Here is a 57,671-nt window from a genome sequence, read left to right on the forward strand (position 1 = left end):
AAGATAAATAAATGTAACAAACATATTAATTTTGCGATACACCCTCTTTCGTAAGAAAGAGACAGGGCTTTGAGCGAGAGCGAAAAGACCAGCACTGTGCAATTTTCAGAGAATATTTATATTCTCATCTGGTGATTATGGCATGAAGGTAACACCCGTTCCCATACCGAACACGAAGGTTAAGCTTCAATGCGCCGATGGTACTGCAGGGGTGACCTTGTGGAAGAGTAGGTTGTCGCCAGGTAATGTGGCTAAATAGCTCAGTCGGTAGAGCAGAGGACTGAAAATCCTCGTGTCCCTGGTTCGATTCCGGGTTTAGCCACCATGGTATGGCGCTATAGCCAAGCGGTAAGGTCAAGGTCTGCAAAACCTTTATTCCCCGGTTCAAATCCGGGTGGCGCCTCCAAAACATTAAAAGTAGTCCAAATGCTGAAATATCAGTATTTGGACTACTTTTTGTTTGTTATTCTAGTATATGTAATTGTGTCTTATAATGAATTTGCAATATGTAATCTTATTAAGCAAAAAAAATATACATAACATTTATTAAAAGTTAGTAATATAGAGATAAAGCTAGAAATACATATATTGATGCATGTACATCAATATGATTACTTTACACGGTCTTATATAATGATATATAGAGGTTAGTGGACTTAGCACAAGTAGATTAATATATGAAATGCTAGTATAATCACATATGTTGGACGCAAAACTATTTAGGTCAAACTGTTTAAGGTAATTTAGGGGGTCTGGTTTTTATGTATAAAGAGATGGTACAAAGAAAAAAATTTCCAGCTGTAGTATTGTTGTTTATTATATTAATTGCATTTATAAGCATATCAGGCTTATTGCCTAAGGCAAGAATAGGTAGCATAGATATTAAAAATTATGTAACTATGTTCTTTAATACACTAATGATCGCTCTTTGTTATATGGAATTTTCAAAATGTAAAGTTAAGTATAAATATTTAATTGTAGCAGACCAATTTATTATTCATAAAATAAAAGGTGAAGAGGTTACAATATTAGAAGATATTAAATTAAAAAATATAGAGTATATTGGGAAAAACAGTAACTATAATTCAAATACACATATTAGTAGCTCTAAAAAGTATATTTGTTCTACGTTTACAGGATGTAAATGTTGTTGTGTCTACAAAGTTGGAGATAAATTAAAAAAGTTTTATTTTGAACCTAGTGATGGACTTATGAACAAGATTAAGGTATTAAAAGGAAAATCAATATTTTCACAATAAAAGTATATGTAAGAAGTATAATTGCATTAAAATTATACTTCTTTTTTTATGTCTAAAATACCAATAAATCTATGGTTACATATTATTTTAGTTCAACTCTAATTTCTTTCAATAAATCTTGTTTTTCAATTATGTCGAGACTTGTTATGGCAAGAGCCTCTGCAGCTTTTATCATATTTTCTTTGCAAAAGTCTGTTTGAGTTTCTAAAGCAAATAGTGGTGAAGGGCAACTTATTAAAGGATTTTCTGTAATACATATAGATGGATATATACATGGTGTAGTATGGCTTATAGCGCCTATGCCTAAACCATATGAGGAATTCTTACAACAAGTAATGTCTATAATGCCGCATTCTTTTAAGTTGTGTGTAAATATTCTTGATAAAGATTTATTAGTCAAAAGTTCTTGAGAGGGCAATTCGAATAAGCTTATTTCCCGGGATGTATTTATTATTTTAGACATTGAATGAATAATATCCACAATAGTTTTTTCTAGTAATTTAACTTCAGTTAGCGTGGGCGCTCTTAGATAAAATTTAGTTTCTGATTCAGAGACTGAGTTAAGGTTTGTTGAGGCATTTTTTATAGAAATATTATCAATAGAGCAACCATTGTTTAATCCTTTTAACAATTGACTTAATGAATTAAGTATCAATAAGCAAGAGTCTAAAGATGAAAAGTTACTTAGATTAGTAGCGTTCTGCTTATGTTTAATCCTAATTGGTATTGTGGCCATTGATGTGCCACTTTCCGCATTAGTTATATCACAATGAGGGGCAATTATAACATCTATATCTTCAAAGCATTTATCTTTTGTAAAAGTTAATTCTGCACCATTGGTATACTCTCCTGGGCAACCTATTACAACTATGCACCCACCACTTTTAGATATTACCTTTGATAAACTTAATGCGGCAGCAATTGCTATGCTAGCATTAACATTATTTCCGAAAACATGACCTATGTTTTCAGTAGCTGAATATTTACATATATAACATATTTTTGGATGACCAGTTCCATATTGAGCGTAAAATGCAGTTGGAATGTCACGATAATTTTCTTCTATCTTAAAATCGTGACTTTTTAGCATGTTTAGTATATAAGTACATCCTTTGTATTCTTTATAACTTATTTCTGGATTAGTATAAAGGAAATTTGATAAATTATATATATCTTCTTTTATGCGTGTTATATAACTTATAATCTCTTGTTTCATAGACTATTCTCCTTTCAAAACTTTTATATTTATTAATATATTTAGTATATCCAAAGGCACATAAATATATTATAATATCAAATAAAATTTTATAAAGTCGGATAATAACTTTAAATGGCAAGTTATAACGTAAAATGTAGATAAATATATTTGAAAAAATTATGTGGACAAAATAAGAAATCGTACTTAGTTGAATAATATATATTATAAGAGGCGATACTTTAGTTGATTTAAGTTTGTAAATTTAAGGGGGATAATATGAAAAAAGAAAAGTGTATTATATGTAGAAAGCCTCTAAATGATGGTATAATAATAAATGGCAGAGGAATTTGTGATAATTGCGAAGCAAGAATCATAGAGTCAAGTAACAATACAGATTTTTATGAATATTATAAGAACTGTATAAAAAAGACGTTAGTACATTGTGTGCCAAGAGGAGTGACTAAGGAGTGTCAAGATTACCACTTGTAGATGGAGTGTTAACATATATAAAAGAAAAAAATGTCTCCTTTTGTATGCCAGGTCATAAAGGTGGACTTGGGTTTTTAAAAACAATAAAAGGCAGAGAACTTTATGAGAATTTTATAAAAGGAGATATTACTGAGGTTGATGGAGTAGATAATCTTCATCATGCAGAGGGCATAATAAAAGAATCTCAAAAATTATTGAGTGACTATTATGGAAGTATTAAATCTTATTTTCTAGTGAATGGTAGCACTAGTGGAAATTTAGCCATGATTTTTTCATCGTTTAATGAGGGTGATAAAATTATTGTAGAAAGAAATTGTCATCGGTCTATATTTAATGCCATTATTATGAGAAAGCTCAGGCCTGTGTATATTAAAAACAATATTTATTCAAAATATGATGCTCCGATGCCTTTAGACAAGGAGCATTTTCTATCTTTAATTAATAAAAATAAAGATGCTAAAGGAATTATTGTTACATATCCGAATTATTATGGTATATGTTTTGATTTCCCATATGTTGTCGAAGTTGCTAGTAAGTACAATATTAAGGTATTAGTAGATTCTGCTCATGGTGCTCATTTTGGTGTTCATAAGTTATTACCTAAGAATCCTTTAAAAATGGGAGCTAATATGGTTGTTATGAGTGCTCATAAAACTTTACCTAGCTTAACACAAACAGCATTCTTACATGTAGGTAAAGGCATAGATATTAGTAAGGTAGATTTTTATATAAGTGCCTTTTTAAGCACGAGTCCATCATATATGCTTTTATGTTCTATGGATTATGCAAGGTATTATCTTGAGGAATATGGCAAGCAGGGATATGAAGATTTAATTAAATTATGTAAGTCTTGTAGAGATAAAATTAATAGTATAGGAAAGTTCCACATTTTAACTCAGGAGGATCTACAGAATATTTTAGAATTCGATGAAAAGGATATTAATTGGTATACTATTGATTTAACCAGGTATATATTAAATGTACCTAAAGGTTATAGTGGACATAAGTTATTAGAATATTTAAGAGCAAGCAAAATTCAAGCTGAAATGAGTGATAGCAGAAATGTAGTTTTAATATTTTCTCCTTTTAACACTCAGGAAGATTTTGATGCATTATATATAGCTCTTAAAAACTGTAATATGGACAACCTAAAAGATGAATATATAGATTTAATAGATTATGATATGCCTATGGCCGTAATGGATCCATATGAAGTAATGGATAGAGAAAAAATAATAGTAGAACTTAAAAACTCAGAAGACAGAATATGTGCAGTAGCAATAGTTCCATATCCACCAGGAATACCTATTGTAATGCCAGGTGAAAGACTAAGCAAGGAAAGTATAGCTGTAATAGAATATTACGTGTCATGCAACGTAACGGTGCTTGGAATTGATGATGGGAAAGTACCAACAGTAGAAAGATAGATTATATTAAGATAAATACATATAGGTGGAGGAAATCGAATGGAAAGAGGACGACTAATAGCACTAGAAGGACCAGATGGTTCAGGAAAGACTACTCAAATACAATTATTAGAAAAACATCTAACGAAATTGGGATATGAAGTGGTAACAACTAGAGAACCTGGAGGAACGAGGGTTGGTGAAAAAATTAGAGACATAATACTAGATAATGATAATTCTAATATGAACTATATGTGTGAGGCTTTACTCTACGCATCGTCTCGCGCGCAACTAGTTAGTGAGATTATAAAACCAGCTTTAGCTCTTGGGAAGATAGTCATATGTGATCGTTTTGTTTATTCATCAATGGTATATCAAGGCGTTGGTCGAGGTATTGGAATGGACGCAGTAAAGAGTATTAATGAATTCGCTTTAGACGGGCTTGAAGTGGATTTAATATTTATGATTACTATTCCATATGAAGAAGGGCTAAAACGAAAAAAAATGCAAAAGACTTTGGATCGGTTAGAAAACGGTGGGAATGAATTTCATAAAAAAGTTTTTGAAGGTTACTTAGACATTTGCAGAAAATATGATAAAATAGAAGTAGTTGATGGGAATAGGAGTACTTATGAAATCCATAAAGATATCATAAGCACAATTAAAAAAATAAATTTGTAAAGGATGAGATTAAATGAAATTAGTTATTGCAATTGTACAAGATGATGATGCAAATGATTTAATTGAGGTTATAACTGATAAGGGTTTTAGAGTTACAAAGCTTGCAACTACAGGCGGGTTCTTAAAATCAGGGAATACAACATTACTAATAGGTGTAGATAAAGAAAAGGTAGATGACGTTCTAGCAATTATCGAAGAGGTATGTAAGGAAAGAAAGCAAATAATATCATCACCATCACCTGTAGCTGGGTCTACTGGAGTTTATATGCCTTTCCCTATTGAAGTAGATGTAGGTGGAGCAAATGTATTTGTAGTTGATGTAGATAAGTATATAAAGGTATAACTAATCAAAAGCAAGTATATATAAATCTATACTTGCTTTTATTCATGGAGGATAAAAATGAATGGTGAGAGGATAATAGGGCACAGTAATATTTTGAACCAAATAAGTCAATCTATAAAATTAGGTAAGTTATCTCATGCTCATCTTATAGTTGGAGAGGATGGAATAGGTAAAAGTATACTTGCTAAAAATATAGGGTTTATAATCCTAGAAAAAGACCAAGATAAACAATATGTGGATTTAATTGAATGGAAAGTAGAGAAAAATAAAAGTACAATAGGGGTTAATTCTATAAGAAGTTTAGTTGAAGAAATTAATAAAAAACCATTTGAAGGTGATAAGAAAGTTATTATTATTTATCATGCGGATAAAATGACTGTTCAGGCTCAAAATGCCTTTTTAAAAACAATTGAGGAGCCACCTAAAAATGTAACTATATTTTTATTATGTGAAAATCTAGAAGTTATATTGGATACAATAAAATCAAGATGTCAAATACATAAATTGAAAAGTTTAAATGCAAACGAAATGGAACAATTTTTAAAAGTCAATTATTTTGATTTATCTAAGGAGCAGGTAAAGGTTATAATTGCTTTTAGTGATGGGTTGCCAGGAAAGGCTCAAAAATTTATTGGAGATGATAATTTTAAGGAAATTCGTGATATTACCTTGGAAATATTACTTAAGCTTAGTAGTGCTAAAACTGAAGAATTAATTAAATATGAGAAAAGGTTATCTAATCAAAAAGAAAGTTTTGAAGAAATATTAACTGCATTTCTTTCGTATATTAGGGATACTATAATATATAAAGAAATTGAAGACGAAAATTTAATCATTAACATAGATAAGTTATTAAGTATAAAAGAATTAGCTAACATATTTTCATTTAACAAATTAAATGGTATTATAAATATAATAAACGATACTAGAAATAATTTAGTTAGGAACGTTAACCCAGGGTTAGCGTTTGAAGTAATGCTAATTAAAATGCAGGAGGGTTAACGACATTTCAGAAGGAAAGTTTTCTACTTATATAAGTAGGAGTTACCTACTATAAGTAGGAGTTACCTACCTTATTAAAAATAAAACTTTAGTGGTAGTTAAATCTACTTCGAAAGTCGTTAATATGCATCTGCGAAGGAGATGATTTAACATGGTTACAGTAATAGGAGTACGATTCAAAAAAGCTGGAAAAATATATTATTTTAGTCCAAATGATATAGATATTCAAAAGGGAAATAAAGTTATTGTTGAAACAGTAAGGGGAATTGAATTTGGGGAATGTGTTATTGGCATAAAGGAGATAAAGGAAGATGATATAGTATCTCAGCTTAAATCTGTTATTAGAAAAGCTACAGATGATGATGCAGAAAAAGATTTTGACAACAAAAACAAAGAAAAAGAAGCATATGAAGTATGCTTAGATAAGATACATAAACATGAACTAGATATGAAACTAATAGATGTAGAGTATACTTTTGATAATAATAAAGTTATATTTTATTTTACAGCAGATGGAAGAGTAGATTTTAGGGAACTTGTAAAGGATTTGGCAGCAGTATTTAGAACTAGAATAGAACTTAGGCAAATAGGTGTTAGAGATGAAGCAAAAATGATAGGTGGCCTTGGACCTTGTGGTAGACCTATGTGTTGTTCAACATTTTTGGGTGAATTTGCTCCAGTTTCTATAAAGATGGCTAAGGAGCAAAATCTATCATTAAATCCTACAAAAATTTCAGGTATTTGTGGAAGGCTTATGTGTTGCCTTAATTATGAACAGGATACTTATGAAAAAATAAGAAAAACGCTACCTATTGTAGGGTCTGTAGTAGATACACCATTTGGTAGAGCAAACGTTATTGGTAATAGTGTTGTAAAAGAATGTGTTAAAATTAAAATGAAAATTAATGGTACTGATGAAGAAATAGTAGAAGTTAAAATTAAAGACTTAACATTAGTTTCAGGAAGATATGAAGATGCTGTAAATGAGGAAGATATCAAAGCTGAATTAGCTAAAACCGGTGAAGATTCTTATATCACAAAGGAATTATTTAAGGATAACTAGGGGGAAGAAGATGAGGTCAGTTATAAAGGTAATTAATATGAATACTTCAGAAGATATTAGCAATATTAATTTAGCGGTATCAAACAACCAAGGCGTAATTGCTTGTCAAATAAATAGTCAAACTAAAGAAATAGAAATAATATATGATGATTATTTTATTACAGTAGATAATCTGATTGAGTCAGTAGAAGAAGCCGGTTATGCAGTTATATAAAAACCAGAGGGAAATTAATCTCTCTAGGTTTTTTTTTGATTTTATAACACTAAAATAAGCAACTTGATTTGAATACTCTTTTGTTTAGTAATATATGATTTTAGATAACATTCCAAAGTAAATAGCCACATTATTTAAAACAACATAAATTTAATATAATAAAAGTTTTTATTATATGTATGAGATTTTAATTTTAAGTCAATAATTTAAATGTAAATCATTGTATATAAAATATGAAAGGGGTTTTAAATATGAGTTATAAAAAGGGACTAATTAGTATATCTACTATTGTTGTATTAGTTTTAGGAGTTGTTTTCGCAGCAAAGTTTATTGGAGGGCGGGAAGATGTTGCTAATGTAAAACCGCAAGCCGAGAGTTCAATTCAAAGTGATAATTCAGCAACTAAAATTAATAATGATGTAGCGGTAAATACAAATACAAATACTGACGAAAAAATTACTAATAAAATGGATGTTGCCTATATAAATGATAAAACTAATGTTGGAATATATACTGTTAAAGAAAACGATACAGTTTTTAGTATAGTAAAAACACATATGCCTAGTTTCAACAAAAGTGAAATAGTTGAATTTATTAAAGATAGAAATAATATGAGTGAAGCATACAAGATTTCAGAGGGTGACAAAATAGTAATACCATATGAGACAGCAATTCAAACCTCATCGTCAACTACAACTACAACCAAAACTGTAGTTGATGCAAAAGTATTAACTAGTAATGGAAAATACACAGTTAAAAAACAAGACACTTTAACTTCAATTGCTAAAAGTAATATGCCTTCTTATAATGTAAAAGAGGCAATAACAATGTTAAAAGAAACTAATAAAATTATAGATGAGAATGCTATTAAAGATGGCATGATCATCAATATTCCTAAATAGTTTTTATGAAAAATAAGTGTAATTTTGAGATAATCAAGATTACACTTATTTCTTATTATATAGGAGACATTTTGCTCAAAATAATGTGGATAACTTTTTTGTTAGATCTTAAGTATTTTCATCTCACTACTTTCAGCATAAACAAAGTCACCGTCTAAAGTTAGTAAAAAATCTATTTTATTATGCTCTGCGGTAGCTATGTGGAAAGCATCATTTACAGATAGGAGATTTTGACACATTAAATTTTTGACTAGAGATACACATTCTTCAGAAATATCGAGATATTTTATATTAATTATTTTCTCTAGTTCTGAGATTATTTCTACGGATTTACAATAATAGATATTAAGTAAATTTCTTTTCATAGAATTTTTAGAAATATTATCAAAATACCTTTTATATGGAATATGAATAAGTCTATCTTTTTTCTTTTCCTTTAGTATTTTTGTATCATGGCGACTAAAACTGTTGGTTATAGATCTAATGTTATCATTTGAGTTGTATGGACTATTGTTTGTTACTTTACATTGTATGTCGCTAATAAATAATTGGTAAAGTATTTTATTCAAAACTTCTGCAGATATGATACTGGTAGTGTAAAAAATGCAACTTCCCTCAGAAAGCTGTTTTAAGCATGTTAGACAATCACTATGCTTAATATCGTCATCATATATTAAACTGATAAGAAAAGATGCATCTAATAACACTGAATTTTTATTGAAAACTATATTTTTAAAAGGATATAATAGTAACTCCATGTTTAACCTCATTAAAATCGATTATTATATAATATAATATATATTCAACATTGGTTACTAATAGTAGCTTTATAATTAATTAGGTTGAATTAAAGAAGAAAATTATGATTTTTATTATAAATTGAGGTATACTTCTTTTATTGAATGTATATAGCGCGTATAAATTTTACAGAAAGGAGATACAGAATGGAGTTTTTAAGAGATGATGAAACTTTAGATGATCTTAACTTAAAGGGCATTCATGTTATTCAGAAAAAAAATGCTTTTAGATTTGGTGTGGATGCTGTACTACTTGCTAATTTTGCTAAGGTGAAAAGAGATGCTAAGGTTGTGGATTTATGCACTGGTACAGGTATAATTCCTTTCATATTGGCAGGTAAAACCAGTGCAAGCAATATAATTGGTGTGGAAATTCAAGAAGAATTTGTTGAGATGGCAAGTAGGTCAACGGTATATAATGGCTTGAAAGAAAGAATTAAATTTATAAATGGAGATTTAAAAGACTTAAATCTTATTAAAGCGATTCCAAAAGTAGATATCGTTACTGTTAATCCACCTTATAAGCTACATAATTCAGGATTAATTAGTTTAGATGATAAAAATGCTATAGCAAGGCACGAGATATGTTGTACACTCGAGGATGTAATAATAGCAAGTAGAATTCTATTAGGTAATGGTGGACGATTGTATATGGTCCATAGACCTGACAGATTAGCTGATATTTTATGCACTATGAGGAAACATAGAATTGAGCCTAAACGAATAAGAATGGTGCACCCTAGTGTAAATAAAGCACCTAATATTGTGCTAATAGAGGGCTTGCGAGATGGAGGAAGCTTTTTAAAATGGGAGCCACCTCTTTATGTTCATACGCAGGATGGAAAGTATACACAAGAAATTAATGATATGTATAATTCCCAGACGATAGGATAGAAAACTATAATATATTATGTAAATAAATAGAGTAAAGGGTGATAAGAATGGCAGGGAAATTATATTTAGTTCCAACTCCTATAGGTAATTTAAAAGACATTACGCTTAGGGCACTTGAAGTACTTGAAAGCGTGGATCTTATAGCGGCAGAAGATACAAGACAAAGCTTAAAACTTTTAAGCCATTTTAATATTAGAAAAACGCTTATAAGTTACCATCAACATAATGAACAAGGAAGAAGTCAAAATATAATTGACCAGATAAAAGAAGGTAAAAATATAGCAATTATAAGTGATGCAGGAACGCCAGGAATATCAGACCCTGGTAGCGTAATAGTTTTAAAGTGTATAGAACAGGGTATTGAATTTGTTGTGTTGCCAGGAGCTACTGCAATCACTACAGCCCTTGTATATTCTGGTCTTGATACTACAAAGTTTATATTTAGAGGATTCCTGCCTAGAGAAACTAAAGATAGGCAACCTATTATTGATGATTTAATAAATAGAAGTGAAACCTTAATTTTCTATGAAGCCCCTCATAGACTTTTAAACACATTAATATTTCTTAATGAAAATTTTGGGAATAGAAAAATATCGATGTGTAGAGAACTTACAAAATTGTATGAAGAAATAATTAGGCTTACTTTAGAAGAGGCGGTGCAATATTACACGCAGAACTCTCCTAGAGGGGAATATGTACTAGTAGTTGAAGGTAAGAGCAAAGAAGCTATAGACAAAGATGCGCGAGCTAAATGGGATTCACTAACTATAGGGGAGCACATAATAAGTTATATGGACGAAGGAATAAGTAAAAAAGATGCAATGAAAAAAGTTGCAAAGGATAGAGACATGCCTAAATCAGAAATATATAAGCACTCATTGGATATATAATTTTTAGATATATGTTAAACAAAAGTAAAAAAATTATGGTGAAAATTAGAAAATAAGGGTATAAAATAAAAGTTGTTGAATTTTATGTAATTTCTTATTGAGATTTCATATAAAGTAGTGTTATAATAAAAATGTTGGTTTAAGAACCAATCAAATACATAAGGAAATAAATACGTTTACATAAATACATATGCACAAATATATATTCATTTTGAAATGGGGGGATTGGGTTGCGTAAAAGAATAATATCATTAATAGTAACAATTGGATTAATGGCTACGGTAAGTATGCAGGTAATGGCAGATCCATTATCAGATAAGCTTGATAGTCAAAAAAACCAACTTCAAGAGCAAAAGGACGCATATAAGAAATCACAAAGTAATGTTCAGAGTATAGAAACTTCAATTGAAAAATTGGATATGGACATAGAGGCAAAGTATGCAGAAGTTGATAAAGTAAAAGTTAAAATAACTGAAGCTGAGAAGCAAATAGTAAAAACAACAAGTGATATAAAGGTGGCACAAGATAATATTAAAGAAGAAGAAGATTTATATAATAAGAGAATGAGACTTATGTATATGAATGGTGTGGATAGCTATTTAGAAGTTATCTTGAATTCAAAGGGAATAGGAGATCTTATTTCAAGAGTCGATAACGTTAAAAAGATTGTAGAATATGATAATAAAATGATTGCTGAATTAACAGCTAAAAAGAGTGAAATAGAAAAGAAAAAACAAGTGCTTGAAGCAGAAAAAACTAAATTAGTGACATTAAAAACTAGTAATGAAACTAAATTAAATAAACTTAAAGAAAAGAAGCAAGAACAAAATGTATTAATTGCAGAAGCTAAAAAACTAGAACAATCATATTCTAGTAAGATGAGTAGTGGTCAAGCTACTGTAGATGCTACAATGAAGAAAATAAAACAAATGCAAGAAGAAGCTGCTGCTACTGCTGCATACTCTCCATCTAGAGGGGCTGCATCACTAAGTTCTAATGCTATAGTTGCTTATGCAAGTAATTTTTTAGGAACACCATACGTTTGGGGTGCTGCTGGTCCTAAATACTTTGATTGTTCCGGTTATATGCAATATGTATATAGGCATTTTGGAGTTTCACTTTCTAGAACAACATATACACAAATTAATGAAGGATCATATGTTGATAGAGCAAACTTACAACCAGGAGATTTAATATTCTTTGGCTCATCATCAGATCCACATCATGTTGGAATGTATGTAGGTAATAACTCATATATTCATGCGCCACGTACTGGTGATGTGATTAAGGTATCAGCACTTACGAGAAGGGATTACCTTACTGCAAGAAGAATTAAGTAATACTAAAATAACAGGCCATTTATAATGGCCTGTTATTTTTAATTTAATTAATATTAGTGTGTTAAGTGGTAGAAAGTGTTATAGTGAAGATATAAACATTTATCATAAGAATGTAAACGCAAACATAAAGGTAAATATATCTAAATTTATTAATAAACTATCTTAACTTATTCAAATAATTAGAAAACAAATGGCAGAAAAAAATAAAAATTGAAGGCTAAATAACAATTTGATATTGTTTATTTCATATAAATATTAATATAGTATTAGTATATTTTAATAGATAATGTGGATAAAAACTTGTCAGAATTACTTTTAATATGTAAAAGCCTTGTTTGTAGCGTTTGTGTATAAATTAAATTGTCCACAACTTCTGTTGATTAAATTCTTAAAACTGTGGATAACTTAATTATAATGTAAAAAAAAATGCCAATTGCAATATCATAAGAAAATTAATTCATATTTAATCTAAAAAACTTGTAATAAAACAAATTATATTGTAATTGTAATTTAACCACAGTTTAGCTTTGAAGGAGATGATTTAATACTTATTATTATTGGTGTATTTAAAAAGGTTTTAGGTGATTATTAACAGATTCACTTTTATGTATATAAGTAAAAGTGTTTATTTTTTTATACTAAGATAAAGTAAACAATAAAATAGTATAGAAAATGCTTGTAATACATTATAAATACTTTATAATATAAATATGTAAATTTTAAGGGGAAGGCAGAAGAATATGTTTAATAAAGACATTAATTTTGGAAGGTGAGAAATATGAATAAGTCTAAATTTGATATAGAAAATATAAATTCAATATCAAGAGCAATATCTGAAAATAATATAATTCCTTATGAAGAATTACCTCATTATGACTTATTTTTATCTCAAGTTATTGATTTTCTGAATGATAAGTTTGACACTGATAATTACACTAATAATATTGTACAGAATTATATAAAAAGCGAAGTAATGTCAAAGCCAGAAGACAGCAAAAAAAGAGGCTATACAAAACTACATCTTGTTCAATTAGTATTAATTAGTTACATGAGACCTATTCTTACAGCAGATGAAATTGAAAAGGTTTTTAGGTTAGCGTTTAATGAAATCAATGATAGAGAGGATGATATTATTTCATGGGAAAGTTCGTATAAAATTTTTGCGGATATGCAAAAAGAAAGTTTTAATAACTTTTCAGGAAAGCAATTTTGCGATAAAGGTAAATTACAAAAAATAATTGATACTTTAGAATTAAAGAAAAGTGATGAAAAAAGAATTTCAGTGTTTCTTGTAGTTATGACATTGGTTTCACAAGCTAGTGCTATAAAAAGATTGGCACAAAGGATTATTGAGGAATATGAAGATTGTGAAGAAATAGAAGAAAATTAGGGTGAAAATAAGAAAATTTGTAAAAAAAAGATCTTTATAATAAGGTCTTTTGTTTTTTGAAAAAAAATGAATTATGTAAGAACTTTATAGGCCAATCACATAAAATATTAGTGTTTCTATTATTATAAATAAAATATATTCACATAATGTATATATTTATGCAATTAATATAGGGCATATATATATATATATTGAGATAATGAATAATTTTAATAAAATAATGTTAAATGGGAAGAATATTTATGCAAACAATGTGAAATTGTAATGGTTGACAAGGAGTATATAAGGGGATAATATTATATATTGATAAATTTAAAAAAGATATAAACTTAAAAGGTATAGCTAAAAAAATATAACTATAAAAAGATATGAAATAAGAGATAATATGCTCGGAGGGTTGATTGATGAAAATAGTATTAGCGTTAGGCGGAAATGCACTTCAATTAGATCCTAAAGACAAAACTTGTGAGGCGCAACTTGAGACTTGCAGGTTAACGGCTAAATCAATAGTTGATCTTATAGAAGAAGGGCATGTAGTATCAGTAGTTCATGGAAATGGGCCTCAAGTGGGACAAATTGTTGCTGCAGTAGAAGCCTCGATAAAATTTGATGAGGCAAATGTGCTTTTTCCATTAGATGTATGTGGAGCCTTTTCACAAGGGTATATAGGATATCATCTTCAAAATGCTATAGGTGAGGAGTTAAGGAGTAGAAGTATAAATAAAGTTGTTGCAACTATAGTTACTCAAGTAGTGGTTGATAAGGAGGATGAAGGTTTTCAAAATCCAACTAAACCAATAGGGTCCTTTTATACAAGCAAGGAAGCTGAGAAGTTAGAAAAAGAACATGGTTATATAATGAGAGAAGATGCTGGACGAGGATATAGAAGAGTAGTTGCGTCTCCAAAACCAATTGATATTATCGAAAAGGGTATAATAAAGCAATTAGTTGATAGTGGCAATTTAATTATATCTTGTGGTGGTGGCGGCATACCTGTTATTAGAGAGGGATTTATAGTTAAAGGCGTTGCAGCAGTTATAGACAAAGATTATGCTGCTGAAAAACTTGCAGAGATTCTAGATGCGGATGTATTATTAATATTAACGGGAGTAGATAGGGTTTGTGTAAACTATAATAAACCAGATCAAAAAGAACTTACACAAATTACACTTGAAGAAGTTGATAGATATATTACGCAAGGTCAATTTGCTCCAGGAAGTATGCTACCAAAGGTTGAAGCTTGCAAAAAATTTATAATGAGTAAAAAGGGTAAAATGGCAATTATAGTGTCATTGTCTAAAGCAAAAGAGGCATTGAATGGGACGAGTGGAACAAAAATTGTGTATTAATTATATTGAATAGGAGGAAAAAATAGATGAACAAGAGAAAAATTAACGTCTATTCTGAAATTGGTAATTTAAAGACTGTACTTATACATAGACCAGGAGAGGAAATTGAGAATCTTATACCAGAATATCTAGAAAGATTTTTATTTGATGACATTCCCTTCCTTAAGGTAGCAAGGCAGGAACATGATAATTTCGCCAAAATACTACAAAGTAATGGTGTCGAAACATTGTATCTTGAAGATTTAGCAGTAGAAGCAGTAAAAGATGTAGGGGTAAAGGAATTATTTTTAAATGAAGTTATAGAGGAGTGTGGTATAAATGAGCAGGCAATAATAACGTCATTAAAAGATTATTTATACTCATTGCCAGACAAAGAAATGATAGATAAGGTGATGGGGGGAATAAGAAAAAAGGAAATAAAAATAAAAGAATATTATGAACAGTATCCATTTATAATGGACCCTATGCCTAATTTATATTTTACTCGGGATCCTTTTGCATGTATTGGGAATGGTATAAGTTTAAACTCTATGAAAACTAAAACCAGAAGACGCGAAACTATATTTGGAAAATATATTTTTAAGTATCATCCAGACTTTAAGGACTCAGGTGTTAAGTTATGGTATAACAGAAATGAGGTACATAATATTGAGGGTGGAGATGAATTAATTTTATCTAAAGATGTTATCGCAATTGGTCATAGTGAAAGAACTGATAAAGAAGCAGTTATAAATATGGCTAAAAGAATATTTGAAAAAGGAGAGAGTTTTAGAACAATCTTAATTTTTGATATTCCCAAAACTAGGGCATTTATGCATTTAGATACTGTATTCACAATGATAGACCATGATAAGTTTACTGTTCATCCAGGAATAGAAGGAACACTTAGGGTTACAGCAATAACTTATAATCATAAGTATAAGGAATTAATAATTAAGCAAGAAGAAGGTAGTTTAGAAAAAATTCTTTCTAAATATCTAGAGAAAGAAGTAACTTTGTTGCGTTGTGGTGGTGGAGATAAGGTTATATCAGGAAGAGAACAATGGAATGATGGATCAAATACATTGGCTATATCCCCTGGTACTGTAGTAACATATGAGAGAAATTATGTTACTAATGAGATATTAGATAAAAATAATGTAAAAGTTATCGAAATTCCATCGGGTGAATTATCAAGAGGCAGAGGTGGTCCTAGATGTATGTCTATGCCTCTTGATAGAGGAGATGTAACAATTTAGAATAAGGAAATGTAACTACTTAAAATAAATAAGTAATTTTACCACTTATTTTTAGCAAATATTAAAAGTAAGTGGTAAAATTATAAGTAAAGATAAGAAAGGGGAATTTATTATGTTTAACTTAAGAAACAGAAACTTTTTGACACTTATGGATTTTTCACCAAAAGAGATTAATTATTTTCTAGACTTAGCTAGAGATTTAAAAAGAGCTAAATATGCAGGTACAGAGAGGCAAACATTAAAAGGTAAAAATATAGTGTTATTATTTGAAAAAGATTCAACTAGAACAAGGTGTGCATTTGAGGTTGGAGCATTAGACCAAGGAGCGCATGTTACATATCTTGGACCAACAGGAAGCCAAATGGGTAAAAAGGAATCAATTGCAGATACTGCAAGGGTTCTTGGAAGAATGTATGATGGTATTGAATACAGAGGATATGGTCAAGAAGTTGTTGAAGAACTAGCAGAGCACGCTGGCGTGCCAGTATGGAACGGATTAACTACGCAGGATCACCCTACTCAAATACTTGCTGATTTTTTAACAATTAAAGAACATTTTACAAAACCACTTAATGAAATAAAATTTGTTTATGCTGGGGATGGAAGAAATAATATGGCGAATGCTCTTATGATAGGTGCAGCTAAGATGGGAATGGATTTCAGGATAATTGCGCCAAGTTCATTATTTCCTGAGGATTCATTAGTTACTAAATGCAAGTCAGTAGCTAAGGAGACAGGAGCAAGTATTACTATTACAGATGATGTTGCCAAAGGAGTAAAGGATGCTGATGTTATATATACTGATGTATGGGTGTCAATGGGAGAAGCAGATGAAGTTTGGCGTGAGAGAATTAATTTACTAAAACCATATCAAGTTAATAAAGAAATGATGGATTTGACAGGAAATAAAAATACTAAATTCATGCATTGTTTGCCAGCTTTTCATAACTTAAAAACTAAAGTTGGGAGAGATATATATGAAAAGTTCGGTATGAATGGAGTTGAGGTTACAGACGAAGTATTCGAAAGCTCAGCTTCAATAGTATTTGATGAAGCTGAAAATAGAATGCATACTATAAAAGCAATTATGGTGGCAACCCTAGGAGAGTAATATGCAAAAGAGTAAATTAAATAAATGAAATCTAAGCATAAACATCTAAATACTTTAATATCTATTAATTTATAATGAATATATATTAAAGGAGTAGATGCATGTGTTAAATAAGATACCAGCATTAATTTATGATCTCTGTGGGGACAAAGTAGAAGTTATGAATTATTCAAAAGTCTTTTTTGAAAATAGAAATGAAGAAGGTTATGTACTTCATGTAGAACAACACGATAAAATTACATCTATAAGTGAGTTTGATTTAGAAAAAAGAGATGATAAGTATTATTGCACTAGAAAGTTATTTAGTTAACTTTATTTTAACGATATTTCACTACATGAGATTATCTAAAATGAAAAATAAGGTTTACTTAGAAAAATATTTAATCATACAAGCTTTATAATTAATAAAGCTTGTATGATTTTTTATGTTCATAGTAAAATAACAAATTTGTAGTATAATCTAATAATGATAAACTATATTTTACTTATAAACATAAAATATTTTTTATATTATAATTATCAGCAATAATCGTAATAATTTGTGTAGGAGGTAAAATATGCTAAGCCAGCAAGAAAAAACAATGATTTTAGATAATTTTGCAAAAGAGAATCAACCTATAGAAATAATAAATGAATTAAATGATGGAGAATCTGGCGCAGCAGTCTATACTGTAGAGTTTGGCGAATCACGTAAATTAGGAGTTTTAAAAATACAAGAAATTAATGAAAGTGGATTACATAATAAAGCGTTTTTACAATCTAGAGAGAATTCTATTGAAGGTTATATTCCCAGCATTATTGATGAGGTTGAAATACAAGGTAAAAATAATTTAAAGAGGTTTGGAGTACTTTATGAATTAGGTGGAGATAATGTAATGGGAATTAAAACTCTAAAATATTCACTAGAAAATGAATTAGCATTAGTTAAACAAACAAGTGAACAAGTAGCTAAATTTTTATATACTTGGAATAAACCACATACATCTAAAATTAAATCACCTATTGATATAATGAAAAGCTCTTTAGGTTATAGGTTTATGGATGAAAAACTTATTAAAGCTTTTGAAAACCTAACCATTGATGAAGATAAAAAGTGGTTAGTTATTGATGGAGTAGACAAATTCTTTCCTAATCCTTACAATTTTTTTACAGATGAAGAGGTTTGGAATGGAACTCAAGTAAAATATTTAGATTCATGTATACATGGTGATTTCCATGGAGGTAATATAATTGTTTCTGTTAAGAAACCATCTATTATAGATTTTGGAAGTTACCAAGTTCATAGTAATATTTTTTATGATACAAGGTATTTAGAATTACATTCTTTAATGGATTATCTAAAGTTTAATAATAATAAACAAAGAAAGTTTTGGGTTAGTCTATGTGATGAATTATCAAAAAATGTTAAGTATGTTGATATACCAGATGGAGATGGGGCTAGTATACTTAGAGATATAATCCCGGAATTACGACATGGTATAGATTTTCTGCTGTCGGATGCTAGGAATAAACTATATGAGCCATCTTTTTATTTAGCGGGGGTTTCTGCAGGACTTAATTTCATTCGTAAAACAAAGGATGAAGATAAACGGATGGCCGCAATGATATATGCAATGTATAACTTAAGAGCGGTTTTAAAACATGAGCTTATAGGGCTGTACAATCCTAGTCTATCCTCAAGCACTAGCGTTAAATGGTTTTTAGACGAAACGTGCGAAGGTGACTACCTAGACAACGATTCAACATATAAGATTGATGAAAAGGCATACCATATTTCTGGTATAATAAAAAATAAATCTATAGAGCTTACGGTTGAGCCTATTATTAATTTAAATAGTGGCAAGGTTAAGTCATTAGAAATACTAGTTAGGGATTCAAGATTAGAATTTTTTCCTTATGAAATGTTTGAAAAAGCTAGACTTACAGGAGATTTAGAAAATCTTACTATGCTAGCTTGTGATAAATTAAATAATTATTTGGATAAACTAACACCATTTATTGAAGAAGGATTATTTTTTAAACTTCAATCGGATACAACTAGGCATACTATTAAAAAGGTAATAAAGAAATTGCAGGGGACGAACTTAGTTTTAGAAATTACTCAACGTATACCAAGAAGTGCATTTTGGCGAAATTTTGCAGATGAATTAAAATTTAAGTTAGCTATGGATAACTTCGGGGAAGGTAACTCTAATATGGTTGAATTAATAAAGATGAAACCACATTATATAAAAATTTCTCAGGAAATAGTTAGAGATGTAGATAAAGATGAAATAAAAGCATTAATGGTAGAGAACATGGTAAATATGGCTATTAAAACCGGCATGAAAATTGTAGCGGAGGGAATACGTACTCTGGGAGAAAAGAAAAAACTAATAGAGTTAGGAATTGAATATGGGCAAGGCTCGCATTTTTCGTCAGCAATGCTTATTGATTATGCAGATTATGAAATTTGGAAAAGAGGATTTTAGAATTTACATATAGAAAGTTATTTTTGATAATATTGTAAATTCTATAATGATTTTAAATAGTAAGCTTTGATATTTTATAGTAGCAAGGTCATGCTAGTGCACAATAGTTTTAAGGCCACTCCTTTTATAAGAAGTGGCCTTAAAACTATATATTTATGTAAAAGTATAATATTCTATGTTAGAAGACATATTGCATTAGAAGAAATTCCTTCGCCCCGCCCTGTAAAACCGAGGCCTTCCTCTGTAGTAGCTTTAACATTAACTTTATCTATAGGTAAATATAGTGCAGATGCAATGTTTTTTACCATAAAGGAAATATGTGGTGCCATCTTAGGCATTTGTGCGATTATTGTGGCGTCGATATTTTCAATTATATAATTTTTATCTTTTATTAACAGACCAACATGCTTAAGCAGGGCAATGCTAGAGACATTTTTATATTTATCGTCGGTATCAGGAAAATGCTTACCAATGTCACCAAGAGCTGCGGCACCTAGCAAAGCGTCAATAATAGCGTGAACTAGAACATCTGCATCTGAATGACCTAGCAGTCCTGTCGCACTGGGAACATTTACACCACCAAGTATTAAACTTCTGCCCTTAACTAATTTATGAACATCGTATCCCATTCCAATTCTCAAGCCAATAACCTCTTTTCAATTAAAATTATGAAAAACTTACTTTTCTTTTTAATATATCATTTCTCCTCAATGTAATCAAGAAATTTAATTACATTGAGGAGAAATATATATGCATAGCTAAAATTGTAGAAAAATGAATAATAGTTATTCACATGTTATCAACAAAACTGTGGATAATGTGCATAACTCATTAGAGAAAACTTGAAAAATCTTATTTAAAATACAATTAATTACATAATAAATATACAAAATAGATATAAATGTAATTAAGAACTAATTATTATAATCAATTCCACAAGTTATGCACAAAAACTCTGTGGATACTGTGGATAAGTCTTAAATAATCTATAATAATTTACAACATTATACATATATTCAAGCATACTGTGGATTAGTAAATTTTATTGTGTACAATCTGTGAGTCTAAATAAAGTGTTTAGATAATATAAATAATTCTAATAATTCATTTATAAAAAAGTTTTGAAAAAACTATAGATGTAGTTATATCAACGTTTTATTAGGTTCTTTAAAAATATGAAGTAAATCGAATAAAATTTATATTTGTTAAAATATAACATAATTAAAAGAATTTTTTCGTATAACTAAGAATAATTTAAGAATATAGACTATATGGTAAGTTAAATAGTTATTATTAACTAAGAGTAACAAGTTACCCACAAAAACTGTGTGAATAATGTGGATAACCCTTAAATAAATCAAAAAACACACAAATTTGTGTGTTTTTCAAGTGTGTTTTGATCAAAAATGCGAGAATTTAATAGAAATAAAATATTAAACTCTTTTATTTTGAAGCATTTTCAGTTTTAACAGAACTAGCTATTAAATTGTTAATACCTGTTAGTTCTTTTTGTGATAAATATCTCCATTTTCCGATATGTAGATTTCCCATAGAAACATTCATGATCCTAAGTCTCTCTAGTTTAATAACGTTATATCCTAAATACTCACACATTCTTCGTATTTGACGATTAAGACCTTGCGTCAAAATTATTTTAAAAACATATTTGCTTTCTTTTTTTACAAAACATTTTTTAGTTATAGTTTTAAGTACAGGGATGCCATTTGACATATTTTTTATAAAATTAGGTGATATAGGCTTATTTACAGTGACAATATATTCTTTTTCATGGTTATTCCCAGAACGTAGAATTTTATTTACAATGTCTCCATCATTAGTTAAAAATATAAGACCTTGAGATGCTTTATCAAGACGTCCTATAGGGAAAATTCTCCTCGGAAAATTTATAAAATCTACAATATTGCCATTAACTTTATGTTCAGTGGTGCATGTTATACCAATAGGTTTATTTAACACTAGATAAACTAAATCTTCTTTTATTTTTAGTGGTTTGCCATTTATTTTAATGCAGTCGCTTGTGGATACTTGGGTACCCATTTCAGGGATTTTACCGTTTACGGTGACATTTCCTGCATCAATCATTTTATCTGCTTCACGTCTAGAGCAAAAACCAGTTTCACTTATAAATTTGTTTAACCTGGTTTTTGAACCGCATTCTTCATAGTGATTAGGAATAGTTACCTCGTTTTTGTTATATGTGGGTTTCATTTTACACCATCCTTTGCGAGTATATCGCGAGTCATCAATCAATAAATGGTTGCTTGTTATTTAATAAGACCTTAAAATCATGTGTTTTAGCATATCTATTAAATTCTGGGATGTTAACTTTTACATTATTTTTATTATCGGTAACAAATATAGATATTTTAAAGCCGTCTTCTGCATGTGCTTTAGTCAAATATTCTTGCTTAATAGATTGATCTAGAATTAATTTTAAAGCTTCATCTAAAGATTTGTGTTTTAAGGATACCAGCTTGATTATTTTATAACCGCCTTCGCTAAGGCCTTCAACCTTTTTAATCGTATCTGATCCGCTTACCTCCATCTTTATAGAACAATTCATGTCTACTATAACAGAATAATTATATTTATTATCCAAGTACAATTTTCTTAGTGAGAATATAAGTAAGATTATGAAAGCAATTGTAAGCATAAATTTCCAAATTACAACTTTTTGAAATTCGTAGCCTTCGTATAATTGACCGATTACAGGGTCGCCCGTGTGCTTTTCTAGGGTGACAAATTCATTTTTTTCGGTTATAATGTATACCTTATTTTTTTCAATGTTAATTATTTTACCTGACTTACGCATTTTGGATCCCCCTTTGGATGATAATAAATATTTAATAATACTTGACATAAGGTGAAGAAATTGGTACGTTCATTGCAGAAGGTATTAAATCATCTCCTGCAGAGCTTCATTAAAGACTTCAGAAGGAGATTTTCCTTCTTAAAAGTCGTTAAATTAAGGCTTAAGGTTATATACATACAAAATATTAAATAGGGGTATATTATGAGAGAAACATTTTTAAGCGAATTTTATATATTTATAGGTAGCTTAATTATTATAAATATTACAGTTATTTATATAGTAATTAAATCATTAATGAATAAAAAATCTAAAGAATATGATAAGAGAACTAATGCAATAATTGATATATTTAAGTCTACAACTAATATAGAAGACATTTTTGAAAAATTACTAAAAAATATATATGAAATTGTAGAGTATGACACAGCTATAAGTGTATTTAAAGATGATAATGATTGTAAACATGTAGGTTGCAAAGGCATAGGAGAAGGACTAGATTTAAGTAGTTATTTTAAGCAAGATAAATATCTTGAACTAATTAAAAAAGTCATAAAGCCAAACATGCCTTATTATATTAAGGATTTAAACAAATCAAAATATGCAAAGATTAATACTGAGTTTCAAATAGTATTATATCATATGAGAAGCCTACTTATAGTCCCAATAATCTATAATGAAAAAATATATGGGGCAGTTATAATTCTTAGTCATAAAAAATCAGCATATAATGAATTTTTAATATCAAGTGTCATGTTATTTGTTGGTAGAGTCACCATAGCTATTGAAAATGCCATGATACTAAAAAAATTAAGAGATGCGGATATGGTTAAAACAGATTTTTTATCAACGGTATCGCATGAGCTTCGTACACCATTAACTTCAATTATTGGATTTGCAGAAATGGTAAAACGAAAATTTGAAAAATCAATAGTAAATATGATAGATATTAAAAGTGAAAAAAATAAAAGTGAGGTAGAAAAAATAAAAAGAAATATAAATATAATTTTATCTGAGGGCGAGAGATTATCCTTCCTTATAAATGATTTATTAGATATATCAAGAATTCAGGCACGTAAAGTTCATTTAAATATGATGGAAGTTGCCATGGAAGAGATTATAAATCACGTAATAACATTAACTGACCCAATTATTAAAGGTAAATTAATTCAGGTTGTTCAGAGCATAAGGGAACCGCTTCCTATAATTATGGCAGATAAGGATAAATTAATGCAAGTAATAATTAACCTTATTTCTAATGCTATAAAATTTACGCAAGAGGGATGTATAGTATGCAGTGCAAGAGTTGCCCGGGATAATATTATAGTAACCATAAGTGATACGGGGATAGGTATTAGAGAAGAAGATAAAAAGTATATATTTGAAAAATTTAGTCAAGTTGGAGATAATCTCACTAGCAAACCTAGTGGTACAGGACTTGGATTATCTATATGTAAGTATATTATTGAACAACATGGTGGAAAAATATGGGTTGAGAGTGAAATAGGAAAAGGAAGTGATTTTTCATTTAGTATACCTATATTAAAGACAAAGTAGTAAAAACTCGGTCCAAAAAAATACACTATAGAGTGGCGAAAAGATAAGTGCCGCTCTTAGTGTATTTTAACGATATTTAGCTCAGCAGGAGCTGATTTAACTAGATTTTATAAAAAGATGTGAGAATATATTCTGCCAACATATTTATAGAATTAGAGTATAGGGGAAAGTAATCTCGAAATAGATTCCTTGAATTTAACTATAAAGTTTCTATTAGTGTAATCCTCAATAGTTAATTCATTACAAAATGTTAAATCATTCATAAAAAAGTTGTCTAGGTCAGAAGTTATTTCTTTATCATATATAAAAGCATTGATTTCAAAGTTTAAAGTAAAACTTCTAATATCTAGGTTGGCTGTACCTACAGAGCTTATAGATCCATCAATAGAAAGAAATTTACTATGAAGGAAACCTTTAGTGTAGGTATAACATTTTACGCCCGATGCCAGAAGTTCGCCCATATAGGATGTAGAAGCCCAATATACGAAAGGATGATCTGGTTTACTTGGTATAAGTATGCGTACATCGACGCCTGAGAGAGAAGCTATTTTTAGTGCCTCGAGTATGCTATCGTCTGGAATAAAATAAGGCGTTTCTATATAAATAGTGTTTTCAGCTTTGCTAATCATTTTTAAATACCCATTTTTAATAGAGTTAAAGGTAGAATCAGGACCACTCGAAACTATTTGAAGACCTGATTTTCCAATGTGTGGTCTGTGGGGGAAATATTTATCGTCAAAATTTGAATCTTCTTTTGAGGCAAATCTCCAATCCATTAAGAAATGAAGTTCTAATGCATCAATTGCATCGCCTTCTATAAATAAATGAGTATCTCGCCAAAAACCGAATTTTTTAGAATGTCCTAGATATTCATCCCCGATATTAAAACCACCTATGAAAGCATATTTACCATCAACAGTACATATCTTGCGATGGTTTCTAAAGTTTAATCTGAGGTTTATATAAGGAAGAAAAGGTGGGAAGAAACAAAAAGCTTTTCCACCGGCCTTAATTAAAGGTGCAAAAAAAGATTTAGGAACCTTAAGGCAACCCATTCCGTCATATAGTAATTTTACCTCTACTCCTTCGTTGGCTTTTTTACATAGTATATCAAGAATTTCTTTTCCTAAAATATCATTTTGGAATATATAATACTCCATATGAATGTATGTCTGCGCGCTATTAAGACTTTCTTTAAGTTGATCAAACTTTGCTTTTCCATCAGTAAATATAGTAATCTTATTATTATTGGTATAAAAAGAGTTGTCACTACAAAGATTAAGTTTCATTATGTCGGAATATTTACTTAAAAAAGGATTAGTTTTAGTTAAACTTTCGTTATCTAAAAATTCTGTTTGTTTACTGACAATAGAAGATAGGTTTTCTTTTTCTTCCTTTTTTAGTTTGAACATTTTTGTTCTTTTCAAATTTTGACCGAAAAACAGATATACAATAAACCCTACACTAGGTAAAAACAGCAATACCATAAGCCATGTCCAAGTATTTGCTGGGTTTTTTCGTTCGATAAAAACAACTACAATAGCAAAAATAATATTAATAAAAAATAGTAAATTAAAAAAACGTAAAAATAGTTCACTAGAAAACATAAAAGCCTCCAAAAAATTCATTTTATCTTATGATAATAGTATACATATAAATCAACATAAAAAAACAGTGAAAAACAGTAAAAAATAAAATAATTTTTATTAATATCATTGATTTATGAATAAAACAGGAATATTTTAATTTTATAATTTATATTATTAATGAAGTAGTAAGTTCTATGGTATAATAAAGCTGAATCGTTAAGCATGATTTAAGGGGTAAATCATATTTTAAGTAAAATTTAAAAATGAAAACAAATTGGGGATAGATATATGGGTTTAGTTCAAAAAATAGTTAATGAGGAAATAGACCAATCCTTGGAACTTATAAAAGAATTAGAACATGTGATGAATGAGATTAAGGGAAACGAAAATTTGTTTTGTTCTGATGTTCAGAAGATGTCATTAATTGATAAACAAATTATATTACACAGTTGGGTAAGTTATGTAGGATGTTATAAAGAATTAAAAGAAATTAGACAAAAGTATAAAAATAAAATTATATTGAAATCTACAACTGATACACATGCTAGATATAAAAACGTTTTATTAACTTATGCTTCAACAATAGCGATACGTAAAAATGCAGTATTGCTAGCCAACATTATAGACAAAAATAGGTATTTGGAGTCGATGTTAAACGAGGCTAGGCCTGAATATAATATTAATAAAAAACAATATTATTATATAACACAAGAAATTACAGAAATTTCTTGTATGATATCTTTGTTTAGGAATAAGCACTACTTTAATTCTATGCTTAATTATTATGAAGGTCATCAAGACCATAGGGTAGAGGGAGAAAAAGAATTATTAGCTTATGCAAGCTATAATTACTTGAATGTTATAAAGCTTGTTAAAAATCATAGAAATATTGTTAAAAATAATATGGTTGGTTTTTTTGGTAAAAATGCTTTTGACTTTTGGTTCCCATTCCAAAAGTGGGTTGCTGTAAGTATTACTGGAGTTGATTATTCTAGTAGAAAAGAGAAATATGTAAGCAGCGAAGATATAAATATTATTAAGGCAGAATTGTTACCAGGTGATGTACTTCTAAAAAGAAATAATTATCAGCTAACCAATATAGGCTTACCAGGTTTTTGGACTCATACTGGTATTTATATAGGTGGTTTAGAAAACGTAGACAAGTATTTTAACGATATTGTTTTGGATGATTGTTTGTCAGTGTCAGAGCACATAAAAAAAGTTTACCCTAAAGTATATGAGCGTTTGCAAAGCAAGCCAAGCAGCGAATACATTATTGAAGTTATTGCCTCTGGAGTTGTAATAAACCCTCTAGATGCTATTGCAAAAGTTGATTGTTTTTCTGCACTCCGTCCTAGACTTTCTAAAGAAGATAAATTAAAGGCATTGTTTACAGCTTTTGAGTATTTAGGAAAGGTATATGATTATAATTTTGATATTATGACAGATAATGCTTTGTTTTGTAGTGAACTAATTTATAAGTCATATTTATGCTCAAGCAATAAAAAAGGAATTACATTTAACTTAGAGCTAAAAGCGGGAAGGCTCCTACTCTCACCTAATAGCATTATTAAAAAATTTGACTCTGAATTTGAGAGTGAAAATGCAGAATTTGATTTTGTAGTTTATTATGATGGGAATGCGCGCGAAAGAAAAGCTATAAGAAAAACAGCAAATGATTTAAAAACGACTTGGAAAATATCTAAATGGACAACCGTAAAGCATAGGATTATTTTAAAAACAACCACAAGGTATCCTATAGTGAAATTAAATTCGGTATTGTCTAAGCTCAAATTTATTTTATATGGCATGTTTTAATAATTAGGATATATGTATATAATATAAATACAGTAAAAATATTAAAAGTAAAGTATTAGATTAAACTCTAGAATAGAAAGTAGGATAAATAATATATGAGAAATATTAAAATTATAATAGAATATGATGGTACTAGGTATAAAGGATGGCAAAGACTTGGAGACAGTGACAATACAATTCAGCACAAAATAGAAGCTGTTTTAAGCAAGATGGCTCAAGAAAATATTGAAATCACTGCTTCAGGAAGAACAGATGCAGGAGTGCATGCATCAAATCAAGTGGCGAATTTTAGAACAGACTGTACTTTGCCTGTGCATAAAATGCGTAGTTATTGTTATGAATACTTACCAGAAGATATTGTAGTTAAATCAGTTGAAGAAATGGATCTTAATTTTCATGCTAGATACAATGCTAAGGCTAAAAAATATGTATATAATATTTGCAACAATAAGGTACATGATGTATTTACAAGAAAATATGATTACCATGTAGCATTACCACTGAATATAGATAAGATGAGAAAAGCATCTGAATTCTTAATAGGAGAACATGATTTTCAAAGTTTTACAACACTTAAAACTAAGAAAAAATCTACTATAAGAACTATTTATACAATAAATATTGAAAATGAGGATGGAAATATTGAAATCAGTGTTCAAGGAAATGGATTTATGAAAAATATGGTGAGATTACTAGTTGGAACACTTGTTGAAGTAGGACTTGGTGAAAGAGATGCAAATGAAATTAGTGATATTTTAGATAGAAAAGAAAGAAAGTATGCAGGACATATTGCACCAGCCAAAGGTTTATTTTTAGAAGAAGTTAATTATTAAGATTGTATAAATAAAATAGGCACATGAGTTTAAAAAACTCATGTGCCTATTTTATTTATATATATAGAAATAGAAATTTAAAACAATGTAAATTATAAATTATTACTATAAGATTCCTTCGTTTTTTAATAGTTCTTCAATTTCTTCAACTTTTTTGGAAAGGCTATCAAAATTTTCTTTTAATATATCTTTTGGAAGAGGACTAAGCTTCATAGTTTCCTCTAAAACGTCTATAGAGTCTAGCGCATCATCAATGCCCTTTTGTGCTTGTTTTAAGCTTTCTTCTTTCATCATTTAATCTCCTTTAACTTTTGTTTTTTATAAATATACTTAATTCATCCTGAAAAATAGGGCTCTAAAAGGTTATATTTAAGGAATATATAAATCCTAACATTAGTGATTCAAAGTTACAAGTGGAAATTAGTTTCTTAATTACTTAAACATTAATGCTAATTTTTCTTATTGATGGAAAGTTTATTTTTAACGTCTTTTAGTATGATATCCAAACCTTTAAACTTTAAATCAGGAAAGGCTTTTATAATCCTTGAGTAGTCAGGATATTTTTTAGTAAATAAATAATCATATCTTGATTTGAGCTCTTTAATGATGTTTTCAATGTCAGATTTTTTCTTACTCATCTTAACTTCAGCACTTTCTATTAACTGCTCTAATTTAAATTTTAATTCTGTTATATTTTTAGTATTTCCTAAGTTCAATTTAAACCCTGAAACTTTCTCAGTTAATTCCAAATATGCTGTATTAAATTGATGTAAAAGCAATTCTAATTTTAAAACAGTATTTACAGTAAGTATAAAATCGATTAATAAACATAAAAGCATAGTATAAAAAAGTATTATACCTAGTTTAGGTGGGATTATACTTACTATATGTATGATATAAGGATGAATTACCTTTAAAATTAATATTGAAATAAACCCCCATATTATAGAGAAATATAAACATATTCTCCCTTTAAGATTGTACGGCTCATCACTGTAATCCCACCAAGTACTATTAAAGGCAGTTTCTAAAATGTAGCCGGTCACATACTCGATAAGGGACGTTAAAAATATTGAACCAAAAAAAAGATAAATATAATTAGCTTCAATAGGTTTTAATATAACAATTATAGACAAACAACCAAATCCATAAATAGGGCAAAATGGTCCATTTAGAAAACCTCGATTAACAAATTCTTTTTTGTTTATTGTTGCGTAAACTGTCTCAAGGCACCATCCCATAAAAGAATAGATAATAAAATAATAAAATAGTGTAAATGTGTTTGAATTTAATAAAGCTGTACTAAACATATATTAACTCCCTCTTTTTATGGTTACAATATATTGAACAAGAAAATAGTAACACAAAAAGTATTTTTTTTATAGGCAATAAGCTAATAAAATATTAATATATGCAAGTTTTTGAGAAGTGATACATATATATTTAGCAAGCGATGATAAATTAACTTAAATATTAGGAGGAAATATATGATAAATATTATTTGGTTTTTAATTTTATCAGTAGGCATAATTGTTGGGATGGTTACGGGGAAGGTGGAAATTGTCTCAAAAGCAGTTGTTTCATCAACAACGGGCGCTGTGGAACTTGTCATAGGGCTTGTTGGAATGATGTGTTTGTGGTGTGGAATTATGAAAATTGCAGAGAAAAGTGGACTAACTGACAAATTAGCCAATCTACTTGGACCAATTCTAAAAATCGTGTTTAAAGAAGCTAGAAAAAGTCCAAAGGCGATGTCTAGCATTACTATGAATATAACGGCTAATATGGTGGGATTATCAAATGCAGCAACCCCTTTTGGTATAAAGGCTATGGAAGAAATGCATAAAATTACTAGGGAAAAGGATACAGCTAGTAATGATATGGCTTTGTTTTTGGTATTAAATGCTGCTTGTATTCAGTTTTTACCAACAACGGTAATATCAATAAGAGCAGCTTATAATTCTCAGAATCCAGCTATTATTATCCTGCCGGCTATAATTGCAACAGGTACTGCTGCAGTATTAGGTGTATTTTATTGTAAGATACTACAAAGATATTTTTAAATAGAATATATATTGAAACTTAAAGTTAAAGGCGGTGGAGGTGTAATATGGTGATTGTAGGTAACTTAGTATCATATATTTTAAAGGGTATAATCCCAATTATTATTGCTCTAGTAGTAACATATGGGGTTATTAAGAAAGTAAAAGTATACGAATGTTTTGTTGAGGGGGCAAAAGAGGGCATAACCATTTGTCTAAAAATATTCCCGTATCTTTTAGCCATGATTGTGGCCGTAAATGTGCTTCGAGCTTCTGGAGCATTAGATTTTTTTATTTATTTAGTAACTCCAGTAGTTAAGTTCATCGGACTGCCACCTGAAGTGGTTCCTTTAGTTTTAATAAAACCTCTATCGGGAAGTGGAGCATTAGGAGTGTTCACTGACATAATAAAACAATATGGGCCAGATAGTTATATAGGAAGGGTAGCATCCATAATAATGGGATCAACAGAAACAATTTTTTATACACTTACAGTATACTTTGGTGCAGTTGGTATAAAAAATATTAGGCATACATTAGTGGCGGCAGTGCTTGCTGATATTACAGCGGTTATAATGGCAGTTAATTTGGCCAAATTTTTCTTTTAAATATAAAACAATGAAAATATAAGTATAATTTTAGGGGTTTTGATTAAAAATATTGACATAGCAATTTATTTGCAATATAATTATTATGTGATAAATGCAATGATGAGAAGAGTAATAAGCCTAATTGTTAACAGAGAGCTGACAGTGGTGAAAATCAGTAGCAGGTTGACTTATGAACATGGTCTTTAAGCAGATTATTTGAGTGGAAATTTAAAGGCTTATTATAAAAATATACTTTTAAATTTTATTATTAGGATAATACGGACGCAACCGTTATATTGTCAGGTGATGATGGTCACCCATTGAGATCTTTATAGTGATGTAGGGATAAATTAGAGTGGTAAAACGTTAAATACGTCTCTAAACAGAATAATATTTCTGTTTAGAGACTTTTTTTATTTTCTGGGAAATAAAATCTGAAGATTATAAATAATATATTTGAGAGAGGCAGGAGAGAAATATGAACAAAAAAACTTTTTATATTACTACACCAATTTATTATCCGTCAGCAAATCTACATATTGGTAATACATATACAACGGTAGCTGCTGATGCTATTGCTAGGTTTAAGAGGCTTACAGGTTATGATGTTATGTTTTTAACAGGTACAGATGAGCATGGTCAAAAAATTCAAAGAATAGCACAGGAGAAAGGAGTTACTCCAAAACAGTATGTAGACAAAGTAGTAGCAGGCATACAAGAACTATGGAAAATGATGGACATAAGTTATGATAAATTTATAAGAACAACAGATGAATACCATAAAAAATCAGTTCAAAAACTATTTAAACAGTTGTACGATCAAGGGGATATATATAAAAGCTCATATGAAGGATTATATTGTACTCCATGTGAATCATTTTGGACAGAAACTCAAGCAGTAGACGGGAAATGTCCTGATTGCTCAAGGCCTGTAGAAAAAGCTAAAGAAGAGGCATATTTCTTTAAAATGTCAAAATATGCAGATAAACTTATAGAATACATTGAAACTCATCCTGATTTTATTCAGCCAGAATCAAGAAAAAATGAAATGCTAAATAATTTTTTAAGACCTGGCCTTCAAGATTTATGTGTTTCACGTACAACTTTTGATTGGGGAATTCCTGTTGAATTTGATCCAGGGCACGTTATATATGTATGGGTAGATGCATTATCTAACTATATAACGGCGCTTGGATATAATAGCGACGATACTTCCCTTTATAAAAAATACTGGCCAGCGGATGTACACCTAATTGGTAAAGATATATTGAGATTTCATACGATTTATTGGCCAATAATGCTTATGGCATTAGATTTGCCTCTTCCAAAACAAGTATTCGGACATGGCTGGCTTCTTGTGGATGGGGGAGTAAGAATGGCTAAATCTAGAGGAAACGTAGTAGATCCAGTAACGCTGGTTGATCACTTTGGAGTTGATGCAGTAAGATATTACTTGCTTCATGAAATACCATTCGGTAATGATGGAATATTTACTAGTGAAATATTTATAAAGAAAACAAATTCAGATTTAGCTAATGATTTAGGGAACTTACTATCAAGAACTGTAACAATGGTAGAGAAATATTTTGACGGAGTTACTCCGGTGCCTTTGCAGAAAGAGGCCGTTGATAATGAACTTATAATGCTTGCACTTGGCGTGCCTGCTTTAGTTGAAAAAGCTATAGAAGACCTTAAAATATCTGAGGCACTAGACCATGTTTGGACTCTAATTAGACGAACAAATAAATATATAGACGAAACAACTCCATGGATACTTGGAAAAGATGAAGCGCAAAAGGGAAGACTTGGCACGGTGCTCTACAATTTATTGGAATCACTAAGAATGACATCAGTACTAATATCAGCATTTTTGCCAACAACAAGTAATAAAATAAATACTCAAATAAATGCCAGCAATACAACTTGGGATAGTCTGAAATCATTTGATGGAACAATATCCGGAGTAAAGGTTAATAAAGGAGAGGTAATGTTTCCAAGAATAGATGTGGAAGCTAAAATAGAAGAGCTTGATGCACTTGTAGAATCGCAAAGGAAATTAGCACAAAAGCCTACTATGGAGCCAATTAAAAAGGAAATTACCATAGAAGATTTTGATAAGATAGATATGAGGGTTGTTAAAGTATTAGAGTGCGTAGCAATGAAGAAATCTAAAAAATTACTTAAGTTAAAAGTAGATTTAGGTGGAGAAATAAGACAAGTAATTTCAGGAATTGCTCAAAATTACAAACCAGAAGAACTAATTGGTAAGTATGTAGTGCTAGTAGCCAATTTAAAGGCTGTTACACTAAGGGGGGAATTATCACAAGGAATGATAATTGCAGCGGCAAATGAGGATGATAGCAAGTTATTTGCAATATCACTGCCGGGAGAACTACCTACAGGAAGTACAGTAAGATAAAATGATTTTTAAAGACACTAATTGCATCCATAAGTATGAAACTCTTATGGATGTAGAAAATGTCCATGCTAGGAGGAAAAATATGAAATTTATTATAGGTTCCTTAGTTGGAGCTATTATCGGGTACATAACCAATTGGTTAGCTATAAAAATGTTGTTTAGACCACGCAGCGAGATAAGACTATTTAACGTTAAAGTGCCATTTACTCCAGGACTTATACCAAAGGAGAAGACTAGAATAGCTAAAAGTGTAGGGGATTCTATAGGTCAACATCTTTTGACAAAGGAAACAATTATTAAGTCTTTATGTAGTGAAAACATGAATCAACAATTAGATTCATGGGTACAAAGTAAGGTAGTTACTATAAAGAATAGTGAGGTTACAGTGGGAACAGAGTTAAAATCATTGCTTGGGAATGAATACCAAAGTTTTACGGGCAGCATAAATGATAATATTTCTAAAGCCCTTGTAGGTTATTTAAATGAAAAAGAGGGTTCAGGCAAGATTGCTAAATATATTTCCACACAAATAATAGCAGAATTAAAAGTTAAACCAGAAATTATTTGTAAAAGTGAATTATATAACTCAATAAAAGATAAAGTGTTAAACATGGTAATTGAGTATAAGGATTCGGATAATTTCTACAATACAGTTCAAAAAATATTAAAAGATAAGCTAGCTAAACTAATGGGATTAGATAAGAATTTTGAACAAGTAGTTCCAAGCGAGATAATTAACAATCTGAAAGTATATATTTATGGCAAAAGATATGAAATAGCTATGGAAATAAAAAAAATGTTAAAAGAGGAAAAAAACTCGAATAAATTAAGAGAAATTGTAGACGAAACTATAAGCACAAAGTTAAGCCCTATGGTAGCAATGTTTATGAATACGGATACTATTTATGAAAAGGTTGCAACTGGATTAGATGAATTTTTAGATGAACCTAAAAATCATAATGACATAGCTTTAATAATTAATGATATTATAGACAAAATACTTAAAAATTCAATAGCGGGTGTGCTTTCAGAGCTACCTAAAGAAGCTATTGATAATGCAATTGAACCTTTAATAAAATTATTCACAACAAAGATTGTAGATGAAAAACTTATTAGAGATACTTTAGAAGCTCTTGAGGGTAAGTTTAATAATTATTCCTCAATTGAGGAGTTACTTGAGAGTTTAGGAGTAGATTATAAAAGTTTTATAGAAGAGAGTATAAGAAGTAGGATAGAAGTTATGGCAAAAAGTGACACTGCATTAATAAAAATAACACAAATAGTAGCTATAATGATTAGTCGCGTGCTGCGAATTGAGATGAAATCAATGGTTGGATCTCAGGGTAATAAAGTAGCTGAATCTGTATCAAATGTAGTTCGCGATTTGTATAACAAATTCATAGAAAATAAGGCTGAGGGTGTTATTGAAGTATTAGATATTGCAAAAATAGTCGAAGAAAAAATAAATGAATTTGATGTAGCTTTTTCAGAAGAAATTATAATGGAAATTGCTAGTAAGGAGCTTAAGGCTATAACTTGGCTTGGGGCAATCCTTGGAGCGATTATGGGGGTGTTATCACCAATTCTTGGTTCGCTTTAGTTCATTATTTATTAATAAGTAAAAGTCACTTTCGAAGGAAAGCGGCTTTTACTTATTTAAATTATGTTATAAATTATATAAAATTGTACATAAATTAAGAACACGAGTATAATGTCAAATAAATACTCGTGATTAATTGAAAACTAATTTAAATTAGAAGGGATGGTGAGAGCTGTAATTAAACTTTAAGTAAGGTTAAGTTTAATGCAGTATTTATTATGATATTTGATTCACATGCGCATTATGACGATGAGGCTTTTAATGAGGATAGAGAAAATGTAATTATGGGTTTAAATGATAAAGGGGTAATAGGGGTATTAAACTGCGGTTCGTCAATGGACGGGGCTAGGATGTCAGTAGAATTATCAGAAAAATACAGTTTTATATATGCTGCGGTAGGTGTACATCCTGAATATGCAGATGTAGTTAATGATGAAACTATCATAGAATTACGTAGTTTAGCGCGTTTTTCAAAGGTTAAAGCTATAGGTGAAATAGGGCTGGATTATTACCATGACGAAAATCCAGATAGAGAAATTCAAAAGGGCGCATTTAGGCGTCAAATGGAGCTTGCACGTGAACTTAAATTACCTGTAGTTATTCATGATAGGGATGCTCATATGGATACTTTGGATATATTAAAAGAATTTCCAGAGGTGATAGGCACAATTCATTGTTTCTCAGGAAGTGTTGAATTTGCCAGGGAATGCTTAAAGCTTGGTTATTTTATAGGATTTACCGGAGTCATAACATTTAAAAATTCGAAAAAAATAGTTGACGTTGCAAAAGAAGTACCAATGGAAAGGATACTTGTAGAAACTGACTGTCCATATATGGCGCCAGTGCCCAATAGAGGGAAAAGAAATGAGTCTGATTATATTAAATATATAATAGAGAAAATAGCAGAAATTAAGGGCAAAAATATAGAGGAAATTGAAGATTCAACTATTTTTAACATAAAACAATTGCTAAAAATTAACAAATAGTGTAATATGTATATTAATCCAATTTATGAAAAGATTTACACAAAAGTATTGGTAATTAAAACTATATGCATATCATATAATTTTAATGGTAAAAGTTATTTTTACTAGTTTACCCTCAAAACTGGGTTGGTTATTTATATTTTCAACTATAATATTATAGTTGCATGCATAATGATGCATTAGCGGTCAAATTTAAGAGTAAGGAGCTCATCATTTGACATATTTATTGCTTCAAGGTATAATACCCAAGTATTCTTGACTAAGGGAGGGAATCTTTACGATGAAAAATGTTAAAGAGAATTTAAAGAATTATTTTTCAAATGGACCCAAGACGATTTTTGTAGTAATGCTGGTAATTACATGCATTACAATGACTGTATTTAATATGAAAAAAGTTATATCTGTGATTGTTGATGGTAAATCTATAGAAGTTACAACTTTAAAAAGTGATGTTACTCAAATACTAAAAACAAATAATATAGCGCTGGGGTCCAAAGATCAAATAACGGTGAGTTTAGACAGTAAAGTAAAAGACGGAGATAAAATATATATAAAAAAAGCTGTGAACGTTAAAGTAAATGTTGATGGGAAAGAACTTAATATTCAAACTGCTGAAAGCACTGTAGAGGATATGCTAAAGGCAGAGAAAATTGTTTTAGGCGATAATGACAAGATTACACCATCAAGAAGTGATTCACTAAAATCAGATCTTTCAGTTAATATAACAAGAGTGAAAACTGAAAATATTAAGGAAACTAAAGTAATAGACTTTGCAACCGAAATTAAAAACAGTAATAATTTAAATAAGGGTGTAAAAAAAGTCATCCAAAAAGGAAAAGCAGGGGAGAAGATTATAACTTCAACTGTTGTTTATGAAAATGGCAAAGAGGTATCTAGAAACTTAGTTAGTGAAAAAACTAATTCTGAGCCTGTAAAAGAAATAATTGCATTAGGTACAACCAGTGTATTTTCATCATCACGTGGAGGGGATATTAGTTATACTAAAAAACTTAAGGTTAGGGCAACAGCATATACTGCTGATATTAATTGTACTGGGAAAGGCCCAGGTGACCCTGCCTTTGGAATAACGTCCACTGGGAAAACGGCAAAAAGAAATCCTAATGGGTATAGCACTGTAGCTGTTGATCCTAGGGTTATTCCTCTTGGAACTAAGCTTTGGATAGAGGGATACGGATATGGGATTGCAGAAGATGTAGGTGGAGCTATAAAGGGTAACAAGATAGATTTATATTACAATTCTAGTGGCGAAAGTTGGAATTGGGGAGCAAGAAGCGTAGATATATACATTCTTAAATAGGAGCATAAGCTCCTTTTTTTTGTTTTATAGTTCACTATTAATGAGTAAAATGGTATTATAGATAAGGTAATAAAAAAAACACTAAGGTGTGCCTTTGTTTTTAACGACATTTCAGCTCCGCAGGAGATGATTTAATTATTATATAATAATAGGAAATGACTTAGTTTAGTATAGAAATGAAGATGATAAATAGCATTTTTTATAGGTCAATTAGCCAATTAGGAGGATAACATATGATTAAAGAAGTGATAGTAGTTGAAGGAAGAGATGACATTACAGCAATAAAAAGAGCGGTAGATGCTGAACTGATTTCTGTAAGTGGGTTTGGGATAAATGAAAAGGTAATTAACAAAATAAGAGAAGCTCAAAAGCGGAGAGGTGTTATAATATTTACAGATCCTGATTTTGCTGGAGAAAAAATAAGAAAAATTATTTCCAAAAGAGTACCTAACGTAAAACATGCATACATATCGCAAAAGGAAGGTACAAAAGATGGAGATATAGGTGTTGAAAATGCATCACCTGAAACAATATTAAAAGCTCTTTTGGCTGCAAAATTTGAAGTTCAAGAAAAAAGAAAAGAGTTTGGTGTGCAAGATATGATATTTTTTAAATTAACAGCAGATAGTCGTGCAAAAGAAAGACGAGAGGCTCTAGGAAATTTATTAGGTATAGGATACGGTAATTCTGCTCAATTTATAACTAGACTTAATAATTATGGGATCATAAAAGAAGAATTTATAGAGGCTTTAGAAAAAATAAACAAGGAGATGAATTATGGCAGATTTGACGATTAGTGAGGCTTGCAAAAAATATGGATTTAGGTTTAAAAAGGGTTTAGGCCAAAATTTCTTAATAGATGATTCTGTACTGGATGATGTTGTAGATGGAGCAGAAGTTAATGATCAAGACTTTATTATTGAAATAGGGCCAGGCTTTGGAACATTAACTAGAGCTCTTTTAAGAAGGGCTAAAAGAGTTTGCGCTATAGAACTAGATGATAAACTTTTACCGATTTTAGAGGATGAACTTAAGGAGTTCGATAATTTTGAACTTATACATAACGATGCTTTAAAAGTGGATTTTAATGAATTAATTGGGGATGAAAAGTCCGTAAAATTAGTTGCTAATCTACCATATTATTTAACGACTCCAATAATTGTTAACTTACTCACTGGTGGTTATAATTTTAAATCTTTAACTATAATGATACAAAAGGAAGTTGCGCAGAGAATAGATTCAGAGCCAAATTGTAAGGCTTATGGAGCTTTTTCAATACTTGTTCAGTATTACTGCGATACAAAAATACTTCGACTTGTGCCACCTACAGCGTTTTTGCCCGAGCCTAAGGTAGAGTCAATGGTTATAAGACTCGATAGATTAAAAGAACCCAAAGTTAAGGTTAAAGATGAAGCCTTGTTTTTTTCTATAGTAAGAAAATCATTTAATATGAGAAGGAAAATCTTATGGAATTCTGTTAAGGATATAGGAATTCCTAAAGAAGAATTACTAAAATGTTTTGAAAGAGCAAATATTGATCCAAAAAGGCGAGGAGAAACTTTATCACTACAGGAGTTTGCTTTGCTTTCGGATGAAATAGGGTTTGCAAAATAAATTTTCAGATAGTGTTCATTTTTTATAACATACTTCATATATTATAATGAATAAGTTTTATATGGAGGTTAGCGATCGTGACACCTAAAAAAAATTATAGTAGGTATTTTATTATATTACAGGAAGATGAAAAAGGATATTCATTAGACGCAGATAAAATTCCATCAGGCTATGCAAAACTCGAAATGAAAAATGCCAAATGTAAGATTTCATACTATGTACAAAACCTAAAAATAGACAAACAACCTTATTACATGATTTTGATATGTGGTAAAAAAGATGTGAACAAAATTATAAAAGTTGGTAAATTGAACATAGACGATCACGGTAGAGTGGACATTTTTCATGAATATGATATGGAGAATATAGCAGACACGGGTATTTCTGCTGAAAAGATTATTGGAGCTGCAATTGTAAAATTTCTAGATGTAAATGTAATTTCAATAATGAGTGGGTTTTCAACAACAGATAAACCAATTGATTGGAAAAACTTTAAAATAGCAGATGGTAATAAGGAAAAGAAAGTAGCGAGAACGACTGATGTCATCAATGAATTTGACGAATATGAGCAAAGCATTGAATTAATTAAGGTGAAAAAAGATGAAGCTATAAATGTTGTGCCTTTAGAAATTCGGGAGACTCAAGATGAAGTAGTAGACACTGATACTAATCAAGAGACTTTAGACGAGCAAAGACTTGCGGGTGAAAACGCTAAAGTAACGGGAACTGTAGATGAAGAGATAGAGATTAACAAACAAGAGGATGTTTCTAATTTTAATAGAGATGTAGATAGAAAACATAAAGAAGATAAAAAAGATAAGTGTAATGATAAGGAAAATAACTATGTTAAAGGCGAATATCCTAAAGGCGCTATGGGAAATTTCTTCAAGAAAGTAGCACAAGATTTTGAAGAAGTACCTGATTTTACCAAGGAAATTAAATGGTGCACATGGTATAAGGTACCCGTTCATAACTTGGAGAATATGTATGATTCAAGTGACTATAATAAATATACAATAGCCTATTATCCTATGATTTGTTACTTCCCATACATTAGAAACTACAAATCTTTTATGCTAGGATATAAATGTGACTCAAAAGGAAAGATGAAATATATTGTTTATGGAATACCTGGAAGCCGCAACAAAGCGCATCAACCTTATGGAGGCAAAACTGGTTTTGTAACTTGGATTGCGGATAAAGATAATGATGAAATGGGACATTGGCTGATGTTTTATGACTTTAAAAATTCTACAATTGTTGTCCCTTTAAAAAAATGATATAGAAAAAATAAAATGATGTAGAAAAATAAAATGTGCGGCTAAATAATTTAGCTGCACATTAATTTTTTTTGATAATTTAATGTTATGTATCATATAGTATATTAATATTAATTTGTGGAGGGGCTTAATATAATGAGGAGCACATTCAAGGTTATAGTTATAAACAAAAAAAAGGTAGGAATTATAGTAGTAATTCTTGGACTTATGATTACACTCCTAGGAATATCAAAACAATTTGACAATAAATTAAAAACTACTATTCTTGTAGAAAATAATATTAAACTACTTAATGATTATTCTACAATAAATGGGAAAGTAATTTATAAATTACCAGTAGGATGGACAACAAGAGAAAGGAAGTTTCCTGGTAATGACATTATGTATCACAACGATTTTCAGTCATCAGATGCTGTAATTCATGGCTTTGTGGAGGTGTGGAACAGTAAACAAGACTTAAAATCTTTTTTGGATACAAGTAAGAACATATCAGAGGAACAAAATGAGATTAAAAATTATAAAATTGAAGATGTTATTATAAACGGTAAAAAAACATATTTAATTCAGTACTTAATAAATACAAACAATCATAATTGGTACAAGGCATATGAATATTTCGTTGATGGTGGGCAACGATTTTATAGAATTTCATTTTTTACAAGAGAGGTTAATTTTAAAGAGACATATGCGGCCATTTTTCAAAGCATCGTTGAAACTATAAAAATTAAATAAAGAAACTATAAAAATCAAATAAATTACATTTAACAACATTTGATTAAAACTTTTTAAAGTATTATAATTTATCTAATGATATTATATAATAAGAGTAATGATATATGGCACGCATATATATCGTTTGTAGTGAGTTATGTGCTAGGAGGGGCAATTGCTTCTCTTAGTATTTTATTGCGGTAGAGAACTTAAATAGAAGGCATAAGAAAGCAAGTACTATTAATAGGGAGGGAAAAAATGAAACCAGTATTATTTGAATTTTCTTTTATAAAGATTTATGGTTATGGATTAATGATAGCAATCGGTATTATTGCAGCACTTTTACTATTATCTTACCGGAGCAAGAAAAAAAAATATAATGAGGAAAATATTTGGGACATGGCAATAATAGCAATCATATTTGGAATTGTAGGCGGAAAAGTCTTGTACATAATAACAGATATTAAATATATATTACAAAATCCTTCAATACTAAAAAATGTTGGAAATGGATTTGTTATATATGGAGCTGTTTTGGGAGGAGTACTAGCAATATACTTCTATAGCAGGAAAAAAGGTTGGAATGCACTTAGTACATTTGATTTAGTAGTTCCAAGCTTGCCACTTGCACAAGGATTTGGAAGGATAGGTTGTTTTTTAGCTGGGTGCTGTTACGGTAGTGCTACATCGCTATCAATAGGGGTAGTGTTTAAAAACTCGCCATTTGCGCCTAATAATGTACACATACATCCAACGCAAATTTACTCTAGTATATTTGATTTCATATTAGCATTTTTTTTACTTTGGTATGGTAGACGTGAAAGAAAGAATGGGAGAATATTTGCTCTTTATCTTATAATCTATAGTATAGGTAGGTTTTTAATAGAGTTTTTAAGGGATGACCCTAGAGGCAGCGTATTTATGTTTTCTACATCTCAGTTTATTAGTTTATTTGTTGTTGCTATTGGAGTTCTTTTATTCAATGTGGAATCGATAAAAAAAGTTTTGTACAAATAACATTTAAGAAATTAATAATATATATAACGGGTAAGTATTTTGAATGTGGGTAAAGCTGTGTTTGCATTGCAAATACAGCTATTTATAATTAAAACGTCGTTAAAAAAAATTAATCATTGAATTTTTAATCATACTAGAAGGGGATTCATTATTTAAATCAACAGTATCTCCTAGTTTTGAATTTTTAGGTAAACGAGAAACACTCACGTTTACCGTAGTTCCATTTAAGAAATTTACAAAAGCATCTGTATTATTCATATCAATTATTTTTCCATACATATAAAAACATCCTTTCATAATATATAAACTAACTCTATTGTAGTTTTAGCAAATAGTGGAGTTATATACATGTTAGTTATAATGTTTCTAACAAATATTTTGAAAAACTTATAATATAAACTAAAAAACACCTATCACAAAGTGATAGATGTTTTATCTATAATTAATTTTAAGTATATTATAGATTACCTAGAATTTGAATTATACTCTTGAAACGTTTGAAGCTTGTGGGCCTCTAGCGCCAGTTGTTATTTCAAATTGAACTTGTTGTCCTTCTTCAAGTGATTTGTATCCATCTCCTTGAATAGCTGAGAAATGTACGAATACATCTTCTTCTCCTTCAACGGATAAAAAACCAAACCCTTTTTCTGAATTAAACCATTTAACTGTACCTGTTTTCATATAACTTTCCTCCTGAATAAAAAAATTTGCAACATTTGTAACATAACTATTATGATACTACACTTTATGTATTTTTTAAATAGTTTTTTTAAAATAAATAATATTTTTAATGAATTTACATTATTTACTTGATTAAAGTATAATAAATTAGCTTCATTTTATTATATTATAAAAAACGTTAATAAATAAAATTTAATATTTTTACAGATAGGGATTCCTTTATTGCATCATTAATCAATAAAGTATTACTATTTATTTTTAAGGCATTTTTCATATTCATAACAAATGTTTCCACTCCATCTAGAGGAAGAGAAACTTTAGAGGTCTTATAGTGCATAGGTATAACTATTTTGGGATTTATTTTTTTTGTTATCTCAGAGGCTTCTTTGCCATCAATTGTATAATTTCCACCTACTGGAATAAATAGTATGTCTACATCTCCAATTGCTTCAATATCATTATTTGAAAGCTTGTGACCTAAGTCGCCTAAATGGCATAAAGAATAACCATCCATTCTGAAAGTAAATATAATGTTATTACCTCGTTTTAATCCCTTATTTTTGTCATGATAAGAAGGGGTGCCTTTTATATATATATCGTCTAGATTGTACGAGCCAATCTTATCTATGATTTTACAATTATCATTTAATTCTTTAGTATAATTATGATCAAAATGGTTATGACTTATAGTGGTAATGTTTGGACAACCCTTGTAAACCTCATATCCTAAGGTGCCATCAAATGGATCCGTTAAAAGCTGTTTGCCTTTAGAATTCTCCAAAAGAAAAGATGAATGACCTAGCCAAGTTATTTTCATAAAAGTCTCCTTTGGTAAAATTATTAAAATAAATCACCTTAATAGTATTTTTACTATTAAGGTGATTTATTCATGAATTATAATATAAAATTGTGTTTTCTATTAAATGTCTAACAAATTCTTCTTATAATTAGAATAATAAAATCTAAGTTCTTCAACTTTAGCATCTAATTCTATTTGTAATGTAGAAAGTTCTGCATAGTTTTCTGCATTAGTAGCTTCATTTATTTTAGTAAACATACTAGTTTTTGCATATGTGTCTTTCATAAGGAAATGTCTTAAGTCATTAACTTTCTGCCAATTAGCCAGATCTAAATCTAAAGCTTTTTCAGCAATATGGATCATTTTACAATTTCTAATTTCTTCTGCATAATTGTGTAATAATCTATTATTTATTTCAGTAACCCATCTAGAGGTTATTGCCATTCTAAAACTATTTATTACGCTAGTAGTAAATACGCCGTTCGCCTTAAGAACTTCAAGTTTATCTGGATACTTATCTAATGCAGTAACATTCTCATAAACTGTATTAGGAGCTTTTCCAAAATACTCTGCTCTCTGAGCTTCTGTATAGTATTCAAATACATCTTCTTCACTTCTGTAAGCTCTATCTTTTTCTAAATAAGAACTATCATCTCCTGGTGCTTTAGATAATTCTTTCAAAAGATCATCTTCAGATTTATTGTTTTCTATTGAATATGAAATTCCGTCAAGCATGCCCATGAACAAAGTAGATAATGCTAAGTACGTATTAGTATGTGGACATGGAGCTCTAAGTTCAAATCTTGTAGCAAGAGGATTATCAAGGTCTCTTATTAATGCAAGTAATATAGATCTGTTTCTAGATGGAACATCTACACTGTGACCAAGTGAGGTTACTATACAAATAGGAGCTTCAAAACCAACTTTTAATCTTCTTAAAGAATCATTTGTTGAAGAAACAAATGGATTTATTACTTCATAATTTTTAAGTATGCCCATTACAGATGCATATCCTAAAGTACTCATGAAATGTTTTTTATTTGAATTAAACAAATTCACTCTTTTGCCATTCTTTAATTTTACAGCAATTCCAATATGGGTATGTTCACCACTTCCAGCTACATCATGAATTGGTTTTGCTAAAAAGTTAACATCTAAACCGTTAAGTCTGAAAGTTTCTTTAACCAAGTTTCTGATGAATAATTCATTATCAGCACATTGAAGAGCGTCTGAGAATTTCCAATCTATTTCAAGTTGTTCCATAATATGAGCTAAAGAACCAGCTTCGCCTATTTGAGCTTTTACACCACCAACTTCTTTGTGACCCATTTCAGGTTCGAAACCGTATTTCTCCATTAATTGAAGGGTTTGTTCGAGAGCTGTTCGCACGTTTCCTTTAGTTTTACTCCAATATTGCTCTTTTAGTACTTGAGAAGTAGATAGTTCCTCTATATCAGCTTGGTCGTTAGGTGTCTTTACCCAAAATTCTAACTCTGTAGCTGAAGTAAGCATTAACTGGTCAATATCTTTATATTCAAAATCAAAAGAACTTAAAGCTGATGGATTTTCTTTGAATAAGTTAAGAACAGTTGATTTAAAGCTTTCAACTGATCGTTTTAATATTGATCTTGAATCTACTGCAATTTTATCATGTAATAATACACATGGAATTTTGAGTGTTCCTATTGGTAATTCTGTTTCAGGGTCAATGTTTTCATAATTGTAGTCTACGTACCAATTACAGTCAAGATCTGCAAGCATGTCTAATTTAGCATTGTTTAAAGTTGCGATTCCTGGCAATACTACAGATGAACCATCAGTTTGAATAGCACCATTTGCGAAACCGCTAATATCATCTAAGAATACTTGCATTGGAATTCTTTCATCAGTATCATTACCAGATAAGTCAATACCAACTAAGGAAACAAATTTCACCTCAGAGTGAGCAAGTAAAGCTTCTTTAATTTCTTTTTCGGAATGATTTTCTTTAGGAATTACATAAATTAATTTTTTCAAAATAATAGTCCTCCTTTAAAATATATATTTATTACTTAAAGGCCACCAAAGTTACTTGATTAGCAATTTTAGAAAATAAATCGTATTCTGAATAAAACAATTAAATCAGTTTTATAATAGTACTTATAATAGACAGTGTTTTTATTTTTAGCGTTGCTAAATTACAGTTATAAATAATATGATTTTATTACAAAAATGAACTTGTGTCAATGTAAAACCTCATTAATTTTAATTATTTGCAAAAAAAAAGTGAAATTTTGCAAGTTAATCTAAATATAAAATCATTTACATTAGTGATTTTTATAGAATTTGTGATTCTAAAACTAATCGAAGATCATTTTTAAATAATATTATATCACATATATCTATGGAAAGGGAATATAAAATATGAAAAAAGACTATTATAGCCAACTATTATAGTATAGAGTAAACATTATGATTTGTGATTCATATAAAAAATATTTATGACGGAAATACAATAAAATTTAAAAAGAAATTGACAATAAAAATTCATTATAATATAATGGAAGAAGTTCATATTAGTTAATAATATATTTATATTTTTAACTAAGTATGACTAATAAATGCATTGATTAGGAAAAGTATCTAATTGCGTAGCTTACAGAGAGTGGGGAAAGCTGAAAACCCATAGTGAATGTTTAGAGAAAATCGCCTAGGAGCTGAGAGCTGAAAATTTAGTAAGCTTATCCGTATTTCTGCGTTAAAGGATAAAGTATAATTGTACTTGAACTTATATTTATTATGATTGTACTAGGATTTATTATATAGGTGGCTACGCGAATTTAACTTCGTCCTATTTGGGGATGGGGTTTTTTTATATTTAAAAATAGGATTTAAATTAATCTCTAATAAATCTAAAAACATTTCAAAAGGAAATGCAGAAAGGAGTTTTATTATGTATAAGAAAAGTGATGCTTCAAAAAGCTTTATGGATATGGAAAAAGACGTACTTAAGCTTTGGAAAGAAAAAGATATTATTCAAAAGAATTTTGATTCAAATAAGGGGGGGGAGTCATTTACTTTTTATGATGGCCCACCAACAGCTAATGGGAAACCACATATAGGTCATGTTTTAACTAGGGTTATGAAGGATTTAATTCCAAGATATAAGGTAATGAAAGGCTACAATGTACTTAGAAAAGCAGGGTGGGATACTCATGGACTACCAGTAGAACTTGAAATAGAAAAGAAACTTGGAATTACTGGGAAACCAGGAATAGAGGCTTATGGAGTAGAAAAGTTCGTAAAGGAATGTAAGGCCAGTGTTTTTAGCTATGTTGAAATGTGGCGAGAAATGTCTGAGAGAGTAGGTTACTGGGTAGATATGGATAACCCTTATGTAACTTATCATAATGATTATATCGAATCAGTTTGGTGGGCATTAAAGCAAATGTGGGATAAAGATCTACTATATAAAGGTCATAAGGTAATGCCTTATTGCCCACGATGTGGAACATCACTATCATCTCATGAAGTAGCTCAAGGATATAAAGACGTAAAAGAAATGTCAGCATACGTAAAATTTAAAGTAAAAGGTGAAGATAAATTTATACTTGTATGGACTACAACTCCTTGGACACTTCCAAGTAATGTAGCACTTGCAGTAAATAGAAAATATGATTATGTTGAAGTTATCCAAGAAGGCGTTACTTTAATACTTTCAAGAGATTTATTAAGTAAGCTTGAGGGAGAGTATGAAGTAGTAAGCGAATTTAAAGGAGAAGCTCTATTAGGACTTGAATATGAGCAAATGTTTGATTTTTATACACCAAAAGAAAAAGCCTTCTATATAGTTCATGGAGATTTCGTAACCCTATCAGATGGTACAGGTATAGTACATATAGCACCAGCTTATGGTGAAGATGATAACTTGCTTGGTAAAAAATATAATCTACCACTTGTTAACCTAGTTGACGTAGAAGGGAAATTTATTGATTGCGTTCTACCATGGAAGGGTATTTTCGTTAAAAAAGCTGACGCTAAGATACTAGAATACTTAAAAGAAAACAATGTCTTATATAAAGCGGAGAAATTTGAGCATTCATATCCACACTGCTGGAGATGTGATACACCACTTTTATATTATCCAAGAGAAAGCTGGTTTGTAAGAATGTCTTCAATGAGAGACAAACTTATAGAAAACAACAATAAGGTAAATTGGATGCCTGATAATGTACGTACAGGCAGAATGGGTAAATTCCTTGAAGGGGTTATAGATTGGAGTATAAGTAGAACAAGGTATTGGGGAACTCCACTTCCAATATGGGAATGTGAATGCGGACATCGCGAAATGATAGGAAGCATAGCGGAACTTAATGAAAAAGGAATAGATGTGCCTGGTGGAATAGAACTTCACAAACCTTATATAGATAAAGTACATTTAAAATGTCCAAAATGCGGAAAATCTATGACAAGGGTAGAAGAAGTTATAGATTGTTGGTTTGATTCGGGATCAATGCCATTTGCGCAACATCATTATCCGTTTGAAAACAAGGAATTATTTGAAGCTAATTTTCCAGCTCAATTTATTTCAGAGGCAGTAGACCAAACGAGAGGATGGTTTTATACATTACTTGCAATATCTACAACCGTATTTGATACAAACCCATTCGAAAACTGTATAGTACTTGGACATGTATTAGATAAAAATGGATTTAAAATGTCTAAACATAAAGGCAATGTGTTAAGCCCGTTTACAGTACTTGAGAATCAAGGAGCAGATGCTTTAAGGTGGTATTTTTATACTGCTAGTGCACCATGGTTACCATCAAGATTTTATGAAGGTGCAGTTATTGAAACGCAAAGAAAGTTTATAGGAACACTTTGGAATGTATATTCATTCTACGTTCTATATGCTGAAATAGATAATTTTGACCCAACTAAATATCAAGATTTTAAAGCCGAAAACATTATGGATAGATGGATGATGTCTAAACTGAACACTTTAGTAAAAAACACTGATGAACATTTAACGAACTACAGAATAACTCAAGGAGCTCTTGAACTCGAAGACTTTGTTGATGAACTTTCTAACTGGTATGTAAGACGTAATAGATCAAGATATTGGGTAGAATCACTTACAGATGATAAAATAGGCGCTTATATGACATTATATAGAGTTATTACAACTTTTGCTAAAATAGCTGCTCCGTTTATACCATTTATAACAGAGGAGTTATATCAAAACTTAGTAGTTGCTTTTGACACGAGTGCACCAGAAAGTATTCATTTGTGTGCTTGGCCTGATTATAAAGAAGATCAAGTGGATAAAGATTTAGAAGAAGAAATGGATATGGCTTACAGAACTGTTAAACTAGGAAGAAGTGCAAGAAATGCTGCTAACATAAAGAATAGACAGCCACTATCTAAAATGCTAGTTAGTTCAAAATCTCTTCCAGAATATTATGGTCATATAGTACGCGAAGAACTTAATATCAAGGAAGTAGAGCTAGGAGCTGACATTTCTAAATATGTTAAGTTTGAAATTAAACCGAATTTACCAGTGCTTGGGAAACCATACGGTAGGTTAATACCAGGAATTAAAAAAGCAATAGCTGCTATGGACCAGATGGAACTTGCTAAAACTATAAATAGCGGTGGGGTAGTTACAATAGATGTAAATGGAACACAAATAGATCTTAATAGTGAAAAACTACTTGTTACAATGCAAGGGCTTGAAGGTTATGCATTTGCTGGAGAAGGTGAAATGGGAGTAGTCTTAATTACGAATATCACGCAAGAACTTAAAGAAGAAGGAAATGTTCGTGAGATCTTAAGCAAAATTCAAAACATGAGAAAAGAAAGTGGTTTTGAAGTTGCTGATAAGATTAAGACCTATGTGTCTGGAAATGAAATGCTTCAAAATATAATTAAGAAATTTGAGGAGCAAATCAAAAAAGATACTTTATCTGTAGAAATCGTATATAAAGTAGAAAGGGAATACACAACAGTTAAGATAAATGGTGAAGAGTTAGAACTTGCTTTAGAAAAATTATAAAATCAGGGACTAAGTTATGGATGTTAAAGAAAATTGGGTATGCCCATTATGTCCAACATTAGCCTTGAGCAGAAGCTAAGGTTAGAAAATACATTAATTGGTAATAATAAAGAGTATGTAGTAGAATTTCTATGCGTACTCTTTATTTTATGCGATTATGTTAAGGTGAATGACAAATATATGTAGATATTGCTATAAAAGTACTGAAATTTTTAGAAGTTAACATAATGTTTAATTGTTATGAACGAGTAAGGCTTGAAATTAAAAGTTTTTATAAGTATAATGGTATAATAAGAAAATAGTAGGAGTTGAGAAAAATGGCTGCTTCAATAAAAGATGTTGCAAAAGAAGCTGGAGTCTCAATTGCCACAGTATCTAGAGTATTAAATGATATAGATGTGGTAAATGAAGACACTAAGAAAAAAGTAAAAGACGCTATAAAGAAATTGTCGTATAGACCGAACATAGTTGCAAGAAGTTTAAAGACACAAAAATCTAGCACAATAGGGATAATAATACCAGATATATCAAATCAGTTTTATCCTGAAATTGTTAGAGGATGTGAGGATGTAGCTAATATTTATAATTACAATATTATGCTTTGTAATTCAGATTTAGATTTAGACAAAGAAATGGAATCATTAAGAATACTTAAAGAGAAAATGATAGATGGAGTTATATATATGAGTAATTCCATAGAACAAAATGTTATAGGGTTAATAAAAGAACTGGAAATGCCAGTTGTTCTTGTTGAAACTACTGATGCTGAGGATATCTTCCCTAGTGTTACTATTAATAACGTAAAGGCAGCAGCAGATGCAGTTAAATATCTTATTAATAAAGGCAACAAGAATATTGCATATGTAGGAACTTCTTTGGAAAAAGTTAATGCATTATCTAAAAGATATACAGGGTATTTAAGTGCTCTTGATGAAATGGGAATAGAACTTAATAAAGACCTAGTTTATATTGGTGGAGTTAAGCCAAAAGATGGATATGCTGGAATTAATAATATATTAGATACGGGAGCTAAGGTAGATGCAGTATTCTGTGCTAGTGATGAAATTGCTATGTGCGTAATAAATGCATTAAGAGACAGGAATATTAGTGTTCCGGGTGACGTAGATGTTATGGGATTTAATGATATATATTCAGCATCAGTATTCTTTCCAAAACTTACTACAATTGCACAACCAATGTATGATATGGGATCTGTAAGTATGAGAATGCTTATTAAATCCATAAATAATCTAGAAGTTGAAGAGAAACATTTTGTGTTGCCTTATAGATTAGTGGAAAGAAATTCCTGTAAATAAAATAAGTCTTATTAAAACAGAACAAGTTTTAATAAGACTTTTTATATTATTTATAACTATACTAAAAATAAAAATGATATTATTTATAAATTATTAATTAACAAGTTGGAGGTAGAAAAGTTTTGAATATTAATACTAAAGTAGAAAAAATATTTTCTTATTTGTTAAGTATTAAAAATATGAATCAAAAGACTATAAGAAATGTTAGTGAATACGAAAAATTGTATTGGCAAAAGGACCTTGAAAATACTCGCGGATGCACTTTTAATCTTGATGAAAATAAGGATTATTGGTTAACTATAGATGAGAGAGCAGAAAATTTATATAGTCAGTTTCAAAAAATGTATTTGCAACTGGAAAAAAACAGTGAAGATCTAGAGCTGATATGGTCAAATGGACTATTAACCTGGATAAAAGAAGGAAAAGAAATAGTACATCCTATTTTCACAACTAAAATGGAGATAAAATTTGACTCAAAAGATAAAAAATTCACTTTAAAGCCATATAATAATCAAACAAATGTGGAACTTGAATTTTTAAATGAATACTTAGAAGTAAACTTGGATAGTTTACTTGAAATTAGAAATAAAGCAAGAGACATGGCACTAGATGTTAGAAATATTGAAATGGCTAATGTAATATTTAAAGAGATAACGACGCTGCTAAAGGCTGGTGGAGATGAGTTCTACACTGAAGAGTTAAGTGGCGGGCCGGATTTATTGCCTAAAACAAATATACAATTTTATAACGCACCGAGCATTATCTTGCGCAAAGTTGACACAAGACTTTGGAATATGGAATTAAATGAAGTACTTTCGCAAGTAAGAAAGGGTTTTCCTATCCCTAAAACTATAGAAGCTTTAGTCTCCGAAAAACAAGTAGTGCAAGATCCGCAGGAGCTTAAGGAGTGGGAAGAGGTAGGAGAAGATGTTTTATTTCCACTACCTGCAAATGAACAGCAGATGGAAATAACTAAAAGACTAGCGCAAAATTATGGGATTGTTGTGCAAGGGCCACCAGGTACTGGTAAAAGTCACTCTATAGCTAACATGATATGTCATCTTTTAGCTCATGGTAAAAGAGTTTTAGTAACAAGCCAGACAGATAGAGCACTTAGGGTACTAGCTAATAAAATACCTCAAGAGGTTAGGGCGTTATGTATTAGCATACTAGGTAACGATACAAAGTCTCTAGAAGAATTGGATGAGTCTGTTAGGAAAATAACAGAAAACTTATCTATGGATACTAAGGAACTACGCAAAGATATAAAACTTTTAAAATATAAACATAATAGTTGCAAGCAAATGCAGGAAAACTTATATAAAGAGTTAAAATGTATTGAAGATAGAGAAGGCGAAAAAGTAGAATATGAAGGCCAGAAATATAGCTTAATGTATATGGCTAAGTGGGTTAAAGATAATGAACAAACGAATTCTTGGATTTTAGATAAAGTTGATTTTAATGAGGACAACCCCTCAAGCACAAAGGAATTTGAGCTATTTAGACAGTTATTAAAAATAATTTCAAAAGATCAAATTAGTGAAATAAATAAAGTAGAGAACTATGTAGCGGGGCTTCCAAGGGAAGACGATCTGCGAGGTAAAATAGAAGAGTTGTCTGAATTAGAAAAGAGGCAACACGATTACTTAAGCAATACTTGCGACTTAGATAATGTCAATTCTATAGAGTATGGAAACAGAAGATTACTAAAACTTGTTGATGATGCAATAGAAAGAGAGACTTCTTATGAAAACAATTGGTTAGATAATGTGAAAACTCATTATTATTCGAATGCTAAAGCACAAGGCTTGTGGCAACAATTGATAAGTAAAGCAAATGAATATATAAAAGAAATAAGTGAAATTAAGCAAGAGTTAAATGATCATAAGTTGGAACTGTCAGGTTATATTGATATAAACAAATTTAAAAATGACTTTGAGGTTATAGCTAAAACAATAACTGAAAAAGGAAAACTAGGAATACTATTTAAGGTGCTTCATGGAAAACTTAAGTATATATTTGATGACTGCAAAGTGGACTATGAGTTAATAAATAATAGCGAACAAACAGTGGTAGTTAATCTATATATTAAAATGCTATTACTAGAGAGAGAACTTAAAAATTTCTGGAACAATTCCATAAAAGATTATGGCGGAAAGCTTATAGATGAGGGAAATCTAAACTGTGAGGCTGAAATTGCTATTGGAATAACAAGTATTGAAACAATTATTAATTTTGACAAGGATTTTAAAAATAACATAGTGAATTTTTTGCCAGGTAAAAATTTGCGTGGGAATCTAAAGTGGCATGAAAAAGAAACATATATCTATCTTAAAAATGCGTTTGAAAGCTTAAGGCTTATAAATAAATGTAAGAAATTAAATAACGAAATGTTAGAAATAGAAAAAACTTTTCCAAGTATTGGAGTACTTAAAAAATTGCATAATGCGATTAAGATAAGAAACATTGATGATATACATGTAGCTTACGAAGAAATTGGTTTACTAATGAAGGAATCTGGACATGTGCTAGAATTAAACCAGATAAGCAAGAAAATAGAGGACCATTGTCCCATGTTATATGAAAAAATAATTAATAATGAATTTAAAGCAATGGATGCAAGTCAAAGTTTAAACTGGGAAAAGGCATGGCAATGGAAAAAGTGGAACGATTTTTTAAACAAACTTGAAGAGGTCGATATAGAATCTATAGAAAAAAATATTACCCAGGAAAAGATTAAAGAAAAAATTATAGTAACTCAGCTTGTATCTAAAAGAAGTTGGTTTAATCAAATAGAGCGGACTACAGAGGCTCAAAAGAGAAGCCTATTTACTTGGATGGAAGCTATAAAAAGAATAGGAAAAGGTACAGGCACTCAGGCAGTTAAGTATAGAAAGATTGCGCAAAGAGAAATGGAGAATTGCAAGGATGTAATTCCAGTATGGATTATGCCAATAAATAGAGTTATGGAAAATCTAAAGCTAACGGATAATCTATTTGATGTTGTAATTGTTGATGAGAGCAGTCAAAGTGATATATCAGCAATAACAGTTTTAATGAGGGCTAAAAGGGCGATAATTGTAGGCGATGAAAAGCAAATAAGTCCAGAAGCAATTGGGAAGGATCACTCAGTTGTAGAAAATTTAATAAGTACATATTTAGAGGGTATTCCACATTCAGAGTGGTTTGATTTAAAAACCAGTTTATACAATACAGCCCTAAGAGTGTTTCCAAATAGATTATTACTTAAGGAACATTTTAGGTGCGCTCCAGAAATAATTGGATTTAGTAATGAACTTTGTTATTCTAATGAAATAATTCCTTTAAGGCGAATAGATGAAACTCAGAAAGTTGGACCATTTGTAATAACTTCTAAAGTAGAGAGTGGATGCAAACATGAAACTAAGTCACTAAATGCACAAGAAGCGGAAGTGATTGTAGACAAGGTAATAGAGTGCTGTAGTAATGATCGGTACAATGGGATGACTATGGGAGTTATATCTCTTCTAGGGGACGCTCAAGCTGAATTAATACAAGGAATGCTAGTAGATAGGCTTGGCATGGATGAAATTTTGCAAAGAAGACTTATATGTGGAGATGCTTATTCCTTCCAAGGGGACGAGAGAGATGTAATGTTCTTGTCTATGGTAATTGCAAATAATGCTAAATTTGCAGCTTTAACTAAGGATTCAGATGTAAGAAGATTTAACGTAGCGGCTAGCCGTGCGCGAAATCAAATGTGGTTATTTCACTCAGTAGAACTAGAAGACCTTAATCCTAAATGTGTAAGATACGCACTTTTAAAATATTGCCTTGAGGAAAAAGAACCTAATCAGGAAATTAAAGGGAGTCAATATCTATTATTAAGTGATTTTGAAGAGAATATCGAAAGATGCATAAAAGCAACTGGTTATAAGGTTACACCAAAGGTTAAAGTAGGGAAATATACTATAGATTTTATTGTTGAAACAGTACCATCAGAGGAAACAGATTTGCCGCTGGGAACTAATGAAAGGCATTACAAAAAGATAGCAGTTAAATGTATCTCAGGAGATACTGATGATAGGCATAGTTTGCAAAAGCAATATGAAATGCAGATATGTCTTGAAAGAGTGGGATGGGAATTTTATAAGATACGTGCTAGCAATTTCTATAGGAACCCAGAAGAGGTAATGGAGAAACTATCAAAAAAACTAAATAATTAGAACATACAAAAAACTTAAAGTTAAAAGTTTTATTTTCATATTCCTTAGTTAATTATCATAATAATAGTATAATAATAGTATAATGTTTTTAATAAGAGGGTGAGAAGAATGACAAATAAAGTGGGTAGTGTAGTATGGATGATATGGAGAAATGATGAAGGGCAACAATTTAAGGTAGGCGAATTGAGTAAAGAAGCTAAAAAATATTATTTTGAATATGATATGGATGGCACTAAAATGGCCCAGGAATATGGATTTTCTCCATTGCCATATTTTCCTAGACTAGATGCAAAATATTTTAAAGAAGAATTATTTTACTCGTTTTCAAATAATTTGCCGGGGTATGGGAAAAAAGATATAACCTCTATTTTAAAGAAATATGACATTCAAGAGTATGATGATTTTGAAATTTTAAAAAAATGTGGTAGTCAATCTTCTACGGTAAGTTTTGAATTTATTTCACCTTATAAAGAAGGGGAAGAAGTGGAAATAAATTTTAAAAAAGAAGTTAAAGAAAAGGAAATTGATGTAGAGCAAATTGAAAAAGAAGAAAATGATTTGGAAGAAAAATAAAACAAACTAAATATATTGGTTTATAAATAATATTATAAATTGTTTTCACAACATAGGGCTATGTTTCATAAAATAAAATGAGTAATAATTTGGGGTGGTATTTTGTTATACGTACTAATCTTAGCAGGTGGAAAAGGAACAAGACTGTACCCTCTATCTCGTGCGCAAAACCCGAAGCAGTTTTTAAATATTATTAATAATAAGAGCTTTTTAAGAAGCACTGTGGATAGAATAAAATGTTTAGTTGAAAATGACAATATCTATGTAGTAACAAATGAAGATTATTTTGATAAAATTTGCGAGGAACTTCCGGAAATTAGAAGGTCAAATATATTTGTCGAACCTAGTAACAAAGAGACCGCTACATGTATTGGTCTATCTGCTGCAAAACTATTAAAACAAGACAAAGAAGCGACAATGATTGTACTACCTTCTGATCATTATATAAAAAATGAAAAGGAGTTCAAGGAAACAGTACTACAAGGAGTTGAAATTGCAAACAAAAAAAGAGGGCTAGTCACAATTGGTGTACAGCCCTCAAGACCAGAGACTGGTTATGGTTATATAGAAATGGGTGATAGGGTAAATGCCGATATGCCTACCTTTAAAGTAGAACGATTTTTAGAAAAACCTAACACTGAAGTAGCTAAAGATTTGCTACTTAAAGGAAATTTCCTTTGGAACAGTGGTATGTTTGTATGGAGAGCAGATGTGTACTTGCGCGAAATGGAAAAATATTTACCTAAGATGTATAAGAGGCTGATGACCATATACCAAGCCTTAGAGACTGATGAGGAAAATGATGTAATAAAAGAACAGTACAATGAAATAGATGGTATATCAGTGGATTTTGGAATAATGCAGAAAACAAGAAAAGCATTTGTTATAAAGTGTGACTTTGAATGGGATGATATAGGAACATTTGCATCACTTTCAAGGTTTTTAAACAACTTACGAGGTAACAATGTTTTGGGTAATACATTTATGGAAGAAAGTGAAAACTGCTCGGTATTTGGTAAAGATAGGCTGATAATTGGATTTGGTATAAAGGACCTTATAATTGTAGATGCAGGGGATGTTATTTTAGTGATGGACAAAAACAAAGATCAGGAGATTAAGCATCTGGTTAATGAACTTAAAGAACATGAAGAAACGGGAAGATATATATAAATGTTAATGAGCCTCGCTAAGCGGTGGGGCTTATTACTTTTTGAATAGATATCTCACTAAAAATACAAATATTTTGCCGGTACTGATTTAGGAGGGATAGCTGTATTTTAAATATTATCTGGATTAGGTTCATTATTTTAAAAATATGGAAAACGTGTTATAATCTAATTATAGATTATGAATATTTTGAAAGCGTAATATATGCAATATTGTAAAATAGATGAATCAGGATTATTTGAAATTCTGACATAAGGAGAAATGATTTATGGGCTATGAATACATATTATTTGACCTTGATGGTACACTTACCGACTCTGGAATAGGAATAACAAATTCTGTTATATACGCTCTCAAGAAATATGGTATTGAGGTGAGCGACAGAAATGAACTGTTTAAGTTTGTCGGGCCTCCCTTGTGCGATTCTTTTGAAAAGTATTATGGTTTTTCAAAAGAGCTAGCAAAGACGGCGGTAGAATACTATCGCGAGTATTATAGAGAGAAAGGCATATATGAAAACTTGGTTTATGATGGATTGGAGAATTTGCTTAAAATATTAAAAGACAATAGAAAGATACTTATTGTGGCAACATCTAAACCCGAAGTGTTTGCGAAACAAATATTAGAGCATTTTAATATTTCAAAATATTTCACT

50 protein-coding genes, 2 tRNA genes, 1 rRNA gene and 1 other annotated feature (1 of these 54 running past the window's edge) are annotated in these 57,671 nt (G+C 30.0%); of the genes, 41 read left to right on the forward strand and 12 right to left on the reverse strand.

The annotated features are described in order from the left end of the window. Nucleotides 1-127 precede the first annotated feature (127 nt). The 4 genes from rrf to ACREVX_RS14230 all read left to right on the forward strand — a co-directional run bounded on the left by rrf (nucleotide 128) and on the right by ACREVX_RS14230 (nucleotide 1,259). A 5S ribosomal RNA gene (rrf, locus tag ACREVX_RS14215) occupies nucleotides 128-244 on the forward strand. A gap of 5 nt (nucleotides 245-249) precedes the next feature. Further along, nucleotides 250-325, forward strand: a tRNA-Phe gene (locus ACREVX_RS14220). Between the two features lie 6 nt (nucleotides 326-331). Continuing rightward, nucleotides 332-406 (forward strand) — tRNA-Cys (locus tag ACREVX_RS14225). Between the two features lie 355 nt (nucleotides 407-761). Further along, the gene (locus tag ACREVX_RS14230) at nucleotides 762-1,259 is read left to right on the forward strand and encodes a DUF6106 family protein (RefSeq protein WP_431544872.1); all 498 of its coding nucleotides are present in this window, start codon (nucleotides 762-764) and stop codon (nucleotides 1,257-1,259) included. Nucleotides 1,260-1,341: 82 nt separating this feature from the next. On the opposite strand, the gene ACREVX_RS14235 is transcribed toward ACREVX_RS14230, so the two are convergent. Then, nucleotides 1,342-2,475 carry a zinc-binding metallopeptidase family protein gene (locus ACREVX_RS14235; protein ID WP_431544874.1) on the reverse strand — a complete coding sequence of 378 codons (1,134 nt, stop codon included), beginning with the start codon at nucleotides 2,473-2,475 and terminating at the stop codon, nucleotides 1,342-1,344. Between the two features lie 258 nt (nucleotides 2,476-2,733). Here ACREVX_RS14235 and ACREVX_RS14240 point away from each other — a divergent pair, with 258 nt between their 5' ends. From ACREVX_RS14240 to ACREVX_RS14275, 8 genes are all read left to right on the forward strand, one after another. Further along, on the forward strand, nucleotides 2,734-2,946 hold the full coding sequence (locus tag ACREVX_RS14240) for a sigma factor G inhibitor Gin (protein ID WP_431544876.1): 213 nt from the start codon (nucleotides 2,734-2,736) through the stop codon (nucleotides 2,944-2,946). Continuing rightward, nucleotides 2,925-4,373, forward strand: coding sequence for an aminotransferase class I/II-fold pyridoxal phosphate-dependent enzyme (locus ACREVX_RS14245; RefSeq protein WP_431544878.1), 1,449 nt, complete (start codon nucleotides 2,925-2,927; stop codon nucleotides 4,371-4,373). Before ACREVX_RS14240 ends, ACREVX_RS14245 begins: the two co-directional genes overlap by 22 nt. A gap of 39 nt (nucleotides 4,374-4,412) precedes the next feature. Then, nucleotides 4,413-5,033 carry a dTMP kinase gene (gene tmk / locus ACREVX_RS14250; protein WP_431544880.1) on the forward strand — a complete coding sequence of 207 codons (621 nt, stop codon included), beginning with the start codon at nucleotides 4,413-4,415 and terminating at the stop codon, nucleotides 5,031-5,033. A 13-nt stretch (nucleotides 5,034-5,046) separates the two neighbouring features. After that, on the forward strand, nucleotides 5,047-5,376 hold the full coding sequence (darA, locus tag ACREVX_RS14255; RefSeq protein ID WP_216307865.1) for a cyclic di-AMP receptor DarA: 330 nt from the start codon (nucleotides 5,047-5,049) through the stop codon (nucleotides 5,374-5,376). A gap of 57 nt (nucleotides 5,377-5,433) precedes the next feature. Beyond that, on the forward strand, nucleotides 5,434-6,378 hold the full coding sequence (locus ACREVX_RS14260; RefSeq protein WP_431544881.1) for a DNA polymerase III subunit delta': 945 nt from the start codon (nucleotides 5,434-5,436) through the stop codon (nucleotides 6,376-6,378). A gap of 151 nt (nucleotides 6,379-6,529) precedes the next feature. Further along, complete coding sequence (locus tag ACREVX_RS14265) at nucleotides 6,530-7,441, forward strand: PSP1 domain-containing protein (RefSeq protein ID WP_431544883.1); 912 nt, start codon at nucleotides 6,530-6,532, stop codon at nucleotides 7,439-7,441. Nucleotides 7,442-7,451: 10 nt separating this feature from the next. Next, the gene (locus ACREVX_RS14270; protein WP_431544885.1) at nucleotides 7,452-7,655 is read left to right on the forward strand and encodes a heavy-metal-associated domain-containing protein; all 204 of its coding nucleotides are present in this window, start codon (nucleotides 7,452-7,454) and stop codon (nucleotides 7,653-7,655) included. 251 nt (nucleotides 7,656-7,906) lie between these two features. Further along, the gene (locus ACREVX_RS14275; RefSeq protein ID WP_431544886.1) at nucleotides 7,907-8,557 is read left to right on the forward strand and encodes a LysM peptidoglycan-binding domain-containing protein; all 651 of its coding nucleotides are present in this window, start codon (nucleotides 7,907-7,909) and stop codon (nucleotides 8,555-8,557) included. Between the two features lie 101 nt (nucleotides 8,558-8,658). On the opposite strand, the gene ACREVX_RS14280 is transcribed toward ACREVX_RS14275, so the two are convergent. Beyond that, nucleotides 8,659-9,315, reverse strand: coding sequence for a PIN domain-containing protein (locus tag ACREVX_RS14280; protein WP_431544887.1), 657 nt, complete (start codon nucleotides 9,313-9,315; stop codon nucleotides 8,659-8,661). A 186-nt stretch (nucleotides 9,316-9,501) separates the two neighbouring features. On the opposite strand from ACREVX_RS14280, the gene ACREVX_RS14285 reads away from it, so the two are divergent. The 9 genes from ACREVX_RS14285 to ACREVX_RS14325 all read left to right on the forward strand — a co-directional run bounded on the left by ACREVX_RS14285 (nucleotide 9,502) and on the right by ACREVX_RS14325 (nucleotide 20,037). Further along, nucleotides 9,502-10,248 (forward strand): tRNA1(Val) (adenine(37)-N6)-methyltransferase, encoded by a 747-nt coding sequence (locus ACREVX_RS14285; RefSeq protein ID WP_431544888.1) that lies wholly within the window; start codon nucleotides 9,502-9,504, stop codon nucleotides 10,246-10,248. Between the two features lie 47 nt (nucleotides 10,249-10,295). Further along, nucleotides 10,296-11,138 carry a 16S rRNA (cytidine(1402)-2'-O)-methyltransferase gene (rsmI, locus tag ACREVX_RS14290; RefSeq protein WP_431544889.1) on the forward strand — a complete coding sequence of 281 codons (843 nt, stop codon included), beginning with the start codon at nucleotides 10,296-10,298 and terminating at the stop codon, nucleotides 11,136-11,138. Between the two features lie 230 nt (nucleotides 11,139-11,368). Continuing rightward, on the forward strand, nucleotides 11,369-12,478 hold the full coding sequence (locus ACREVX_RS14295; RefSeq protein ID WP_431544890.1) for a C40 family peptidase: 1,110 nt from the start codon (nucleotides 11,369-11,371) through the stop codon (nucleotides 12,476-12,478). 778 nt (nucleotides 12,479-13,256) lie between these two features. Beyond that, a complete protein-coding gene (locus ACREVX_RS14300; RefSeq protein ID WP_431544891.1) occupies nucleotides 13,257-13,868 on the forward strand; it encodes a DUF1836 domain-containing protein in 612 nt (203 codons plus the stop codon). Nucleotides 13,869-14,272: 404 nt separating this feature from the next. Then, on the forward strand, nucleotides 14,273-15,217 hold the full coding sequence (gene arcC / locus ACREVX_RS14305; protein ID WP_431544892.1) for a carbamate kinase: 945 nt from the start codon (nucleotides 14,273-14,275) through the stop codon (nucleotides 15,215-15,217). 26 nt (nucleotides 15,218-15,243) lie between these two features. Then, entirely contained in the window at nucleotides 15,244-16,455 is a 1,212-nt protein-coding gene (arcA, locus tag ACREVX_RS14310; protein WP_431544893.1) for an arginine deiminase, read from the forward strand. Between the two features lie 112 nt (nucleotides 16,456-16,567). After that, entirely contained in the window at nucleotides 16,568-17,566 is a 999-nt protein-coding gene (argF, locus tag ACREVX_RS14315; protein ID WP_431544894.1) for an ornithine carbamoyltransferase, read from the forward strand. 103 nt (nucleotides 17,567-17,669) lie between these two features. Further along, nucleotides 17,670-17,876 carry a hypothetical protein gene (locus tag ACREVX_RS14320; RefSeq protein ID WP_431544895.1) on the forward strand — a complete coding sequence of 69 codons (207 nt, stop codon included), beginning with the start codon at nucleotides 17,670-17,672 and terminating at the stop codon, nucleotides 17,874-17,876. Nucleotides 17,877-18,123: 247 nt separating this feature from the next. After that, entirely contained in the window at nucleotides 18,124-20,037 is a 1,914-nt protein-coding gene (locus ACREVX_RS14325; RefSeq protein ID WP_431544896.1) for an EAL domain-containing protein, read from the forward strand. Nucleotides 20,038-20,210: 173 nt separating this feature from the next. Here the strand turns inward: ACREVX_RS14325 and ispF are convergent, their stop codons facing one another. The 3 genes from ispF to ACREVX_RS14340 all read right to left on the reverse strand — a co-directional run bounded on the left by ispF (nucleotide 20,211) and on the right by ACREVX_RS14340 (nucleotide 22,870). Beyond that, entirely contained in the window at nucleotides 20,211-20,678 is a 468-nt protein-coding gene (ispF, locus tag ACREVX_RS14330) for a 2-C-methyl-D-erythritol 2,4-cyclodiphosphate synthase (protein WP_431544897.1), read from the reverse strand. 802 nt (nucleotides 20,679-21,480) lie between these two features. After that, nucleotides 21,481-22,266, reverse strand: a complete 786-nt coding sequence (gene rluF, locus ACREVX_RS14335; RefSeq protein WP_431544898.1) for a 23S rRNA pseudouridine(2604) synthase RluF — start codon at nucleotides 22,264-22,266, stop codon at nucleotides 21,481-21,483. Nucleotides 22,267-22,300: 34 nt separating this feature from the next. Then, nucleotides 22,301-22,870: an anti-sigma-I factor RsgI family protein gene (locus ACREVX_RS14340; RefSeq protein WP_431544899.1), complete on the reverse strand. Its 570-nt coding sequence runs from the start codon at nucleotides 22,868-22,870 to the stop codon at nucleotides 22,301-22,303. Between the two features lie 201 nt (nucleotides 22,871-23,071). On the opposite strand from ACREVX_RS14340, the gene ACREVX_RS14345 reads away from it, so the two are divergent. Next, nucleotides 23,072-24,424 (forward strand): GAF domain-containing sensor histidine kinase, encoded by a 1,353-nt coding sequence (locus ACREVX_RS14345; RefSeq protein WP_431544900.1) that lies wholly within the window; start codon nucleotides 23,072-23,074, stop codon nucleotides 24,422-24,424. Between the two features lie 152 nt (nucleotides 24,425-24,576). On the opposite strand, the gene cls is transcribed toward ACREVX_RS14345, so the two are convergent. Further along, on the reverse strand, nucleotides 24,577-26,031 hold the full coding sequence (gene cls / locus ACREVX_RS14350) for a cardiolipin synthase (protein WP_431544901.1): 1,455 nt from the start codon (nucleotides 26,029-26,031) through the stop codon (nucleotides 24,577-24,579). A 270-nt stretch (nucleotides 26,032-26,301) separates the two neighbouring features. Here cls and ACREVX_RS14355 point away from each other — a divergent pair, with 270 nt between their 5' ends. Together ACREVX_RS14355 and truA are read left to right on the forward strand one after the other, a co-directional pair. Continuing rightward, entirely contained in the window at nucleotides 26,302-27,831 is a 1,530-nt protein-coding gene (locus ACREVX_RS14355) for a YiiX/YebB-like N1pC/P60 family cysteine hydrolase (RefSeq protein WP_431544902.1), read from the forward strand. Nucleotides 27,832-27,926: 95 nt separating this feature from the next. Further along, a complete protein-coding gene (gene truA / locus ACREVX_RS14360; RefSeq protein ID WP_431544903.1) occupies nucleotides 27,927-28,664 on the forward strand; it encodes a tRNA pseudouridine(38-40) synthase TruA in 738 nt (245 codons plus the stop codon). A gap of 105 nt (nucleotides 28,665-28,769) precedes the next feature. On the opposite strand, the gene ACREVX_RS14365 is transcribed toward truA, so the two are convergent. After that, nucleotides 28,770-28,958 (reverse strand): hypothetical protein, encoded by a 189-nt coding sequence (locus ACREVX_RS14365; protein ID WP_431544904.1) that lies wholly within the window; start codon nucleotides 28,956-28,958, stop codon nucleotides 28,770-28,772. A 155-nt stretch (nucleotides 28,959-29,113) separates the two neighbouring features. Further along, nucleotides 29,114-29,974, reverse strand: a complete 861-nt coding sequence (locus ACREVX_RS14370) for a putative ABC transporter permease (RefSeq protein WP_431544905.1) — start codon at nucleotides 29,972-29,974, stop codon at nucleotides 29,114-29,116. Between the two features lie 177 nt (nucleotides 29,975-30,151). Here ACREVX_RS14370 and ACREVX_RS14375 point away from each other — a divergent pair, with 177 nt between their 5' ends. From ACREVX_RS14375 to ACREVX_RS14425, 11 genes are all read left to right on the forward strand, one after another. Continuing rightward, the gene (locus ACREVX_RS14375) at nucleotides 30,152-30,727 is read left to right on the forward strand and encodes a nucleoside recognition domain-containing protein (protein WP_431544906.1); all 576 of its coding nucleotides are present in this window, start codon (nucleotides 30,152-30,154) and stop codon (nucleotides 30,725-30,727) included. Between the two features lie 47 nt (nucleotides 30,728-30,774). Continuing rightward, nucleotides 30,775-31,314: a spore maturation protein gene (locus tag ACREVX_RS14380; RefSeq protein WP_431544907.1), complete on the forward strand. Its 540-nt coding sequence runs from the start codon at nucleotides 30,775-30,777 to the stop codon at nucleotides 31,312-31,314. A gap of 460 nt (nucleotides 31,315-31,774) precedes the next feature. Then, on the forward strand, nucleotides 31,775-33,715 hold the full coding sequence (gene metG, locus ACREVX_RS14385) for a methionine--tRNA ligase (protein WP_431544908.1): 1,941 nt from the start codon (nucleotides 31,775-31,777) through the stop codon (nucleotides 33,713-33,715). Nucleotides 33,716-33,797: 82 nt separating this feature from the next. Continuing rightward, nucleotides 33,798-35,315: a DUF445 family protein gene (locus ACREVX_RS14390; protein ID WP_431544909.1), complete on the forward strand. Its 1,518-nt coding sequence runs from the start codon at nucleotides 33,798-33,800 to the stop codon at nucleotides 35,313-35,315. Between the two features lie 218 nt (nucleotides 35,316-35,533). Then, nucleotides 35,534-36,301 carry a TatD family hydrolase gene (locus ACREVX_RS14395; RefSeq protein WP_431544910.1) on the forward strand — a complete coding sequence of 256 codons (768 nt, stop codon included), beginning with the start codon at nucleotides 35,534-35,536 and terminating at the stop codon, nucleotides 36,299-36,301. 280 nt (nucleotides 36,302-36,581) lie between these two features. Then, on the forward strand, nucleotides 36,582-37,619 hold the full coding sequence (locus ACREVX_RS14400; RefSeq protein ID WP_431544911.1) for a resuscitation-promoting factor: 1,038 nt from the start codon (nucleotides 36,582-36,584) through the stop codon (nucleotides 37,617-37,619). 233 nt (nucleotides 37,620-37,852) lie between these two features. After that, nucleotides 37,853-38,416, forward strand: a complete 564-nt coding sequence (gene rnmV, locus ACREVX_RS14405; protein ID WP_431544912.1) for a ribonuclease M5 — start codon at nucleotides 37,853-37,855, stop codon at nucleotides 38,414-38,416. Then, nucleotides 38,397-39,233 carry a 16S rRNA (adenine(1518)-N(6)/adenine(1519)-N(6))-dimethyltransferase RsmA gene (rsmA, locus tag ACREVX_RS14410; RefSeq protein ID WP_431544913.1) on the forward strand — a complete coding sequence of 279 codons (837 nt, stop codon included), beginning with the start codon at nucleotides 38,397-38,399 and terminating at the stop codon, nucleotides 39,231-39,233. The genes rnmV and rsmA overlap by 20 nt, the downstream gene beginning before the upstream one ends. A 77-nt stretch (nucleotides 39,234-39,310) precedes the next feature. Then, the gene (locus ACREVX_RS14415) at nucleotides 39,311-40,513 is read left to right on the forward strand and encodes a DUF7922 domain-containing protein (RefSeq protein WP_431544914.1); all 1,203 of its coding nucleotides are present in this window, start codon (nucleotides 39,311-39,313) and stop codon (nucleotides 40,511-40,513) included. Nucleotides 40,514-40,648: 135 nt separating this feature from the next. Next, entirely contained in the window at nucleotides 40,649-41,245 is a 597-nt protein-coding gene (locus ACREVX_RS14420) for a hypothetical protein (RefSeq protein WP_431544915.1), read from the forward strand. A 237-nt stretch (nucleotides 41,246-41,482) separates the two neighbouring features. Then, on the forward strand, nucleotides 41,483-42,241 hold the full coding sequence (locus ACREVX_RS14425; RefSeq protein WP_431544916.1) for a prolipoprotein diacylglyceryl transferase: 759 nt from the start codon (nucleotides 41,483-41,485) through the stop codon (nucleotides 42,239-42,241). 99 nt (nucleotides 42,242-42,340) lie between these two features. On the opposite strand, the gene ACREVX_RS14430 is transcribed toward ACREVX_RS14425, so the two are convergent. From ACREVX_RS14430 to ACREVX_RS14445, 4 genes are all read right to left on the reverse strand, one after another. Further along, complete coding sequence (locus ACREVX_RS14430) at nucleotides 42,341-42,520, reverse strand: hypothetical protein (RefSeq protein WP_431544917.1); 180 nt, start codon at nucleotides 42,518-42,520, stop codon at nucleotides 42,341-42,343. Between the two features lie 201 nt (nucleotides 42,521-42,721). Then, entirely contained in the window at nucleotides 42,722-42,922 is a 201-nt protein-coding gene (locus tag ACREVX_RS14435) for a cold-shock protein (RefSeq protein WP_431544918.1), read from the reverse strand. A gap of 178 nt (nucleotides 42,923-43,100) precedes the next feature. Then, nucleotides 43,101-43,739 (reverse strand): MBL fold metallo-hydrolase, encoded by a 639-nt coding sequence (locus ACREVX_RS14440; protein ID WP_431544919.1) that lies wholly within the window; start codon nucleotides 43,737-43,739, stop codon nucleotides 43,101-43,103. Nucleotides 43,740-43,841: 102 nt separating this feature from the next. Beyond that, nucleotides 43,842-45,740: a type I glutamate--ammonia ligase gene (locus ACREVX_RS14445; protein ID WP_431544970.1), complete on the reverse strand. Its 1,899-nt coding sequence runs from the start codon at nucleotides 45,738-45,740 to the stop codon at nucleotides 43,842-43,844. Between the two features lie 577 nt (nucleotides 45,741-46,317). Then, nucleotides 46,318-46,557, forward strand: a binding site (T-box leader). 96 nt (nucleotides 46,558-46,653) lie between these two features. On the opposite strand from ACREVX_RS14445, the gene ileS reads away from it, so the two are divergent. The 6 genes from ileS to ACREVX_RS14475 form a co-directional block, all read left to right on the forward strand. Beyond that, nucleotides 46,654-49,755 (forward strand): isoleucine--tRNA ligase, encoded by a 3,102-nt coding sequence (gene ileS / locus ACREVX_RS14450; RefSeq protein ID WP_431544920.1) that lies wholly within the window; start codon nucleotides 46,654-46,656, stop codon nucleotides 49,753-49,755. Nucleotides 49,756-50,072: 317 nt separating this feature from the next. Next, on the forward strand, nucleotides 50,073-51,071 hold the full coding sequence (locus ACREVX_RS14455; RefSeq protein ID WP_431544921.1) for a LacI family DNA-binding transcriptional regulator: 999 nt from the start codon (nucleotides 50,073-50,075) through the stop codon (nucleotides 51,069-51,071). A 122-nt stretch (nucleotides 51,072-51,193) separates the two neighbouring features. Next, nucleotides 51,194-55,276 (forward strand): PDDEXK-like endonuclease domain-containing protein, encoded by a 4,083-nt coding sequence (locus ACREVX_RS14460; RefSeq protein WP_431544922.1) that lies wholly within the window; start codon nucleotides 51,194-51,196, stop codon nucleotides 55,274-55,276. Nucleotides 55,277-55,384: 108 nt separating this feature from the next. Continuing rightward, on the forward strand, nucleotides 55,385-55,849 hold the full coding sequence (locus ACREVX_RS14465; RefSeq protein ID WP_431544923.1) for a HipA N-terminal domain-containing protein: 465 nt from the start codon (nucleotides 55,385-55,387) through the stop codon (nucleotides 55,847-55,849). A gap of 102 nt (nucleotides 55,850-55,951) precedes the next feature. Further along, nucleotides 55,952-57,019, forward strand: coding sequence for a mannose-1-phosphate guanylyltransferase (locus tag ACREVX_RS14470; protein WP_431544924.1), 1,068 nt, complete (start codon nucleotides 55,952-55,954; stop codon nucleotides 57,017-57,019). 265 nt (nucleotides 57,020-57,284) lie between these two features. Continuing rightward, on the forward strand, nucleotides 57,285-57,671 hold the 5' portion of the coding sequence (locus tag ACREVX_RS14475) for an HAD family hydrolase (protein WP_431544925.1). Its footprint extends 270 nt past the window's final position; the window shows 387 of its 657 coding nt (coding positions 1-387); its start codon is at nucleotides 57,285-57,287; its stop codon lies off the right edge, out of view.

Source organism: Clostridium sp., assembly GCF_050717545.1.
GTDB lineage: Bacteria > Bacillota > Clostridia > Clostridiales > Clostridiaceae > Clostridium_AD.

Coding starts and splice junctions, on each gene's coding strand:
- rsmA (WP_431544913.1), top strand. CDS start 38,397: ATGGCAGATTTGACGATTAGTGAGGCTTGCAAAAAATATGGATTTAGG.
- ACREVX_RS14435 (WP_431544918.1), bottom strand. CDS start 42,922: ATGAAAACAGGTACAGTTAAATGGTTTAATTCAGAAAAAGGGTTTGGT.
- ACREVX_RS14420 (WP_431544915.1), top strand. CDS start 40,649: ATGAGGAGCACATTCAAGGTTATAGTTATAAACAAAAAAAAGGTAGGA.
- ACREVX_RS14240 (WP_431544876.1), top strand. CDS start 2,734: ATGAAAAAAGAAAAGTGTATTATATGTAGAAAGCCTCTAAATGATGGT.
- metG (WP_431544908.1), top strand. CDS start 31,775: ATGAACAAAAAAACTTTTTATATTACTACACCAATTTATTATCCGTCA.
- ACREVX_RS14455 (WP_431544921.1), top strand. CDS start 50,073: ATGGCTGCTTCAATAAAAGATGTTGCAAAAGAAGCTGGAGTCTCAATT.
- argF (WP_431544894.1), top strand. CDS start 16,568: ATGTTTAACTTAAGAAACAGAAACTTTTTGACACTTATGGATTTTTCA.
- ACREVX_RS14430 (WP_431544917.1), bottom strand. CDS start 42,520: ATGTATGGAAAAATAATTGATATGAATAATACAGATGCTTTTGTAAAT.
- ACREVX_RS14280 (WP_431544887.1), bottom strand. CDS start 9,315: ATGGAGTTACTATTATATCCTTTTAAAAATATAGTTTTCAATAAAAAT.
- tmk (WP_431544880.1), top strand. CDS start 4,413: ATGGAAAGAGGACGACTAATAGCACTAGAAGGACCAGATGGTTCAGGA.
- ACREVX_RS14325 (WP_431544896.1), top strand. CDS start 18,124: ATGCTAAGCCAGCAAGAAAAAACAATGATTTTAGATAATTTTGCAAAA.
- ACREVX_RS14395 (WP_431544910.1), top strand. CDS start 35,534: ATGATATTTGATTCACATGCGCATTATGACGATGAGGCTTTTAATGAG.
- ACREVX_RS14355 (WP_431544902.1), top strand. CDS start 26,302: ATGGGTTTAGTTCAAAAAATAGTTAATGAGGAAATAGACCAATCCTTG.
- ACREVX_RS14300 (WP_431544891.1), top strand. CDS start 13,257: ATGAATAAGTCTAAATTTGATATAGAAAATATAAATTCAATATCAAGA.
- truA (WP_431544903.1), top strand. CDS start 27,927: ATGAGAAATATTAAAATTATAATAGAATATGATGGTACTAGGTATAAA.
- ACREVX_RS14340 (WP_431544899.1), bottom strand. CDS start 22,870: ATGCGTAAGTCAGGTAAAATAATTAACATTGAAAAAAATAAGGTATAC.
- ACREVX_RS14230 (WP_431544872.1), top strand. CDS start 762: ATGTATAAAGAGATGGTACAAAGAAAAAAATTTCCAGCTGTAGTATTG.
- ACREVX_RS14380 (WP_431544907.1), top strand. CDS start 30,775: ATGGTGATTGTAGGTAACTTAGTATCATATATTTTAAAGGGTATAATC.
- ACREVX_RS14275 (WP_431544886.1), top strand. CDS start 7,907: ATGAGTTATAAAAAGGGACTAATTAGTATATCTACTATTGTTGTATTA.
- ACREVX_RS14375 (WP_431544906.1), top strand. CDS start 30,152: ATGATAAATATTATTTGGTTTTTAATTTTATCAGTAGGCATAATTGTT.
- ACREVX_RS14425 (WP_431544916.1), top strand. CDS start 41,483: ATGAAACCAGTATTATTTGAATTTTCTTTTATAAAGATTTATGGTTAT.
- ACREVX_RS14440 (WP_431544919.1), bottom strand. CDS start 43,739: ATGAAAATAACTTGGCTAGGTCATTCATCTTTTCTTTTGGAGAATTCT.
- cls (WP_431544901.1), bottom strand. CDS start 26,031: ATGTTTTCTAGTGAACTATTTTTACGTTTTTTTAATTTACTATTTTTT.
- ACREVX_RS14265 (WP_431544883.1), top strand. CDS start 6,530: ATGGTTACAGTAATAGGAGTACGATTCAAAAAAGCTGGAAAAATATAT.
- rluF (WP_431544898.1), bottom strand. CDS start 22,266: ATGAAACCCACATATAACAAAAACGAGGTAACTATTCCTAATCACTAT.
- ACREVX_RS14345 (WP_431544900.1), top strand. CDS start 23,072: ATGAGAGAAACATTTTTAAGCGAATTTTATATATTTATAGGTAGCTTA.
- arcA (WP_431544893.1), top strand. CDS start 15,244: ATGAACAAGAGAAAAATTAACGTCTATTCTGAAATTGGTAATTTAAAG.
- ACREVX_RS14365 (WP_431544904.1), bottom strand. CDS start 28,958: ATGATGAAAGAAGAAAGCTTAAAACAAGCACAAAAGGGCATTGATGAT.
- ACREVX_RS14260 (WP_431544881.1), top strand. CDS start 5,434: ATGAATGGTGAGAGGATAATAGGGCACAGTAATATTTTGAACCAAATA.
- rnmV (WP_431544912.1), top strand. CDS start 37,853: ATGATTAAAGAAGTGATAGTAGTTGAAGGAAGAGATGACATTACAGCA.
- darA (WP_216307865.1), top strand. CDS start 5,047: ATGAAATTAGTTATTGCAATTGTACAAGATGATGATGCAAATGATTTA.
- ACREVX_RS14235 (WP_431544874.1), bottom strand. CDS start 2,475: ATGAAACAAGAGATTATAAGTTATATAACACGCATAAAAGAAGATATA.
- ACREVX_RS14370 (WP_431544905.1), bottom strand. CDS start 29,974: ATGTTTAGTACAGCTTTATTAAATTCAAACACATTTACACTATTTTAT.
- ACREVX_RS14465 (WP_431544923.1), top strand. CDS start 55,385: ATGACAAATAAAGTGGGTAGTGTAGTATGGATGATATGGAGAAATGAT.
- rsmI (WP_431544889.1), top strand. CDS start 10,296: ATGGCAGGGAAATTATATTTAGTTCCAACTCCTATAGGTAATTTAAAA.
- ileS (WP_431544920.1), top strand. CDS start 46,654: ATGTATAAGAAAAGTGATGCTTCAAAAAGCTTTATGGATATGGAAAAA.
- ACREVX_RS14285 (WP_431544888.1), top strand. CDS start 9,502: ATGGAGTTTTTAAGAGATGATGAAACTTTAGATGATCTTAACTTAAAG.
- ACREVX_RS14390 (WP_431544909.1), top strand. CDS start 33,798: ATGAAATTTATTATAGGTTCCTTAGTTGGAGCTATTATCGGGTACATA.
- arcC (WP_431544892.1), top strand. CDS start 14,273: ATGAAAATAGTATTAGCGTTAGGCGGAAATGCACTTCAATTAGATCCT.
- ACREVX_RS14400 (WP_431544911.1), top strand. CDS start 36,582: ATGAAAAATGTTAAAGAGAATTTAAAGAATTATTTTTCAAATGGACCC.
- ACREVX_RS14270 (WP_431544885.1), top strand. CDS start 7,452: ATGAGGTCAGTTATAAAGGTAATTAATATGAATACTTCAGAAGATATT.